Raw genomic sequence first — 49,151 nt, 5'->3', positions numbered from 1 at the left:
TAAGCGCTTCGATTTCAAATGCCCGATCGAAGTCATGGGAGAGGTGATGCAGGAAGCCTTGGCTATGCGGCATGATGCTCCGGCTTCAATTCAATAACCGTGTTGCACTCAGCTCCTGCAACCGCCCAGTCTTTTGGAGTAACTCCCGTCTGGAAACAGCTTGGTGCTATTGAATATGTAAACCAAGTCATGAAATGGCCGTATTTCTTGAGTTAATAGAAACAGAAGCTGTAGGGGGGCAGTACTAGTGGCTGTGTGATTTAACCCTTGGCCATGAAGGAACAAGGGTTTCGCTGATGCTTATGGTTTACTTTTGCTGGCGTTTGTCTGGCTTTCGGTTTGCGTGGTAAAGCCAAACGTCAGAAGGGCGCTTTCAACGGTACTCAAGTGTTGCAAGCAAAGCTGCCACGGTGCCGACACTGCATCGGCCAGTTCACTGGCTGATACCGGGATCAGCACTGGTCGCTCATTATCATTGGCGATCGAAGCACAGCCTGAGGCGACATTTTCCAGTCGCTCGTGCAACGAGGCCGGCGCCGGGCCTTGCTCCTTGCGCAAGGCATCGGCAAAGGCCTCGGAGAACAGCAGGGAGCTTGCGTACAAACGTACGGCGTGGCGTTCGTAACGGCTGGCGATACCCTTGACCTCCCGTGACACAAAGCGCCCGCGCAAGGTCCAGCGTGCGGTGTTGCGGGCCATGCTGATTCCGTTCTCCAGGGCAATCAGGCTGTCGTGGGCCCGAGAGAAAATCTGTACGGCGCTTTGAGCTTTGTCGGCGTTATTTTCTTCGAGTGCCTGCAGGCTTTTGCTAAATCCCGAGGAGAGTTTTTCCAGTAAGTCCTTTGCCGAGCCATCAATGATGCCAATAGGGTTGGGGGTCAGTAGCACCTGGCTGAAGACCAGTCCTACGCCAGCGCCTACCAGTACATCAAGCATGCGTACCACCCCGGCACTCTCGGGGCCGACTGCGAGCATCAGCACGGCCGAAACCCCGGCCTGAATCGGAACCACGGGTCCCAGGCCATACAAGGCCGCAATGGCGATGGCAGAGAACGTGGCAAAGCCAATCCGCAGCAAAGGATAAGCATCTGGAAGCCACAAGGCCGCGTCACCCACGATAATCCCGGTGGCGACACCCACCATCAAACCAATCGCCTGTTTGCCATGACTGGGCAAACCGGGTGCCAGGCATACCACTGCACTGATGGCAGCAAAGACGGGGTGTACATGGCCGAACAAATATTTGGCGAGAACCCAGGCCAATGCCGCTGCGATTGCTGAAGCCAATGCATCTCGCCAGGCGGAGGACCAGCGAAAGCTTATCCGCTGAATCAGAGGGGTGGTGAAGCGATTGATGAACACCTTGGCGAGCATTGAAACTCCCGATCAGTCTTATGGCCTTGAGACTTACCATAGACCTTTTGCCCGGGGGATGGTTTGACCTGCACTCAATACCGGACCAAAAAAAACCGCGCCTGGGCGCGGTTTTTTGGACGTGTGCTGTATTACACGTTGAAGCGGAAGTGCAGGACGTCACCGTCTTTGACGATGTATTCCTTGCCTTCCAGACGCCATTTGCCGGCTTCTTTTGCACCGGCTTCGCCGTTGTACTTGATGAAATCGTCGTACGCGATAACTTCGGCGCGAATAAAGCCTTTTTCGAAGTCGGTGTGAATCACACCAGCTGCTTGCGGAGCGGTAGCACCCACCTTCACGGTCCAGGCGCGAACTTCCTGAACGCCTGCGGTGAAGTAGGTCTGAAGGTTAAGCATCTCGTAACCGGCACGGATTACGCGGTTCAGACCTGGCTCTTCAAGACCCAGGGCCTCAAGGAACATGTCTTTTTCTTCGCCATCGTCGAGTTCGGCAATTTCAGCTTCGATCTTGTTGCAGACCGGAACCACGATTGCGCCTTCTTCTTCGGCAATGGCCATGACCACGTCGAGCAACGGGTTGTTTTCGAAACCGTCTTCAGCCACGTTGGCGATGTACATCACAGGCTTGGTGGTCAGAAGGTGGAAGCCTTTGATGATTTGTTTCTCATCGGCATCCATGTTCTTGATCAGGCTACGCGCCGGCTTGGCCAAGGTGAAGTGTGCGATCAGTTGTTCCAGCAGTGCTTTTTGAGCTACCGCGTCCTTGTCGCCGCCCTTGGCGTTACGCGCAACTTTCTGCAGTTGCTTTTCGCAGCTGTCGAGGTCGGCGAAGATCAGCTCAAGATCGATGATCTCGATGTCACGCTTCGGGTCAACGCTGTTGGAAACGTGAATCACGTTTTCATCTTCAAAGCAGCGGACCACATGAGCGATAGCATCGGTCTCGCGGATGTTGGCCAAAAACTTGTTGCCCAGGCCTTCGCCTTTCGATGCGCCAGCCACGAGGCCCGCGATATCGACGAACTCCATGGTGGTTGGCAGGATGCGCTGGGGTTTAACGATGGCAGCCAGCGCGTCCAGACGTGGGTCGGGCATCGGCACGATACCGGTGTTCGGCTCGATCGTGCAGAAGGGGAAGTTCTCGGCCGCAATACCGGATTTGGTCAGGGCGTTGAACAGGGTGGATTTGCCGACGTTAGGCAAGCCGACGATGCCGCAGTTAAATCCCATGGTGTTTTCCCCGAGGAGTAGAGTCAGGCCTTCTGGCTGTGCAGGTTTTTCATCGCACGGTTCCATTCCCCGGCGAGGATATCCGGCAGCACGCCGAGGGCAAAATCGATGCTGGCGTCCAGTTTTTCCTGCTCGGCGCGAGGCGCACGACCCAGGACAAAGTTGGACACCATGCTGGCGACGCCTGGGTGGCCAATGCCGAGCCGCAGACGGTAAAAATTATTGTTGTTTCCCAGTTGCGCAATGATGTCGCGCAATCCGTTGTGACCTCCGTGGCCGCCGCCCAGCTTGAGCTTGGCAACGCCTGGTGGGAGGTCGAGTTCGTCGTGGGCCACCAATATGGATTCCGGCGCAATGCGGTAGAAACCGGCAAGCGCCGCAACGGCTTGGCCGCTTCGGTTCATATAGGTGGTGGGAATCAACAGACGAACATCCTGACCCTGGTGGCTGAAACGCCCGGTCAGGCCAAAATATTTGCGATCCGCAACGAGGTTTACCCCGTTTGCCGACGCGAGACGCTCAACAAAAAGGGCCCCTGCGTTATGCCGGGTCTGTTCGTATTCGGTGCCTGGATTTCCCAGGCCAACGATCAGTTTTATGGCGGTCACGACAAGGGCCCTTCTATGGAGTTGTGGATAACATCGCCGCTAACAGTTAGCGGCGAAAACGGACAAAAAAGCGGGTTTACATGAGTAAACTTCGCGATCTTGTCCGCTTTACTCGCTGCGTGTTAGCTCGCGATGTTTCTCAAGACTCCAACGACAGAGTAATGAATTACTCTGCTGCTTCTGGTGCAACACGTGGAGCGTGAACGTTGGCTACTGCCAGGTCGTTACCGTGTGCCAGAGCTACGAACTCAACGCCTTTAGGAGCGGTGATGTCCGACAGGTGAATGATCGAGCCGACTTCGGCGTTAGCCAGGTCAACTTCGATGAATTCAGGCAGGTCTTTTGGCAGGCAGGAAACTTCGATGTCTGCAACAACGTGCGAGATCTCGCCGCCTTTCTTGATCGGAGCAGCTTCACCAACAAAGTGAACTGGAACGATTGCAGTCAGCTTTTGACCAGCAACAACGCGAACGAAGTCAGCGTGCATCACGTGGCCTTTAGCCGGGTGACGTTGCAGAGCTTTGATGATCACGTTTTGCTTAACGCCGCCAACGGTCAGTTCGATAACGTGGCTGTAAGCAGCTTCGTTTTCGAGCAGTTTGGCAACTTCTTTAGCCAGCATGCTGATGGATTCAGGGGCTTTTTCGCCACCGTAAACTACAGCTGGAACCAGGCTTGCGAGACGACGCAGGCGGCGGCTCGCACCTTTCCCCAGGTCGGAACGCACTTCAGCATTCAGAGTAAAATCGTTCATGTTGTATCTCCAAAATAACCACATCCGGCCTAGCGTTTGCGACCAGCGCTATGGACGGTATGGGCAAAAAAGCCCCGCCCCAACAGGCTGCTGGGGCGGGGCGCTTTTCGTCAACGTGATGTCTGAGAAGGGCAGGGCCCTTATCGGAACATCGCGCTGATCGATTCTTCGTTGCTGATGCGGCGAACCGCTTCAGCCACAACCGGTGCGATATCCAACTGACGGATACGCGAACAGGCTTGTGCGGCTGCGGACAGCGGAATGGTGTTAGTCACCACCAGCTCATCCAGCATGGAATTTTCGATATTCTCGATTGCCCGACCTGACAGCACAGGGTGTGTGCAGTAGGCGAACACTTTGGAAGCGCCATGCTCTTTCAAGGCTTTAGCCGCGTGGCACAGAGTGCCGGCGGTATCGACCATGTCATCAACCAGAATACAGGTACGCCCTTCGACATCACCGATGATATGCATCACTTCCGAGTGATTGGCTTTCTCACGGCGTTTGTCGATGATACCCAGATCGACGCCCAAGGACTTGGCAACAGCTCGTGCACGCACGACGCCGCCGATATCCGGGGACACAATCATAAGGTTCTCAAAGCGCTGATCTTCGATGTCATCCACCAAAACTGGGGAGCCATAGATGTTATCTACAGGAATATCGAAGAAACCCTGGATTTGGTCAGCATGCAAATCAACCGTGAGAACACGATCGATGCCGACTACGGTAAGCATGTCAGCGACAACTTTTGCGCTGATAGCCACACGTGCGGAACGCGGACGGCGATCCTGACGGGCATAACCAAAGTAAGGAATAACAGCAGTAATACGAGTCGCTGAGGAGCGGCGGAAGGCATCAGCCATCACGACGAGTTCCATCAGGTTATCGTTGGTCGGAGCACAAGTCGGCTGAATGATGAAAACGTCTTTACCGCGGACATTTTCATTAATCTCAGCGGTAATTTCGCCGTCGGAAAACTTGCCGACAGAGATGTCACCGAGTGGGATATGCAGCTGACGTACGACACGCCGAGCCAGATCGGGGTTAGCGTTCCCCGTAAAGACCATCATCTTGGACACGCGCAGTACCTGAAGGCTGAGGGTAACCTGGATGAGTATAAGAAATGGCAGGGGCGGCTGGATTCGAACCAACGCATGGCAGGATCAAAACCTGCTGCCTTACCGCTTGGCGACGCCCCTGTATCTGTTGCTACGAGTACCGTGTACCCGTTTCCTTTGCCAGATCTTGTAGCTTACGATGCAACATCGAAACGTTGCTTCCTTTTGCTACAAACCCTGTAAGGGTGTCTGTCAGAAGGTGCAGCACTTTATCAGCATCTGCTTCGTTTGGGAAGGCCCCAAATATACAACTTCCAGTTCCAGTTAATTTTGCTTCGGTATATTTACCTAACAAATTCAAAGCGTTACGTACTTCTGGATAACGCTCCTTCACTACTGCTTCGCAGTCGTTTCGGCTGTTTCCCTTGGGAACGGGGCGCACTTTAATGGGCAAAGAGTCACGTGTCAACAAAGGATCTGAAAATATTTCTGCAGTACTAACAGAGACTTGCGGGACAAGGACCAGATACCACGGTTCTTCAGGGTCTGCAGGCGTAAGGATTTCGCCTACACCCTCAGCAAATGCGGCGTGTCCGCGCACGAAAACCGGGACGTCGGCCCCCAGGCTCAGGCCCAGCGCAGCCAGCCGGTCTTCATCCCAGGCCAATTGCCAAAGATGGTTGAGCGCCAGCAAGGTGGTCGCCGCATTTGAGCTGCCGCCACCGATGCCGCCACCCATGGGCAACACTTTTTTGATCTGGATGTCGATCCCTAGGGCGCAACCGGATTGCGCCTGAAGTTTTTTTGCCGCCTTCACGATCAGGTTTTCGTCGTGAGGGACACCGGGGAACTCGGTGTGCAGGCAAATAACGCCATCGTCACGTACGGCAAAGGTCATTTCATCGCCGTAATCGAGGAATTGAAACAGCGTTTGCAGTTCGTGATAGCCATCTTCGCGACGGCCGAGGATGTGCAGCATCAAGTTAAGCTTTGCCGGGGAGGGCAAAACCAGGCTTTCTTTCTCTAAATGGCCTTGCATCTCATTGACCCAACAGGCGAGGTTGCCAATCTTTAACCACTAACGTGACATCCAGGTCCGGGCCGTGCAGCTTGACCCGCTCCGGCAGCCAGAAGCCGTTTTGCTCGACGTAGCTTAAATATTCGATTTTCCAGCCGTCCTGCTCCAGGTTGGCAAGGCGGCTATCAGCGTTCAACGTCACGCGGCTTTTACTGCCAGGTGCAGGCAAGCCGCGCACCCACCAGACCAGATGTGACACCGGCAGGCTCCAGCCCAATTGCTCGCCCAGCAGTTCTTCAGGCGTTGGTGCTTCGTAGCGGCCCTGATTGGCGACTTCCAGAACGACACTGCCCGGGCGTCCGGTCAGGCGGGCAGCGCCTCGGCCCAGCGGACCGGAAAGACGAATATCGTAATAATCCTGGCGCTGGAGCCAGAACAGCGTGGCGCTGCCTGAGTCTTTGGGGGCGCGAATGCCGACTTTTCCGTTGATTTGCCAACCGTCGAGCTGGGTCAATTGCTGTTTATGGGCCGACCACAAGGCCGGGCTGCCGTGGCCTTCAACGGATTCGTGGGCACCAAAGCCCGCGCAACCAGCGAGCAGGGCGATAAGGCTAAAAACAACAAGGTGGCGCATATGACGAAAAAACATGAGTTAAAGAGTCTCTGATCCGGTCAGGCGCAAGATGGTTTTGCGCAGAGTAGGGCTGTCAGGATTTTCTTTAAGAAAAGTGCCCCAGATTTTTTTGGCTTCACGTTGCTTGCCGTTGGCCCACAACACTTCGCCCAGGTGAGCGGCGACTTCCTGGTCCGGGAAGCGTTCCAGCGCCTGGCGCAGCAAGCGTTCGGCTTCGTCGAGATTGCCAAGGCGGAAATTGACCCAGCCCAGGCTGTCGAGCACTGCCGGGTCATCCGGATTCAGGTCGTAGGCTTGCTGGATCAATGCTTTGGCCTCGGCGTAGCGAGTGGTGCGATCCGATAGCGTGTAGCCCAGCGCATTCAATGCCATCGCATTGTCAGGCTCGCGCTGGATGATGGCGCGTAAATCCCGCTCCATTTGTTCGAGATTGTTGCGCTTCTCGGCCAGCATGGCCCGTGAGTACAACAGGTTCATGTCGTCCGGGTACTGCTTGAGTGCCTGTTGCAGGACATTCCAGGCGCGATCGGTCTGGTTATTCGCCGACAGGGTTTCCGCTTCTATCAAATACAGCTGAATGGCGAAGTCGGGTTGAGCATCACGGGCCGCGGCCAGTTTTTTCGATGCCTCGGTGCCGCGGCCGTGGCTGATCAGAATATCGGCCTGGCGCAGTTGTGCGGGCAAATAGTCGTTGCCCGGGCCGACGAGTGCGTATTGGGTGAGTGCAGTCTCGGGGTCGTTGCGCTCTTCAGCGATACGGCCAAGGTTCAAGTGTGCCGAGTCGACATGGCTGTCGCGCTCGATCAGCTCTTCGAGATAGCCCTCGGCCTCATCCCAGGCCTTGCCTTCCAGGCACACCAGGGCCAGGGAGAACCGCAGCTCATCATCTTCGGGGTATTGCTCGACCAGACTGGCAAATTGCACTTTTGCCTCGCCCATGCGGTTCTGCTCGACCAGCGTGCGGGCATACGTCAGGCCCAGGCGCTTGTCGTCGGGGTATTGGCGAATGCTTTTTTGCAGCAGTGGCAAGGCTTCTTTGCCGCGATTGAGGCTTTGCAGCAAACGGGCGCGCAACAAGACAGGGGCGACCTCACCGTTTTGCGGCGGATTTTTTTCCAGCAGTTTCAGCGCGCCTTCAGCATCACCGTCCTGTTGCATCAACAAGGCCTTGCCGAAAATCAGCTGGCCATTGTCCGGATGCTTGACCAGCAGGCTGTCAAAACTTTTTTGCAGGCCCGCACGGGTGTCCGCATCTGTTTCTACCGCCGACAGGGCGAGGAAATCGAAGTGAGTATCGCCCTTGGCCTGCAGGACTTTTTCCATGTACACCATGGATTCGTCGTAACGACCGTTACGTGCCAGCTGAATGGCGGCAGCACGTTGTGCCTCAAGGTCGTCCGGGGCATTTCTGGCCCAGATCAGCGAGGTGTCGAGTGCGGCCTGATCGGCGCCCAGGTATTCGGCAATACGAAACGCCCGCTCGGAAATGCCGGGATCTTGTGTATTGATCGCCTGCGTCACGTAGTTATCGAGTGCGATATCCAGACGATTACGTTGGCCGGCCAGCTCGGCGCTCAACAGGCTGTACAGCGTTTCTTCGCTGAACGAGCTGTAGACCGTTGGTTTTTCCGGGACGGAGGTGACGTCTTCAGCCGCGGATGAGTCATCCGGGGACGTGGGAGCCAAAGCCTGGCAGCCACTGAGAAGAACGAGGGCGAGGAGCAACGCGGAGGATCTATTCATATAAGAGATGGGCGACTTACCTGCGGTCCGGGCATCATGACACATGCGATGTCGCAAACCCTAGCAGGTGCGACTATCGATATCCGGGGGGCTGATGATGTGTTCAACAGAGGTTAACTATAGAGACAATAGTCAGCAGTGGTTGTTCTCAATCTGGCGAAGTAGGACAATTGTCGGCTTCTCGTCATCATCAGCGATATTGAATGGCCTTCCTCGCACTCGGTATTAACCACAAGACTGCTTCAGTAGACGTCCGCGAGCGCGTGGCTTTTACTCCGGAGCAGTTGGTTGAGGCCCTGCAGCAGCTCTGCCGCCTAACCGACAGTCGCGAAGCTGCGATCCTCTCCACCTGCAATCGCAGTGAACTCTATATAGAGCAGGACCACCTTTCAGCTGACAGCGTACTGAAGTGGCTGGCCGACTATCACAACCTTAGCCTTGATGAACTGCGTGCCTGTGCGTATGTCCATGAAGAAGACGCTGCCGTTCGTCACATGATGCGTGTGGCCTCGGGCCTCGATTCGCTGGTGCTGGGCGAGCCGCAGATTCTCGGCCAGATGAAATCGGCCTACGCTGTAGCGCGTGAGGCGGGCACGGTAGGGCCTTTGTTGGGGCGCTTGTTTCAGGCGACCTTCAACTCGGCCAAGCAAGTGCGCACCGACACCGCCATCGGTGAAAACCCGGTTTCCGTCGCGTTTGCTGCGGTGAGCCTGGCCAAGCAGATTTTCAGCGACTTGCAGCGCAGTCAGGCCTTGCTGATCGGTGCGGGCGAGACCATTACCCTGGTCGCCCGTCACCTGCATGACCTGGGCGTAAAACGCATCGTGGTCGCCAACCGTACCCTGGAGCGCGCGAGCACTCTGGCTGAGCAGTTCGGTGCCCATGCAGTGCTGCTGTCGGATATTCCTCAAGAGCTGGTACATAGCGATATCGTGATCAGCTCCACGGCCAGTCAGTTGCCGATTTTGGGCAAAGGGGCAGTCGAAAGTGCCTTGAAGTTGCGCAAGCACAAACCTATTTTCATGGTCGATATTGCGGTTCCCCGCGATATCGAGCCTGAAGTCGGCGAGTTGGACGACGTTTACCTCTATACCGTCGATGACTTGCACGAAGTGGTCGCCGAGAATCTCAAGAGTCGTCAGGGTGCAGCCCAGGCGGCAGAAGAGCTGGTCAGCATCGGCGCCGAAGACTTTATGGTGCGTTTGCGTGAGCTGGCGGCTGTCGATGTGCTCAAAGCCTATCGCCAGCAGAGCGAGCGCCTGCGTGATGAAGAACTGCAAAAAGCCCAGCGGATGCTCGCCAACGGCAGCAACCCTGAAGATGTGCTGGTACAACTGGCACGCGGCCTGACCAATAAATTGCTGCACGCGCCCAGCGTGCAGCTGAAAAAGCTTTCCGCCGAAGGCCGCCTCGATGCGCTGGCCATGGCCCAAGAACTTTTTGCCCTCGGTGAGGGCTCATCGCATAGCTCTGCGGATAAAAAATAGTAATGAAAGCGTCACTGCTGAATAAGCTGGACATCCTCCAGGACCGTTTTGAAGAACTGACCGCATTGCTTGGCGATGGCGAAGTCATTTCTGATCAAACCAAATTTCGTGCTTATTCCAAGGAATACGCAGAAGTTGAACCCATTGTCGCGGCCTACGGGCAGTGGCTCAAAGTGCAGGCCGACCTTGAAGGTGCCCAGGCGCTGCTCAAGGACAACGACCCTGACATGCGTGAAATGGCGGTCGAAGAAGTTCGCGAAGCCAAAGAGCGCCTGAGCGAGCTTGAAAAAGACCTGCAACGGATGCTGTTGCCCAAGGACCCGAATGACGGACGCAACGTGTTCCTTGAAATTCGGGCCGGAACCGGTGGCGATGAAGCGGCCATCTTTGCCGGCGACCTGTTTCGCATGTATTCCCGTTACGCTGAACGTCGCGGCTGGAAGCTGGAAATCCTGTCAGAAAACAGCGGCGAACATGGTGGCTATAAAGAAGTCATTGCCCGCGTCGAGGGCGAGAATGTTTACGGCAAGCTGAAGTTCGAGTCGGGTGTTCACCGCGTGCAGCGTGTGCCCGCCACCGAATCCCAGGGCCGTATCCATACTTCCGCCTGTACTGTGGCGGTCTTGCCAGAGCCGGACGAGCAGGAAGCCATCGAGATCAACCCGGCCGACTTGCGCGTTGATACCTACCGTTCCTCGGGTGCGGGTGGTCAGCACGTTAACAAGACCGATTCGGCGATTCGTATCACCCACTTGCCCTCGGGCATTGTGGTGGAGTGTCAGGAAGAGCGTTCCCAGCATAAAAACCGGGCGCGGGCGATGTCCTGGCTGTCGGCCAAGTTGAATGACCAGCAAACCAGCGCGGCGGCAAATGCAATTGCCAGCGAGCGCAAGTCGCTGGTGGGCTCGGGGGATCGTTCCGAGCGCATCCGCACTTACAATTTCGCGCAGGGGCGAGTGACCGACCATCGCGTCAACCTGACCCTGTATTCCCTGGATGACGTACTGGCTGGCGGCGTTGATGCCGTTATCGAGCCATTATTGGCGGAGTTTCAGGCTGATCAACTGACAGCCCTGGGTGAATAAATGACTATTATTGCCAGTTTGTTACGTGCTGCTGAACTGCCTGACTCACCCACGGCCCGTCTGGATGCGGAGCTTTTATTGGCTGCTGCCCTGGGCAAGTCGCGCAGTTATCTGCATACATGGCCCGAAAAGATTGTCAGCAGCGAAGCGGCATTGACCTTCGCCGAATACCTGTTGCGTCGCCGTACCGGAGAGCCGGTGGCCTACATTCTGGGCCAACAGGGTTTCTGGAACCTTGATCTGGAAGTGGCGCCACATACCCTTATCCCGCGTCCCGATACCGAACTGCTGGTCGAAACCGCGCTGGCCCTGTTGCCGGAAAGCCCGGCCAAGGTGCTGGACCTCGGCACTGGTAGCGGTGCAATCGCCCTGGCATTGGCCAGTGAACGCGCCGCCTGGCACGTCACGGCAGTTGACCGCGTGCTGGAAGCCGTAGCGTTGGCCGAACGTAATCGCCAACGTTTGCAGCTTGAAAACGTCAACGTGTTTACCAGCCACTGGTTCAGCGCATTGGCCGACCAGCGTTTTGACCTGATTATCAGCAACCCGCCCTACATTGCCGCCGGTGACGTTCACCTGGCTGAAGGCGATGTGCGTTTCGAACCGGAAAGCGCCCTGGTTGCCGGTACCGATGGGCTGGACGATATTCGCGAGATTATCACCGGCTCTGCCAGCCACCTGAATGCGGGTGGCTGGTTGATGCTGGAGCACGGTTATGACCAGGCAGAGGCGGTTCGCCAATTGCTGCAAGACGCAGGTTTTGCACAGGTTGAAAGCCGCAAGGACCTGGGTGGCCACGAGCGCATCACGTTGGGCCGCCTGCCGTGCTGACCGATGAGGAGCTGTTGCGCTATAGCCGACAGATCCTGTTGCAACAGGTTGATATCGACGGTCAGTTGAAGCTGAAAAACAGTCGTGTACTGATTATCGGCCTCGGCGGTCTGGGTTCGCCCGTTGCGCTCTACCTTGCGGCCGCCGGTATCGGCGAACTGCATCTGGCCGACTTTGACAGCGTTGACCTGACCAATCTGCAGCGTCAGATCATCCATGACACCGCCAATGTGGGGGAGAGCAAGGTCGACTCGGCGTCCCGCCGACTGCGCCTGATCAATCCGCTCATCAAACTGGTTGCCCACCGTTCGGCACTGGATGCCGATTCGCTGGCCGAGGCTGTCAGTGCAGTGGATCTGGTGCTCGATTGCTGCGACAACTTTGCCACCCGTGAAGCGGTGAACAAAGCCTGTGTGGCGGCGCGCAAACCGTTGGTCAGTGGCGCGGCCATTCGCCTCGAAGGGCAGTTGTCGGTGTTTGATTCGCGTCAGCCTGCCAGTCCCTGCTACCACTGCCTGTACGGGCACGGCAGCGAAGCGGAACTGACCTGCAGCGAAGCCGGAGTGATGGGGCCGCTGGTGGGGCTGGTCGGCAGCCTGCAAGCCCTTGAGGCACTCAAGATTCTGGCCGGTTTTGGTGAGCCGCTGGTGGGGCGTCTATTGCTGGTCGATGCATTGAGCACGCGCTTTCGCGAGTTGCGGGTCAAGCGCGATCCTGCCTGCAGCGTGTGTGGTACTGGCCATGAGTGAGGCGCCGATTGGGGTTTTTGACTCCGGCGTTGGCGGTTTGTCGGTACTCAAGGAAATTCATGCACTGCTGCCCAACGAGTCGCTGCTCTATGTGGCGGACTGCGGGCATATTCCCTATGGCGAAAAAAGCCCTGAATTTATTCGCCAGCGCTGTGCCGTAATGGCTGATTTTTTCCAGCGTCAGGGGGCCAAGGCACTGGTGCTGGCCTGTAATACGGCGACGGTGGCGGGGGTGGCTGACCTGCGTCAGCGTTATCCCGACTGGCCCATGGTCGGCATGGAGCCTGCGGTCAAACCCGCTGCAGCGGCCACTCGCAGCGGCGTGGTGGGTGTGCTCGCGACGACGGGCACGTTGCAAAGTGCCAAATTTGCCGCCTTGCTTGATCGTTTTGCCAGCGATGTCCGGGTGATCACCCAGCCATGCCCGGGCCTGGTGGAGCTGATCGAGACCGGTGACTTGCACAGCGAAGCCTTGTGCACCCTGTTGCGGGGTTATGTCGAGCCGTTGCTGGCAGCGGGCTGTGACACGATCATTCTTGGCTGCACCCATTACCCTTTTCTCAAGCCTCTGCTTGCCCGGATGCTCCCACCCTCGATCACCCTGATCGATACCGGCGCTGCCGTGGCCCGTCAGCTTCAGCGTTTGTTGGCTGATCAAGGCTTGCTGGCAGCCGGCCCTCCCAGTGACACGCAGTTCTGGACCAGCGCCTCACCTGAACACATGGGAAATATCCTGCCTGTGTTGTGGAATAAATCTGGCGTTGTGCGAAGCTTCGGTCTGTAAAAAAACCTGAACTCCGCTTTAAAACGCCTGCCTGATGTAGCGCATAACAACTGACACGGGCATATGAAAATAGGATTTTCTTATGAAGCGACTGTTTTGTTTGGCTGCGGTTGCAGCCGTTGCACTGGGGCAAAGTTTTACGGCAAACGCTGCCGGGCTTGAATTTGGGGTAGGGCACACCAGCGAATCGACCATGACGTATCGGCTTGGCTTGAAGTCGGATTGGGACAAGAGCTGGCTGCAAAGTGATGTCGGTCGTCTGACCGGTTATTGGGATGGGGCTTACACCTACTGGGAAGGTGACAAGTCATCCGCGAGCAGCAGTCTGTCGTTCTCGCCCGTACTGGTGTACGAATTTGCGGGTGAAAGGGTAAAGCCCTATGTCGAGGCTGGTATTGGGGTCGCGTTGTTTTCTCACACCGAAGTTGAAGGGAACAAGCTGGGAACGGCCTTCCAGTTTGAGGACCGTCTTGGCTTCGGTGTGCGCTTTGCGGGGGGGCATGAAGTCGGGATTCGTGCGACCCACTATTCCAATGCCGGGATTTCCAGTACCAATGACGGCGTAGAAAGCTATGCGCTGCATTACACAATGGCGTTGTAGGTGCGGGGGGTTAACGATACGCCGTCGCAATGCCCTGACGTTCGTTGAGGCATTCAACATCGCCCATTTCGAACTCGCGACAAATCAGCGGGCGCAGCTCATAAATGGTGCACATCATGGTGTTGCGGTCCAGGGCCGCACACCAGCCATCATCCAGGCGCAGCATCACTTCACCGCCCCAGTCATCGTTATCGATGAAGCGCTCGGGCACGCCGGTATCAGTGATCAACATCACTTCCAGTTGGCAGCAGCACGCCGCGCACGTCGAACACGTGACGGCGGGTTCGGTAATTTCGGTCAGGGGGATGTTGGTCATAGGCGCGCAGTGTAAGGCAGAGCTGGCATCAGGTGTAAATGTGCTGATGAACGCCGGCTTTTGTAGTCGCTGCCGAAGGCTGCGAAGGTCCTGCGGCCCCTATCGCAGCCTTCGGCATCGACTACAGGTGATTAGCAATGCAAACAACCCGGCCCACAACAGGCTCAACCCGGCCAGCGTCGGCCACAGGCCCAGAGGGAATTGCACCGCGCCCAGACGTTGCCCGGCGTAATACGACAGCGGTCCACCGATGGCTCCCAGCAAAACAGCCCGCCACCAGGGCTTGGCAGTCCACGCCAGACAGTGGTTCAAGGTGATGGCCAGCAGGGCCCAAAGCAGTATCAGCCAGAATGGAATCAATAAACCGGGCTGCTTGAAGACGAAAACTCCGGCATTGAGCAGCAGGCTGTCTACGGCAGTGCCGAGCAAACACACGACCACGATTAAACGGACCTCTGCCATTGAGCGGCTTATCCACAGCAGATGTGCCATCAATGCACCACCTGCCAGCACGAGCCACGGGCTGTTGCCGCCCACTACACAGGCAAACCAGCCGAGCTGGAACAGCCCGGCATTGGCCAGATTCTTAAGCATTGAACCGACCGAGCAGTGGTTCGGGCATGGCTGCCGGCTTGGCCAGCAACAATTGCGCGGTACCGATGCTGCGTTCCAGAAAACCACCTTCGCAGTAACACAGGTAAAACTCCCACAGGCGCAGGAAGTATTCGTCGTAACCCAACTCAGTCAAACGCCCGTGGGCGCGGCGAAAGTTCTCATGCCACAGGCGCAGGGTTTTGGCGTAGTGCAAGCCGAAATCTTCCATGTGCATCAGGTTCATGTCAGTGTCCTTGCCCACGATTTCGAGCATTTTTTGCACACTGGGCAAGGCACCGCCGGGGAAAATGTAGCGCTGGATAAAGTCCACGCTGCTTTTGGCTTGCTCGTAACGCTGCTCGCGAATGGTGATGGCTTGCAGCAGCATCAATCCGTGGGGCTTGAGCAGGTGGGAGCACTGTTTGAAGTAGCTGGGTAAAAAACGATGCCCGACCGCCTCGATCATTTCGATCGATACAAGCTTGTCGTACTGCCCTGTCAGATCGCGGTAATCCTCCAGCAGTAACGTTACCTGGTCCTGTAAGCCCAAAGCGTCAACGCGGGTTTTGGTGTAGTCGAACTGCTCTTTGGACAGGGTCGTGGTCGTGACCTTGCACCCGTAATGCTGCGCCGCAAATAACGCCATGCTGCCCCAGCCGGTGCCAATTTCGAGCAAATGGTCCTCGGGCTTGAGATCGAGCTTCTGGCAGATGCGTTCCAGCTTGTTGAGCTGCGCTTGTTCCAGCGTGTCGTCAGGGCTTAAAAACTGGGCCGCTGAATACATCATGGTAGGGTCGAGAAACTGCTCGAACATTTCATTGCCCAGGTCGTAATGGGCGGCAATGTTTTTTTGCGAGCCCTTGCGGGTATTACGATTGATCCAGTGCAGGCCGCGTATCAACGGGCGGCCCAGGCGCGCCAGACCACCCTCCATTGCATCGAGCACATCCATATTGCTGACCAGCACCCGGATCACCTTGGTCAGGTCGGGTGAGCTCCAGTAGCCATGAATAAAGGCCTCGCCCGCGCCAATCGAGCCGCTGCTGGCTATCATGCCCCACAGGCTTGCATCGTGAATCTGTACTTCGCCGACCAGACCGGCGCCGCTGTCGCCGAACATCAGGCGTTCGCCGTTTTCGATCACCACCAGATGACCGTGTTTCAACTGGGCAAGCTGGCGCATGACTCCGCGTCGCAATAGCGCACTGGTCAGGTTATGGGTAGTCGACAGTGAGGATTTGCTCACCAGGCTAGAGCTCTTCATGGCGTTTATCCTTAGGTTGCAGGGCGGCAATACGAAAGGCGCCGTCGGCGGCCTGATGGGAAAAAATCGGTGTGCGTTTGAGAAACAGGCGCAAGGCTTGCCAGTAAATGGCCAGGCAGGTTTTGGCGGTCATCCACGGAAACTGCCGCAAGTAGCGGTGCAGCCCTGCGCGGTCCAGGGTCGTACGTTGCAGGTTGAGGGTGGCGTCGAACAGTTTCAGCTCGCCCTGCCAGTCGGCCATGTGCACGCCGAGTCGGGCCTGGGGTGGGCTGAAGCTCATGCGGTATTCCAGGTCCCGTGGCAGAAAGGGGGAAACGTGAAAGGCTTTGGCCACGGCGACATGCTGAAAACCATCGCCTTGTGCCGGGAGCACGTAGTGATAGCGTTCGCGCCAAGGCGTATTGGTGACTTCGCAAAAGATGGCAGCCAGTTTTCCGTCCGCCTCGTGGCAGTAAAAGAAGCTCACCGGGTTGAACGACAGCCCCCAGCTGCGGGCTTGGGTCAGCAAGCAGATCGAGCCCTGGGGCGTATGCCCTAAGGCGATGCCGACTTGCTGACGAACCGCGTCAATCAGGCGCATACCGGTTGCGGTGTAGGTTTTCAGGTAATCAGTTTCACGAAAGGAGAAAGGTGCAAATCGGCTTTTTCCTGCCAGCGCCGAAAGCCCCAGTACAGCGTCTTGCTCATCCAGATCCAGATACAACAAGCCGATCTGGTAGCGGAACGCATGGGTAGTCGGCGCAAAGCGTCGATGGGCGATCCAGCCGCTGTACAGGGCGCTGTTCATAGTTGTTGGCCAAAGGCCTGGGCCACGCGCAATGCGCTGACCACGCCGTCTTCATGAAAGCCGTTGGCCCAATAGGCGCCGCAAAAGTAGCTGTGCTGGGCGCCCAGTAGTTCTTGCCAGCGTGCTTGTGCAGCAATGGCGCCCAGGCTGTACTGAGGATGGGCATAGGTAAAACGGGCCAGTACTTTGAGCGGATCAATCGCGCTGGTTTGATTGAGGCTGACGCAGAATGTGGTCTCGCTCTCAATTCCTTGCAGGATGTTCATGTCGTAGGTCACGGCAGCACGCTTTTGGCCTGCAGAGCCCAAACGGTAATTCCAGCTCGCCCAGGCCAGTTTTCGGTCTGGCAGCAAGCGGGTATCGGTGTGCAGCACCACGTCATTATCGGCATAGGGCATCGCTGCCAGGATTTGCCGTTCTGCAGATGAGGGTGTGGCCAGCAGCTTGAGGGCTTGATCGCTGTGGCAGGCAAAGATCACCTTGTCGAAGTCTTCGATACCGCCGGCACTGTGTACCTGAACGCCCTGTTCATTGCGGGTTACCTGGATGACCGGGCAGTTGAGACGAATCCTGTCGGCAAAACCTGCACTCAAGGGTTGTATGTAGGCACTGGAGCCACCTTCAATCACACGCCATTGCGGGCGATTGCTGACGCTGAGCAAGCCGTGATTCTTGAAGAACCGCACAAAAAACTGCAGCGGAAAGCTCAGCATGTCTGCCAGGGACATGGACCAGATCGCAGCACCCATCGGTACGATGTAGTGCTCGATAAAACGCGTGCCATAACCCTGCTGCTGCAGGTAGTCACCCAGCCGGGTGTCGCTGGCAATGCGCTGCTCGTCCAGGTCGCGAATGGCTTGGCGATTGAAGCGCAGGATGTCGCGCAACATGCCCCAGAACCCGGGAGACAACAGATTGCTGCGCTGGGCAAACAGGCTATTGAGGGTGTTGCCGTTGTATTCGAGGTTGCTGTCGGTGTCGTGCACTGAAAAGCTCATTTCAGTGGCTTTTGAGCGAACCCCCAACTGGTCCATCAGCTTGATGAAGTTGGGGTAAGTCCAGTCGTTGAACACGATAAAGCCAGTGTCCACGGCGTAGGACTGGCCTTTGACACTCAGGTTGACGGTGTGGGTGTGGCCGCCGACCCAGTCACTGGTTTCGAATACGCTGATGTCGTGCTCTTTATGCAGCAGGTAGCCGCAGGTCAGCCCCGAAATACCACTGCCAATGATCGCGATTTTCATGAGGGTTTACCGTCAGAGTTGCGTGCCAGGCGTTTCCCGAGTGCGACTTGCAGGCGTTTTGGCAAGTTCGCCAACAGCCTCAGCGAGAGGATGAACAATGTGGGAAAGGCGATTTCCAACGGACGTTTTTTCAGGCGCTGGCATATATGCTGTGCCGCTTTTTGCGCTGACCAGCGCATCGGCATCGGGAAGTCATTGTTTTCGGTGAGCGGGGTGTCGACGAAGCCGGGGCTGACGAGGGTGACATTGATGCCTTCCTGAGCCAGATCGATACGCAGCGATTCGAGCAAGTAACGCAAGCCGGCTTTTGAAGCGCCATAAGCCTGTGCCCGTGGCAGCGCCCAATAGGTGACAGAGCTGACCACGCCCACCAGATACGGGCGCGAACCGGCGCGCAGCAGTGGCAGCGCACTCTCAATGCAATAACAGTTGGCCAGCAGGTTGGTGCGCACCACGCGCTCGATCAATGCGGAGTCGAACTCACGGACGTCGACATACTCACAGGTTCCGGCGTTGAGGATCACGGTGTCCAGTGCGCCCCAGGCCTGTGTGATGCGTTTGCTGATCTCGCGGACCTGCACAATGTCGGTCAGGTCGCCGGGTACCAGCAGGACTTGGCCGGGGAAGCGGTCAGACAAGGCTTTCAAGGGGGCGAGCGTACGGGCAGTCAACGCCAGCCGGGCGCCGCTTGTGAGCAATTCCTCAGCGATTTGCGCGCCAATCCCGCTGCTGGCGCCTGTCAGCCAGATCCGCCGCCCTTCAGCCATGGCTCACCTCCACTATTTGCCGCGACGGCAGGCTCTTGAAAGCGCTCAGGGCACGCTCACGGCTTTTGCTCAAATCGACGATGGGGGCCGGGTAATTGGCCACGCCAAATAACCCGCCGATCAAGGCGGGGTTGTGCACTTGTTTTTTATTCAGGTCCGCCAGCTCTGGCAGCCAGTGTTTGATGAATCGACCTTCGGGATCGAAGCGCTCTGACTGAGTCAGCGGGTTGAAAATTCGGAAGTACGGTACTGAGTCGGTGCCTGTGGATGAGCTCCACTGCCAGCCGCCGTTGTTGGCGGCCAAATCACCGTCGATCAAATGCTGCATAAAAAAACGCTCGCCTTCGCGCCAGTCGATCAGCAGGTTTTTGGTCAGGAACATGGCCACTACCATGCGCAGGCGGTTATGCATCCAGCCTGTTTCCAGCAGTTGGCGGATGGCTGCGTCGATAATCGGGAAGCCCGTGCGCCCCTGTTTCCAGGCGGCCAGCTCATCCGGCGCGTTACGCCACGGCAAGTATTCGGTCTCAAGGCGGAAGGCGCGATGACGGGAGACGCGTGGGTAACCGACCAGAATATGTTTGTAGAACTCGCGCCAGAGCAGTTCAGTGATCCAGGTGAACACCCCCGGGCTGCCGCTTTCAAACTCGCCGTTGTTACTGTGCAATGCCGCATGCAGGCATTGGCGGGGTGAGATTACGCCCGCGGCGAGGTAGGTCGAAAGCTGGCTGGTACCGGGTTTGGCCGGCAGGTCGCGTTCGTCCTGATAGAAGTGAATCTGTTCATCGGCAAACTGTGCCAGGCGCTGCTGAGCCTCTTTCTCGCCTGCTGGCCAGAGCGCTCGCAACGTTGGGCTGGGTGTAGCAAATCCGCTGACCGATTCTGGAATGCTATCGGGCTCGATGTTCAGCGGTGCCTGGCTGTCAGGCCTGGCCACGATCTGTGGCAAGGCCATGTGCAGGCGGTTGTAGCAGATCCTGCGGAACTGGCTGAAGACCTGAAAGTACGAGCCCGATTGCGTCAGGATGCTGCCCGGCTGGAACAGCAATTGGTCGAGGTAGCTGTGAAATTCGATGCCCTGGGCTTCAAGAGTCCGAGCCACCTCCTGGTCGCGACGGGTTTCGTTGATGCCGTATTCCTGATTGGCGTGGACGGCCTGAATCCCGAGCTGCTGGCACAGTTCAAGCAGCACTGCAGGCGCCTGATCCCATGCCGGAGCGGTGCGGATCAGCAGCGGGATGTTGAGCTGCTGCAGACTGTCACTCAAGGTGCGCAGGTTGCGCAGCCAGAAATCAACTTTGCACGGCGCATCATCGTGGGCCAGCCATTGCTCGGGGCTGATGAGGTACACGGCCACGGTCGGTCCGCGTTTGGCTGCGGCGCTCAGGGCGGTGTTGTCGTAGTGGCGCAAGTCGCTGCGCAGCCAGATCAGTTGCATGTCAATTCCTTGCTATAAAAGGCCAAGTTGGCTGAGGCGTTGATGGGCCTCTACCGGGTCGTGGGCCAGGTACAATCCTGCGATCTCGGTTGTAGTTACGGACAACAGATCGAAATGGATGCTTACCGTTGGTCCGGCAATCAGGATCGGGCATTCAATGCCGCTCAGTAGCCTGGGCAGTACTTGGGTGTTAAGGGTTTTGCTGGAATACAGCACCACTGCACGGGGTTTTAAATGTTCCACCGCCAGGCCCAGTTCACCGTTGGGTAAAGGCGCGTCGAATACCTCGACCGCACAGTGACTGCTGCTGACCAGCAAGGCGGTCAGCCACAGCTGTGGCTCGAACGGCAGGTCTGAATGGTTGATCAGCAAGACCGGTGCGCCCTTGAGCGAGCGGTTGTTGTGATAAATCCGGGCCCCCAGTTTGCTGCGTAACCAGGAGTGGAAAAACACACGCTCCAGTTGCGCGCCGAATTGCCCTTGCCAGCGCTGCTCAAGATCGTTGAGCAGCGGCACCAGCAGTTGTTCGCAGAGCGGGCGAGCAGGGTAGAGCGACATTGCCTGATTGAAGCAATCATCCAGGCGGCGCTCGGCCAGTTCACTGATGGACTCAATCATGGTTTGGCGCCACACCTGCCAGTCGCTGTCGGGCGTTACGGCGGGAGTCGAGGGGGTGTTGAGCAGCGGTTTGATCTGGCTGACCGACACGCCGCGATTGAGCCACAACAAAATGTGCTGAATACGCTGGATATGCTCGCTGGAAAACAGACGATGGCCCTTGGCCGTGCGGTGCGGCACGATCAGGCCATAGCGTCGTTCCCAGGCACGCAAGGTCACGGCATTCACACCGGTGATGCGCGAGACTTCACGAATGGGCAACCAGCCCTCAGCCAGTGCCTGGCTGTAGTCCGCGTCAGGGGTATTGGACATGATCAGGTCATCATTCATGGTCAGATGGCATTGCGCAGGCTGAGGTCTTCCGGATGCGGCTGCAGGTAAACCTGGCGCGAGATGTAAGGGTGCGGGTGCAGGCGAAAGTGATGCTTGAGCAGGGTCAGGGGCACCACCAGCGGCACGATGCCGTGCAGGTACTGGCCAATCAGCTGCTGAACTTCCTGCTTGTCTTCGGGGCTGATGGATTGTTTGAGGTAGCCGCTGATGTGTTGCAGCACGTTGGTGTGGGTGCGCCGGGTCGCGCATTTTTTCAGCGCTTTCATCAGCTCGCTGAAGTACTGCGGTGCAATGGCTCGCGGATCTTGCTTGCCAAGACTGCCGAGCAAATTGCCCAGGGTTTTGTACTGCACCGGGTGATGGGCCATCAGCTGGTATTTGTAGCGGGCGTGAAATTCGGTCAGTGAGCGGCGGGTGACGCCCTGTTTGAGCAGGGCCTGCCAGGCGCTGTAGGCATAAACCCGGGTCATGAAGTTCTCGCGCAGCACCGGATCATTCAATCGACCGTCTTCCTCCACAGGCAAGTCGGGATGGGCGTCACAAAACGCTTGAGCATAAATGCCACGGCCGCTCAACTCTGCGGGGCGGCCGCCGTCCTGATACACCTTGACCCGCTCCAGGCCGCATGAGGGCGACTTTTGCATGAAGATGTAGCCACAGATATCCGTGTGGGCTGCGGCCATTTCCACGCCGTAGTCGTGCAGTGGCTGAGTCACGTTCAAGGTGCTGTCGACGGTGCCGACGGCTTGGGGTTGAGCAGGATTGCCCACCAGGCGTACAGGCTGGCGAGGAATGCCAAGGCCGATGGCAACCTCGGGGCACAGCGGCACAAATTCGAAGTGCTGGCTCAACGTCTGGCTGCAAAGCCGCGACTCTTTGTGCCCGCCGTTGAAGCGAACTTCGGCCCCCAGCAAGCACGCGCTGATGGCAATTTTGGGTTTGTGCCGGGCTGATAAGGTGCTGGCCATCTGACGAACCTCTCAAGAATTACTTGTACATCTTTATGTTGATGTACAACTTGAGTTCATCATATGCCTGATGTTGTACAAGTCAAATCTCTTGTACAGGTTTTTTGATGGGAGGGGTCTGTAGTCGCTGCCGCAGGCTGCGAAAAGGGCCGCAGGACCTTCAGCTTTGCAGGCCTGCTACGCAAACCATCGCAGCCTGCGGCAGCGACTACGGGTTTTGCATCACTCCAGATGCTCTATCAGTCGACGGGCAGCTTCTTGACCGCTAAGCCATGCACCTTCGACGCGGCCCGACAGGCACCAGTCGCCGCAGGCATACAGGCCCAGATCGGAATCCGCGAGGGCACCCCACTCATGGGCAGCGGCAGGTCGCGCGTAGAGCCAGCGATGGGCAAGGCTGAAAGTCGGCGCGGGTGTAGGGAAGTGCATCAGCTCTGCAAAAGCACCATGAAGGTGTTCGATGACGGCCTCTTTGGGCAAGTCGAGATTCTGCTTGCTCCAGGCACTGGTCGCGTGCAAAACCCAGGTGTCAGGCTGGCTGGCACGTCCGGGCTTGCTACGGTTGCGGGCTAGCCAGTCCAGCGGGCCGCCTTGTACGAAGCAACCTTCCATAGGCGTGTCGAGGGGGGACTCAAAGGCCAGGGCGACGGCCCAGGCTGGTTCCATTTTGACCCCGGCTGCGGTACTCGCCAGCTTCGGGGCGCTGGCCAGCAGAGAGGTGGCCTGTGGCGCCGGGGTGGCAATGATGACGTGGCTGAACGGGCCGTGCTCTGCACCTTCGGCATCCAGCAAGTGCCAGTGTTTCTCGCCGCGTATCAGGTCGGTGATCTGGCACGAGAAACTGACCGGCAGACTGCCGAGCAGGCCGCGTGTGATGGCGCTCATGCGTGGCGTTCCCACCCAGCGGGTCTGTTCGTCAGGGGAGGGGCTTAACTGACCGTTTTTATAGTGGTACAGGTGTGGCTCCCATTCGGCAGCCCAGCCATTGGCTTGCCACTGCTGGACTTCATCGACAAAACGCCGGTCCCGTGCGGTGAAGTACTGAGCCCCCAGGTCCAGTACACCGACATCGCTGCGCTTGCTCGACATGCGTCCGCCGCTGCCACGGCTCTTGTCGAAAAGATGAATCGCGTGCCCTGCCTTGTGCAGAGTGTTTGCTGCTGCCAGTCCGGCTATGCCGGCGCCAATAATCGCGATAGGTACAGTCATTATGGCCTCGATCTCTGTTTGCACAGACTACGCCGTCGGCAATACCTGTACAATTCTATTTGTTAGTATAGGTTTTAGTGATTCTTCCAGATCCATGTGGCCTATTCTTAAGTCAGGTCGACGACCGATAAAAGGTCTTACAGTAAAAATAGACCAGTGCTCCCGATAAAACTCCTTGCGAGGATCAACTCATGCACATATTGCTGACCGGCGGTACAGGCTTGATAGGGCGTCAGCTCTGTCGTCACTGGCTGGCGCAAGGCCACCGCCTTAGTGTGTGGAGTCGGCGCCCTGAGCAAGTGGCCCGATTGTGCGGTGCTCAGGTCAAGGGTGTTGCCCTGCTTGAGGAGCTCGGGCAGGAACCGATTGATGCCGTGGTCAATCTGGCAGGTGCGCCCATCGCCGATCGTCCCTGGACGCGCGGGCGCAAGGCTCTGCTGTGGAGCAGTCGCATTACCCTGACCGAAACCCTGGTGGCCTGGCTTGAAAGCCGGGATCAAAGGCCGTCGGTGCTGGTGTCCGGTTCGGCCGTTGGCTGGTACGGCGACGGTGGCGAGCGTGAGCTGACCGAGGACTCACCGCCAGTCAGCGAAGATTTTGCCAGCCACTTGTGCATTGCCTGGGAAGAAACCGCGCAGCGGGCGCAGGCCTTGGGCATTCGAGTGGTGCTGGTGCGCACGGGACTGGTACTGGCAGCTGAAGGCGGCTTTTTGTCGCGCCTGTTGTTGCCTTTCAAGCTGGCGCTGGGCGGGCCGATAGGCAATGGTCGGCAGTGGATGCCGTGGATTCATGTCAAGGATCAAATTGCCCTGATTGATTTTCTTGTGCATGAGAATGCCGCCAGCGGTCCTTATAATGCCTGCGCGCCACACCCGGTACGCAATGCCGACTTCGCCAGGACCTTGGGCAGCGTGTTGCACCGTCCGGCATTTATGCCCATGCCCGCATTTGTACTGCGCGTGTTGCTGGGCGAGATGTCCGGTTTGTTACTGGGTGGCCAGCGGGCTATGCCTGCAAAGTTGCTGGCTGCCGGTTTTACTTTTCAGTTCACCGATTTGCGTGCGGCACTTGATGATGTCGCCGCCCGCCTCTGAAATAGGAAGTTGCATGACCGACCACGCGTTGTTGCTGGTTAACCTGGGTTCGCCGGCGTCTACTTCGGTAGCGGATGTACGCAGTTACTTGAACCAGTTTTTGATGGATCCGTATGTTATCGACTTGCCGTGGCCGGTACGGCGCTTGCTGGTGTCGTTGATCCTGGTCAAGCGTCCTGAGCAGTCGGCCCACGCGTATGCCTCGATCTGGTGGGACGAGGGTTCGCCACTGGTGGTACTCAGTCGTCGCCTGCAGCAGGCGATGACCAAAGAGTGGACCCAGGGCCCGGTCGAGTTGGCCATGCGTTACGGCGAGCCGTCGATTGAAACCGTGCTCACCCGTCTGGCGTCGCAGGGCATCAAGAAGGTCACGCTGGCACCGCTTTATCCGCAGTTCGCTGACAGCACCGTGACCACGGTGATTGAAGAAGCCAAGCGCGTGGTCAAGGCCAAAAAATTGCCGATACAGTTTTCGATTGTGCAGCCCTTCTATGACCAGCCCGAGTACCTCGATGCGCTGGTGGCTAGCGCCCGGCCGCATCTGGAGCAGGATTACGATCACCTGCTACTCAGCTTTCACGGTTTGCCCGAGCGGCATTTGCACAAGCTGGACCCGACCGGCAATCACTGCTTCAAGAATGAAGACTGCTGCCAGAATGCTTCGCCTGCAGTTTTGCAAACCTGTTATCGAGCGCAGTGTTTGCGTTCTGCCCATGCTTTTGCCGAGCGAATGGGGTTGCCTGAAGGCAAGTGGTCGGTGGCGTTCCAGTCCCGTTTGGGCCGGGCCAAGTGGATCGAACCCTACACGGAGGCGCGTCTTGATGCGTTGGCCAAGCAGGGGGTGAAGAAGATTCTGGTGATGTGCCCGGCGTTTGTGGCTGATTGCATTGAAACGCTGGAAGAGATCGGTGATCGCGGGCGCGAGCAGTTTATCGAGGCGGGGGGCGAAGAGTTGGTGCTGGTGCCGTGTCTCAATGACAACCCGCAATGGGCGCAGGCGTTGAAAACTTTGTGTGAAAGGGCGCCGCTGGCGCTTTAGAAAAACCCCTGTAGGAGCGGACTTGCTCGCGATTGCATCACCTCTATCCAACCGATAGACCGCGTTGACTGCATCGCGAGCAAGTCCGCTCCTACAGGGATTACAGGTCAGATGACGGGGCCGTCACCTTTCTTGTGTTTCCAGCTGTCGTTGCCCGGCAGGATCAGGTTCAGCGCAATCGCCACAATGGCGCACAACGCGATACCTTTGAGACCGAAGTCCTCAGGCCCCATCCCCGTACCGATCAGCACGCCGCCAATCCCGAAGACCAGAGTCACCGACACGATCACCAGGTTGCGTGCTTCGCTCAGGTCGACCTGATGGCGGATCAGGGTGTTCATGCCCACGGCTGCAATCGAACCGAACAGCAGGCACAGAATCCCGCCCATTACAGGGACCGGAATGCTTTGCAGCAGTGCGCCGAACTTACCGACAAATGCCAGGCTGATGGCGAAAATCGCTGCCCAGGTCATGATTTTCGGGTTGTAGTTCTTGGTCAGCATCACCGCGCCAGTCACTTCGGCGTAGGTGGTGTTGGGTGGTCCGCCCAGCATGCCGGCAGCGGTGGTGGCGATGCCGTCACCGAACAGCGTGCGGTGCAGGCCCGGCTTTTTCAGGTAGTCGCGACCGGTCACGCTGCCTACGGCAATCACGCCGCCGATATGTTCAATGGCCGGAGCAAGCGCTACGGGGACGATAAACAGAATCGCCTGCCAGTTGAACTCGGGGGCAGTGAAGTGCGGCATGGCGAACCACGGCGCTGCGGCGATCTTGGCGGTGTCGACGACGCCAAAGTAAAACGCCATGCCAAACCCGACCAGCACACCGGCGATGATGGGCACCAGACGGAAAATCCCTTTACCGAATACAGCCACGATCAAGGTCGTCAGCAGCGCTGGCATCGAGATCATCATGGCGGTTTGATAGTGAATCAGCTCGGTGCCATCTTCAGCGCGGCCCATGGCCATGTGCGCTGCAATGGGCGCCATCGCCAGGCCAATCGAGATAATCACCGGACCGATCACCACAGGTGGCAACAAGCGGTCGATGAACCCGGTGCCCTTGAGCTTCACCGCGAAACCCAGAAAGGTATACACAAAACCGGCTGCCATGACGCCGCCCATGGTCGCTGCAAGGCCGAACTGCCCTTTGGCGAGAATGATCGGGGTAATGAAAGCGAAACTCGAAGCCAGAAAGACCGGCACCTGGCGCCGGGTCACGATCTGGAACAGCAGAGTCCCGAGACCCGCCGTGAACAGCGCAACGTTGGGGTCGAGGCCGGTAATCAATGGCATCAACACCAACGCGCCAAACGCCACGAAGAGCATCTGCGCGCCAGAGATTATCTGGCGCCAGAGCGGGTCGTTGAACTCGTCCTGCATGTTAAATGTCCTTTTGCTTGGTGCCGAAGATCTTGTCGCCGGCATCGCCCAAGCCCGGGATGATGTAGCCGTGCTCGTTCAAACGCTCATCAATGGAGGCGGTGTAGATGGTCACGTCCGGGTGAGCGGCTTCAACAGCAGCAATCCCTTCTGGCGCAGCAACCAGCACCATGGCGCGGATTTCCTTGCAGCCGGCTTTTTTCAGCAGATCAATGGTGGCAACCATCGAAGAGCCGGTGGCCAGCATCGGGTCGATAATCATCGCCAGACGCTCGTTGATTTCCGGAACCAGTTTTTCCAGGTAGGTGTGGGCCTGGAGGGTTTCTTCGTTACGGGCAATACCGACAGCGCTGACTTTGGCGCCCGGGATCAGGCTCAGAACACCTTCCAGCATGCCGATACCGGCGCGCAGGATCGGTACGACGGTAATTTTCTTACCGGCGATTTTTTCAACTTGAACAGTGCCGCACCAGCCTTCGATATCGTAGGTTTCGAGGGTCAGGTCACTGGTGGCTTCATAGGTCAGCAAAGCGCCGACTTCCTGAGCGAGCTCACGGAAATTCTTCGTGCTAATGTCAGCGCGACGCATGAGGCCGAGTTTATGACGGATTAGCGGATGGCGTATCTCGCGGATAGGCATAGGGAAAAACTCCGGGGGGCAGGCAAAAAAACCGGCCTAGATTAATCTAATCCGGGGTGATGTCCTACAGACATTACTGCACGTTAGTCCATAAATGCTTGATCTGAGCCATGCGGATGCGTACCTTTGCCCGCTTTTCTTGCACAACCCCCCCTGGAGAGCGTCATGTCTGCTGATCTCGAGCATATCCGTCAAATCATGCGAGAGGCTGACTGCCTGTACACCGAAGCCGAAGTCGAAGAGGCAATTGCCCGCGTTGGTGCGCAAATCACGGCAGAAATGGCCGAGACCAATCCAGTGGTTTTTTGTGTGATGAACGGCGGCCTGATTTTTTCCGGCAAGCTGCTCACCCATCTGAAATTCCCGCTTGAAGCGTCGTACCTGCACGCTACGCGCTATCGCAATGAAACCACTGGCGGCGACCTGTTCTGGAAAGCCAAGCCAGAAGTATCGTTCATCGACCGTCACGTGTTGATCATCGACGACATCCTCGACGAGGGGCACACCCTTAGCGCGATCGTAGAGTTCTGCAAGCACGCCGGTGCCCGTCAGGTGCACACCGCGGTATTGATCGACAAGGACCATGACCGCAAGGCGCGTCCGGACTTGAAGGCCAACTACGTCGGCTTGCCGTGCATTGACCGTTATATCTTCGGCTATGGTATGGACTACAAAGGCTACTGGCGTAATGCCGCCGGCATTTATGCCGTCAAAGGTATGTAACAAAGGACGTTGAGGCTTTCTTCAAGAAGGCCTCAACCCGGTTCTACCTCCATGAGTGTGCTGACATGCTGGCTATTTTCCTTCAGACGCTCACGATAACTGCCCCCGTATTTGCCATGCTGTTTCTGGGCGTGGTGCTCAAGCGCGTGGGCTGGATCAATGACAACTTTATCCACACAGCGTCGGCACTGGTGTTTAACGTCACCATGCCGGCGTTGTTGTTTCTGGGCATTTTGCATGCCGATCTCAGGGCGGCCCTGCAGCCCAAGGTGCTGGCTTATTTCGTGCTGGCAACCCTCGCAGGGTTTGCGTTTGCCTGGGGTTGGTCGATCTGGCGCTGCCCTCGTGAAGACCGTGGGGTCTACACCCAGGGCGCCTTTCGCGGCAATAACGGGGTCATTGGCCTGGCTCTCGCGGCCAGCATGTACGGCGACTACGGGATTTCATTGGGCGCGGTACTCGCAGGCCTCGTGATCCTGTTCTACAACACGCTGTCGACTATCGTGCTGGCGGTGTACAGCCCGGTGATCAAGTCCGATCCGTGGAGCATCTGCAAAAGTGTGGTCAAGAACCCGCTGATCATCAGCGTGCTGGCTGCGGTGCCGTTTGCGGTATTCAAGATCAGCCTGCCCGGTTGGTTGCAAGCGTCTGGCGAATACCTGGCCGCAATGACCTTGCCCCTGGCGCTGATTTGCATCGGTGGCACGCTGTCGCTGGCAAGCCTGCGTAAAAGTGGCGACAGGGCGCTGAGCGCAAGTCTGGTGAAAATGGTCAGTTTGCCGCTACTGACAACTCTGGGGGCTTGGTTGTGTGGCTTTCGCGGGCCGGAATTGGGGATTTTGTTCCTTTATTTCGCCAGCCCGACGGCCGCTGCCAGTTATGTCATGGTGCGTGCAGCCAACGGTAATCACGAATTGGCGGCCGCAATTATTGTGATCACCACCTTGATGGCGGCCATCACGACCAATATCGGGATATTTGTATTGCAGTGGGGCGGCTGGATCTAATGCTGACGGCGCCACGCGCGCAGGGTACTGAACAGCAGAAACACCAGCAGCGCCGGCAAGATGAAAAACAGCATCAGGTGTTCAAGCTTGCCGGCCAAGGGCATGCCGATGGTGAAGGACACTACATGCAGCCCATAGGCCAGGTATAAACCCAGAAACAGCAACCCTTCAGCACGGGTGACGCGGTACCCCGCGTAGAACACGGGCAGACACAGCGCCGCCACACCCAGCATCACCGGCAAGTCGAACGCCAGCGCGTTGGGCGATACCGACAAGGGCGCTGGAGCGACCAGAGCCGTCAGGCCAAGTACCCCCAGCAGGCTGAAAACATTGCTGCCAATCACATTGCCGACAGCAATTTCGCGCTGGCCGCGAAAGGCTGCGATCAGTGACGTGGCCAGTTCCGGCAGTGAAGTGCTGACTGCAATGATGGTCAGTCCGATAATCCGCTCTGATAGCCCAAGCTCAGTGGCAACCGTGACTGCTGCACCGAGCAGCAGGTGCCCGGCCGCCCCGAGCAGGATCAGGGCCAACAGCATTAACGCGATGTTGTGCAGCCATGGGGTGTGTGGCTGCGCGTGGCTGTTGTGATGGTGGCCGCTTTGACGCGATTGGCGCAGCAGCAGGGCCAGGTAGATCATCAGGCCGCACAACAGGACAACACCGTCCAGGCGATCGAGCTGTTTGTTGAGTGCCAGGGCAAACACCAGGGCGCTGGCGAGGATCATCAGGGGAATGTCCAGGCGCACCAGTTGACGGGATACGCGCAGGGGAATGATCAGCGCCGACAGCCCCAGGGTGACCAGGATGTTGAAAATATTGCTGCCGATCACACTGCCTACGGCAATGTCCGAGGTGTCATTGAGCGCGGCTTGCAGGCTGACAGTCATCTGTGGGGCACTGCTGCCCAATGCGACCACGGTCAAACCGATCAGCAGCGGGCGTACCTTCATGTTGGCAGCCATGCGTACGGCGCAGCGCACCAGCAATTCGGCCCCTGCGATCAGCATGACGAGGCCGCAGAGCAATTGCAGCAGGTTCCATGGTGACAGCGCGCTCAAGCCCAAAATGGCGGCAACTCCCTCAATTAATCACTCAAGCCCTGAACCCGGACTTTGGCTGTGCCGCTGCGCAGCATATCCAGTTGCTGGGCGGCCTTGCGCGAAACGTCTATCAGGCGTCCGCGGGTATGGGGGCCGCGATCATTGATGCGCAGCACCACAGATTTGTCGTTGCCCAGATTGGTGACCAGCACCCGCGTCCCGAAAGGCAGGGCAGGGTGGGCGGCGGTAAGGGCATTCTGGTCGAATGGTTCACCGCTGGCGGTTCGCTTGCCGTGATGTCGAGCACCGTAATAAGAGGCAATGCCTGTTTTGTCATAGCCACGGGGGTCTATGTCATGGCTGGCGCAGCCTGCGAGCAAGCTGAGCAGGGCGCAAGCGCCGAGTAGCCGCTTCATGGGGGGATCCTTATGTTGCTTGAAAAGCGATTCGCGTAGCTGCTGCCGAAGGCTGCGTTCGATTGCGAAGCGATCGTAAAGTCAGAAAATGCGGTTCAACTCTTGAACCGCAACCTCTGGTTTTACGACGGCTACGCCGCCGGACGCAGCCTGCGGCAGCTGCTACGAGTTTTGTGGCTTAGCCTTCGAGCTTGCTCTTGAGCAGTTCGTTGACCTGTTGCGGGTTGGCTTTGCCTTTGGAGGCTTTCATCGCCTGGCCCACGAAGAAGCCGAACATCTTGCCGCGCTTGGCTTCGTCTGCCGCACGGTATTGCTCGACCTGCTCTGCGTTGGCCGCCAGCATTTCATCCAGCACCTTTTCAATGGCGCCGCTGTCGGTCACTTGCTTGAGGCCGCGCTTTTCGATGACTTCGTCTGCGTTGCTCTCACCATTGGCCATCGCTTCCAGCACAACCTTGGCGATTTTGCCGGAGATGGTGTTGTCTTTGATGCGCTGCAGCATGCCGCCCAATTGTTCTGCGCTGACCGGCGACTGGTCGATGTCCAGGCCTTGTTTGTTGAGCAGGCTGCCCAACTCGACCATCACCCAGTTGGCCGCCAGCTTGGCATCGCCACTGATGCTCACGACTTTTTCGAAGTAGTCCGCTTGCTCGCGGCTCGAAGCCAATACGCTGGCGTCGTAGGCCGACAGGCCGAACTGCGACTGGAAGCGTTCGCGCTTTTGCGGCGGCAGTTCCGGCAGCGTGGCACGCACCTCTTCGATAAACGAATCTTCGATCACCACTGGCAGCAGGTCAGGATCGGGGAAGTAACGGTAGTCGTTGGCTTCCTCCTTGCTGCGCATGGCGCGGGTTTCGTCCTTGTTCGGGTCGTACAGGCGGGTTTGCTGAATGACCTTGCCGCCGTCTTCGATCAGCTCGATCTGGCGTTGTACTTCACTGTTGATCGCTTTCTCGATAAAGCGGAACGAGTTGACGTTCTTGATCTCGCAGCGAGTCCCGAACTCGGCCTGGCCGACCGGGCGGATCGATACGTTGCAGTCGCAGCGCAGGGAGCCTTCAGCCATGTTGCCGTCGCAAATGCCCAGGTAACGCACCAGAGCGTGCATTGCCTTGACGTAGGCCACGGCCTCTTTGGCGCTGCGCATGTCCGGCTCGGAAACGATTTCTAGCAATGGCGTGCCGGCACGGTTCAAGTCGATGCCGGTGGAACCGCTGAAGTCTTCGTGCAGGCTTTTGCCTGCGTCTTCTTCCAGGTGGGCACGGGTAATGCCGACACGTTTGACGGTGCCGTCTTCAAGGGTGATGTCCAGGTGGCCCTTGCCGACAATCGGCAGTTCCATCTGGCTGATCTGGTAGCCCTTGGGCAGGTCCGGGTAGAAGTAGTTCTTGCGGGCGAACACGTTGTGCTGAACGATCTCGGCGTCAACGGCTACGCCGAACATGACCGCCATGCGCACGGCTTCCTGGTTCAGCACCGGCAGTACGCCGGGCATGCCCAGGTCGACCAGGCTTGCCTGGGTGTTCGGTTCTGCGCCAAAGGTGGTGGCGCTACCGGAGAAAATCTTCGATTGGGTGGCGAGCTGGGAGTGAATTTCCAGCCCGATCACAACTTCCCATTGCATATGTTTCTCCTCAGAAGCCGGCAGGTGAGCGCGTGTGCCAGTCAGTGTTGAGCTGATACTGGTGAGCGACGTTGAGCAGGCGGCCTTCCTGGAAGTAAGGCGCAAGCAATTGCACGCCTACTGGCAAGCCATCGACAAAACCGGCTGGCATCGACAGGCCTGGCAGGCCGGCGAGGTTGGCGGTGATGGTGTAGACGTCTTCCAGATAGGCCGAAACCGGATCGCTGTTTTTAGCGCCGATTTTCCAGGCCGGGTTAGGCGTGGTCGGGCCGAGGATGATGTCGACTTCGTTGAACGCGGTCATGAAGTCGTTTTTGATCAGGCGACGAATTTTCTGCGCTTGCAGGTAGTAAGCGTCGTAGTAGCCCGCCGACAGGGCGTAGGCACCGACCAGAATCCGGCGCTGTACTTCCGGGCCAAAGCCTTCGGCGCGCGAGCGCTTGTACAGGTCGGTGAGGTCTTTCGGGTCTTCGCAGCGATGGCCGAAGCGCACGCCGTCAAAACGCGACAGGTTGGACGAAGCTTCTGCTGGCGCGATCACGTAGTACGCAGGAATGGCGTGCTGCATGTTCGGCAGACTGATGGGCTTGATCACGGCGCCGAGCTTTTCAAGCGCCTTGACGCTGTTGTGGACCAGTTCGGCAATGCGCGCGTCCAGGCCTTCGCTGAAGAACTCTTTAGGCACGCCGATGCGCAGGCCTTGCAGCGAACCATTGAGGCTGGCGCTGAAGTCCGGTACGGGTTCGTCGATGCTGGTGGAGTCTTGCGGGTCGAAACCGGCCATGCCTTGCAGCAGGATGGCGCAGTCTTCGGCGGTGCGAGCCAATGGGCCGCCCTGATCGAGACTGGAGGCGTAAGCGATCATGCCCCAGCGCGAAACACGACCGTATGTCGGTTTCAGGCCGGTGAGGTTGGTCAGGGCTGCCGGCTGTCGGATAGATCCGCCCGTGTCGGTGCCGGTCGCAGCAGGGAGCAGACGAGCGGCAACAGCGGCTGCCGAACCGCCCGAAGATCCGCCAGGTACGTGCTCGAGGTTCCACGGGTTTTTGACCGCGCCGTAGTAGCTCGACTCGTTGGCCGACCCCATGGCGAATTCGTCCATGTTGGTCTTGCCCAGGGTCACGGTGCCGGCAGCGGCAAGCTTGGCAACCACGGTGGCGTCGTACGGAGCCTTGAAGTTGTCGAGCATTTTGGAGGCGCAGCTGGTGCGTACGCCCTGGGTGCAGAACAGGTCCTTGTGACCGATCGGCGTGCCCAGCAGGGCACCGGTTTCACCGTTGGCGCGACGTGCGTCAGCGGCCTTGGCCTGCTCTAGGGCAAGGTCTTCGGTGAGTGTGATGAAACTGTTGAGCTGAGGATCGAGCTGGGCGATACGCGCCAGCAGGGTCTTGGTCAGCTCTTCGGAAGAAAACTTTTTATCGGCGAGTCCGCGGGCGATCTCGGCCAGAGTCAATTGATGCATGCAGGCTCTTTCCTTTACTCGATGACTTTCGGAACCAGATAGAGGCCGTTTTCGACCGCTGGAGCGATGGACTGATAAGCCTCGCGATGATTGCTTTCAGTCACGACGTCTGCACGCAAGCGCTGGTTGGCTTCCAGAGGGTGGGCCATAGGCTCGATACCTGTGGTGTCGACAGCCTGCATCTGATCAATCAGCCCCAAAATGCTGTTAAGGGCTTCGGTGGTGCGTGGAATATCGGCATCATTGAGACCAAGGCGGGCCAAATGAGCGATTTTTTCCACGTCGGAGCGGTCTAGCGCCATGGGATTCTCCAGTGGAAAACAGGACGGATGCTATCCGTGTGTTAGATTGTCGGAACACTACCGCATTTCTACGGTCATATGGCCGCGATTGTGGGAGCTGGTGCTCAGAAAAGCGCCCAATTTAACATATTGGCGCCTTGCCCAAAATCCCTGTCGTTGTTAGAGTTTGCCGCACTTTTTTACCCACGCGTTGCCTAGGGTCCCTTTCCCATGTTCAAGAAACTGCGTGGCATGTTTTCCAGCGATCTTTCCATCGACCTGGGCACTGCCAACACCCTTATTTACGTGCGTGAGCGCGGTATCGTCCTGAATGAGCCATCGGTTGTGGCTATTCGGACACACGGTAACCAGAAAAGTGTCGTTGCCGTCGGCACCGAGGCCAAGCGCATGCTTGGCCGTACACCGGGCAACATTGCTGCCATTCGTCCGATGAAGGACGGCGTTATTGCCGATTTCAGCGTTTGCGAAAAAATGCTGCAGTACTTCATCAACAAGGTGCATGAAAACAGCTTCCTGCAACCTAGCCCACGCGTACTGATTTGCGTCCCGTGCAAGTCGACTCAGGTAGAGCGTCGCGCCATTCGTGAATCGGCACTCGGCGCGGGCGCCCGTGAAGTGTTCCTGATCGAAGAACCAATGGCTGCTGCCATCGGTGCCGGCTTGCCGGTTGAAGAAGCACGCGGCTCGATGGTTGTCGATATCGGTGGTGGTACCACTGAAATCGCGCTGATCTCCCTCAACGGTGTGGTGTATGCCGAATCCGTACGGGTTGGCGGCGACCGCTTCGACGAAGCGATCATCACTTATGTGCGTCGTAACTACGGCAGCCTGATCGGTGAATCGACGGCCGAGCGCATCAAGACCGAAATCGGTACGGCTTTCCCGGGTGGCGAAGTACGTGAAGTCGACGTGCGCGGCCGTAACCTGGCAGAAGGTGTCCCACGTGCCTTCACCCTGAACTCCAATGAAGTGCTTGAGGCTCTGCAAGAGTCGCTGGCAACCATCGTTCAGGCTGTGAAAAGCGCGCTGGAGCAGTCTCCGCCAGAGCTGGCTTCGGACATCGCCGAGCGTGGCCTGGTACTGACCGGTGGTGGCGCCTTGCTGCGTGACCTCGACAAGTTGCTGGCTCAGGAAACCGGCCTGCCGGTTATCGTTGCCGAAGACCCGCTGACCTGCGTTGCGCGTGGCGGTGGCCGTGCGCTGGAAATGATGGATAAACACACAATGGACCTGCTCTCCAGCGAATAAGATCGCGTGGTGCAGTCCTATGGTTATCACCAGAAGGTAGCACTTTGCAGTGCTGCCTTTTGGCGTTTATCTTCTGTCAATCTTCATCCAGGCCGCTTGAAGCCGTATGAATAAATTGAACACTTGCCCGGGAGGAGCGGCCTATTAAACCGCTCTTTTCCAAAGGCCCATCATTGGGCGTGCGCTTTCTGGTGCTGGTCGTGCTATCCGTCACGCTGATGGTAGTGGACGCTCGCTTCACGTTGCTCAAGCCTGTGCGCAGTCAAATGTCGCTGGTGCTGATGCAGTCCTACTGGATTACCGATTTGCCGCAGCGATTGTGGCAGGGCGTGGCCAGTCAGTTCGGCAGCCGCACCGAGCTTGTGGCTGAAAACGAGAAACTCAAAACCGAAAACCTTCTGCTTCAAGGCCGCATGCAAAAGCTGGCCGCCTTGACCGAGCAGAACGTTCGCCTGCGCGAGCTGTTGAACTCCTCTGCGCTGGTCAACGAAAAGGTGGAAGTGGCCGAGTTGATCGGCATGGACCCTAACCCCTTTACCCATCGCATCATCATCAACAAGGGTGAGCGCGACGGCGTGGTGCTGGGTCAGCCAGTGCTCGACGCACGGGGCTTGATGGGGCAGGTGGTTGAGTTGATGCCCTACACCTCCCGTGTACTGTTGCTCACCGATACCACCCACAGCATTCCGGTGCAGGTAAACCGTAATGGCCTGCGTGCAATTGCCAGCGGTACGGGGAACCCCGAGCGCCTGGAACTGCGCCATGTGGCCGACACTGCGGATATCAAAGTGGGCGACCTGCTGGTCAGCTCGGGTCTGGGGCAGCGCTTCCCGGCCGGTTATCCGGTGGCAACGGTCAAGGAAGTCATCCACGACTCGGGTCAGCCTTTCGCCATTGTGCGTGCGGTTCCCACGGCGGCATTGAATCGCAGTCGCTACCTGCTGCTGGTGTTCAGCGATAGCCGAACTCCGGAAGAGCGGGCCAACGATGCGGCCAAGGCCCAGGAAGCCGAGCAAAACGGTGAAGCGCCGGCGATCGTTCCGACCACAGTGCCCAAGCCGTCAGTGCCTGCGCCAGCCGCTGCACCCGCTGCAGTGCCAGCTACACCTGCCGCGCCTGCGGCGGTGGCCACTGACCCCAAGGCCGTGAAAAAACCTGCGCCAGTTGCAACCCCCGCCGCAGCCAGAACGCCTGCCACTGCGCCGGGCACTACTCGGGAGAGGCAATAATGGCGAATACGCGTTCGAGTAATGGCTGGTTGATCTGGCTGACGTTTGCCATCGGCCTGTTGCTCAGCATTTCACCGATGCCCCAGTTCATGGAAATCCTGCGTCCACTGTGGCTGGCGCTGTTGCTGGCTTTTTGGGCCTTATACATGCCGCACAAAGTGGGTATGGTTACAGCGTTTTGCCTGGGACTGGCCGAAGATGTGCTGTACGGCACGTTGCTGGGGCAGAATGCCTTGACCCTGACCCTGATCACCTTCCTGGTACTGTCGCTTCAACAGCGCCTGAGGGTGTTCCCGATGTGGCAGCAATGCCTGGTGCTTCTGGTGATTTTCGGTCTGGCCCAGCTTGCCCAGTTGTGGCTCAGTGCCTTGACCGGCAACCGACAGCCGACCCTGGCGCTGGTCTTGCCCGCGTTGGTCAGCGCCCTGTTGTGGCCCTGGATCAGTTATGGACTTCGTGGGCTGTGCCGACGTTTTAAAATCAATTAATTGGATACGAGCCATTTCCTGGTTTGTGCACTTCGACAGGGAGATGTCTTGATGACTTCGCTTTATCTGGCCTCTGGCTCACCGCGCCGACGCGAGTTACTGACTCAGATCGGCGTGCCGTTCAAAACGGTCAGCGCGGCCATCGATGAAACTCCCTTTCAAAATGAACCCCCTGTGGCCTACGTCGAGCGCCTGGCGCGCGAAAAGGCCCAGGCTGGGCGCCAGCAACTCCTGACAACAGCGGCGGACAGCACTTTTTGCGTGCTGGGGGCCGACACCGCCGTGGTCCTGGATGGCTGCATTCTTGGCAAACCAATCGACGAGGCCGATGCCTTGGCTATGCTCATGGCGCTGTCTGGCCGGGAGCATGAGGTGTTGACCGCCATCGCAATCATTGATGCCGATCGCTGTGAAACCCGTGTGGTCAGCAGCCAGGTACGCTTTCGCAACATCAGCAAACAAGAAGCCAGCCTGTATTGGGCCAGCGGTGAGCCGCAGGATAAAGCCGGTGGCTACGCTATTCAGGGGTTGGCCGCAGTGTTTGTAGCGGGGCTCAATGGCAGTTATTCCGCCGTTGTGGGCTTGCCTGTGTGCGAAACCGCAGAACTGCTCGGGCATTTCGGCATACCCTGTTGGCAAAACCTTACCGTGCGCTGAATACCGCACCTACGAGACGTGGCACTACTGTGATGACGCCTGAACGAGACCCAGCCATGAGTGAAGAGATCCTGATCAACATCACGCCGATGGAATCGCGCGTGGCGGTGGTAGAGAACGGTGTTCTGCAAGAGGTTCATGTCGAACGTACCCAGCGCCGGGGTATTGTGGGCAATATCTACAAAGGCAAGATTGTCAGGGTTTTGCCCGGCATGCAGGCCGCATTTGTTGATATCGGTCTGGATCGCGCTGCGTTTATCCATGCCTCCGAAATTTCCCTGCGTGAAGGCCAGGCGGTTGAAAGCATCAGCACCCTGGTGCATGAAGGCCAGAGCCTGGTGGTGCAAGTCACCAAAGACCCGATTGCGTCCAAAGGTGCACGCCTGACAACCCAGCTGTCGATACCGTCACGCTATCTGGTGTACATGCCACGCACTGCCCATGTGGGCATTTCGTTGAAGATCGAAGACGAAGCCGAGCGTGAGCGCCTGAAGAAGGTGGTCAGCGATTGCGTGGCCCAGGAAGGCATCAAGGAAACCGGTGGTTTTATCCTGCGTACGGCGGCCGAGGGCGCCGGGGCAGATGAAATCCTGATGGACATTCGTTACCTGCGTCGTCTGTGGGACCAGATCGGTGCCCAGATCCAGACCGTTGGCGCGCCGACCGTGATCTATGAAGACCTGGGCCTGGCGTTGCGCACCTTGCGCGATCTGGTCAGCCCCAAGATCGAGAAAATTCGCATCGATTCACGGGAAACCTTCCAGAAGACCACGCAGTTTGTTGCCGAGCTGATGCCGGAAATTGCCGACCGCCTTGAGCATTATCCGGGTGAGCGGCCGATTTTCGATTTGTATGGCGTCGAAGACGAGATCCAGAAAGCCCTGGATCGTAAGGTACCGCTCAAGTCCGGCGGTTATCTGGTGGTCGATCCGGCGGAAGCCATGACCACCATCGACGTCAATACCGGCGCATTCGTGGGTCATCGCAACCTTGAAGAAACCATCTTCAAGACCAACCTCGAGGCGGCCACAGCCATCGCCCGGCAACTGCGCCTGCGCAATCTGGGCGGGATCATCATCATCGACTTCATCGACATGGAAGATGAAGAGCATCAGCGCCAGGTGTTACGTACCCTCGAAAAACAGCTTGAGCGTGATCACGCCAAAACCAACATCATCGGGATTACCGAGTTGGGCCTGGTGCAGATGACCCGCAAGCGTACCCGCGAAAGCCTGGAACAGGTCTTGTGCGAGCCGTGCGTGTGCTGTCAGGGCCGTGGCAAGTTGAAAACCCCTGAAACCATCTGCTACGAAATCTTCCGTGAAATCCTGCGCGAGGCCCGGGCTTATCAGGCAACGGGGTATCGGGTACTGGCCAACCAGAAAGTGGTCGATCGCTTGCTGGACGAAGAGTCGGGTAACGTTGCAGAGCTTGAAGGATTTATCGGGCGTACGATTCGCTTTCAAGTGGAAACCATGTATTCCCAGGAACAATACGACGTGGTGCTGCTCTGAAGTATCAGGCGTCATATAGCGTTTTAAAGGGGCTGAATCCGGCCCCTTCGATTACTACTGAAGGGGCCACATGACATGGAGCGTCTGACACGCTTTTTTGCCGCGCTGACCCGTTGGGGGTTGGGCCTGTGTGCTTTGGTTTTGGTGCTGACGGCGCTGTACGTCAGCCTGGGCCGCGAACTCACGCCCCTGATTGCCGAATACCGCGTAGAGGTCCAGAACAAGGCCCGCGAAGCCTTGGGCATGCCATTGACCATTGGCAGCCTCGAGGGCCGCTGGAGTGTGATGGCGCCGGTGTTGCTGGCACACGACGTGATGATCGGCGAGGGCAACAGTGCCCTGCGTCTGGATGAAGTGCAGGTGGTACCCGATGTGTGGGCCAGCCTGTTGAGCCGGGATATCCGCATCGCCCGCGTACAACTCAATGGCCTGCAACTGAGCTTGCGCCAGGATGAAAGCGGCCACTGGAGCCTTGAAGGGCTGCCGGTGCAGGATGATCAGCCACTGGACCCGGAGCAGTTGCTCAATCAGTTGCAACACGTGGCGCAGTTGTCGGTACTCGACAGCCAGGTGACGCTCGAACCCTTCAAGCAAGCTCCGCTGACCCTGACTTATGTAGGGCTGACGCTGGACGTTGGCCCCTCGGATCAGCGTCTCGATGCACGCCTGACCCTGCCCGATGGCCAGCCAGTAGCGCTGAGCCTCAAGACCCAGGTCCAGGCCAGTCGCTGGCGTGATGGCGCGGCCCAGGCCTACGTGAGCCTGCCGCAAAGTGATTGGGCCAAATGGCTGCCAGCCACACTGATTGCACCCTGGAAAGCCTCTGAGCTGAAGGCGGGCGGCGAACTCTGGTTCAACTGGGGTCAGGGCTCGGTACAGAGCGCGGTTGCGCGCTTGAATGCGCCAAAACTGAAAGGTGCCTACGCCGACCGCAAACCTGAAACCATCGAGAACCTGGCCCTGCATGCCTGGGCCGAACGAGGTAAGCAAGGTTTCAATGTGGTGCTCGATTCATTGGCCATGAATCTGGGCAAGACCCGCTGGGAAACCCGCCTGCAACTGCAGCAGTTTGCGGCCTCCGACAAGGAGCAGGAGCGCTGGCATTTACAGGCCGACCGCCTGGACCTGACCCCGATCACACCCTTGCTCGACTCCCTGGCACCCTGGCCGGACGGTGTGGCCAAGGTTGTTGACCAACTCAAGGTCACGGGTACGCTGCGCAATGTACTGGCCGATTACCGCCCCGAGGCCCGCGATGATCAAAAACTCAGCTTTGCGGCGAACCTGCAGCAGGTCGGCTTCAACGCCACCCACGGCGCCCCGGCTGCGCGCAATGTCAGCGGCCTGATCAGCGGTGACCTGGGCAAGGGCGAACTGCGGCTCGACAGCAAGGACTTCATGCTGCATCTGGAGCCGATCTTCGCCAAACCCTGGCAGTATCAGCAGGCCAACGCCTTGCTGACGTGGACGTTGAACAAGGACAGCTTCACCCTGGTTGCCCCGTACATCAAAGTGCTGGGCGAAGAAGGCAAGATTGCGGCGGACTTTTTGATCCGTATCCACCTCGACCATTCCCAGGAAGACTACATGGACCTGCGGGTCGGTCTTACGGATGGCGACGGCAGATTCACGCCTAAATATCTGCCAGAAGTGTTGAGCCCGGCGCTCACCGAATGGTTGAGCACCGCAATCATAAAGGGTGCGGTGGAAGAGGGCTTCTTCCAGTACCAGGGCTCTCTGAGCCACGACGCCGTTGCGGCAGCGCGCAATATCAGCCTGTTCTTTAAAGTGCATGGCGCCGAACTGGCGTTCCAGCCCGGCTGGCCCCATGTGCGCAACGTCTCGGGTGATGTGTTCATCGAAGACAGCGGTGTGCGCATCATGGCCAGCAAGGGCCAGTTGCTCGACACCCAGGTCCGCAATGTGGCCGTCAGTATTCCCCATGTGCCCACCGGCAAGGTCAGCCACCTGTTTTTGGACGGCGATTTTGAGGGTGGGCTGGGTGATGGCCTGAAAATACTTCAGGAGGCGCCGATTGGTACCGCTGAAACGTTCGCCGGCTGGCAGGGAGAGGGCTCGCTCAAAGGCCGTGTCGATCTGGATATCCCTCTGGAGAAAGGCGTTGAGCCTAAAATCCTGGTGGATTTCAACACCGACAAGGCCCGCTTGAAAATCAGCGACCCCGAGTTTGAACTGACTCAGCTCAAGGGCAGCTTTCGCTTTGACAGTACCAAGGGGCTGACTGGCAAGGGTATCAGCGCCCGGGCCTTTGATCGTCCGATCACGGCGCAGATTTTTGCCGATGGCAAGCCTGGTCGCCTCAGCACCCGGGTCGTGGCCAGCGGCCAGGTTGGGGTTAAAAAACTCACGGACTGGCTCAAGTTCAATCAGCCGATCCCGGTGACGGGTGACTTGCCTTATCAATTGCAACTGACCCTGGACGGTGCCGACAGCCAGCTACGGGTCAGTTCCAGCCTCAAGGGCGCAGTGGTTGATTTGCCAGCGCCCTTCGGTCTGGCGGCCAATGAAAGCCGCAACAGCGTGTTTCGCATGACCCTACAAGGTGCCGAGCGCCGTTACTGGTTTGACTACGGCGACCTGGCCAACCTGACCTTTGCCGCGCCCAACGGCAAGTTTGAAGACGGACGCGGTGAGTTGTTTCTGGGCGATGGCGATCCGATCTTGCCGACCACCAAAGGCCTGAGAATTCGTGGCGTGCTGTCGGAACTGGACGTTGCCCCGTGGCAGGCGCTGGTCGAACGCTATGCCGGCAAGGATCCGGGGGGCAGTGCCAAGCAACTGCTCAGCAGTGCAGATTTTAAAGTCGGCAAGTTGATTGCCTTCGGTACCCAACTGGACAAAGTTCGTCTGGTCATGAAGCGCAACGCGGCGGCCTGGGCGCTGCAAATCGACAGCAAACAGGCTATCGGTGCCGTGACCTTGCCGGATGCCAAAAACGCCCCGATTGTGGTCACGATGCAAAGCATCAGATTGCCTGCGCCCGATCCGAAGGCCGTAGCCGACGAAAATGCTCCGGACCCGCTGGCCGCGGTTGATCCGCGCAAAATTCCGGCGCTGGATATCATTATTCGTCAGCTCTACCAGGGGCCCGACCTGCTCGGTGCCTGGTCACTCAAGGTTCGCCCCACCAGTCGGGGCATCAACCTGAGCAACTTGAATCTTGGGCTCAAGGGCATGCTGCTCGAAGGCGCGGGCGGCTGGGAAGGCGTTGCGGGTAACAGCAAGAGCTGGTATCAGGGCCGACTGGGCGGTGGCAATCTGGCCGATGTACTCAAGAACTGGGGCTTTGCGCCGAGCGTGACCAGCGATAACTTTCACGTGGACATTGATGGCAACTGGCCCGGTTCACCTGCCTGGATCGGCCTCAAGCGCTTCTCCGGGACCCTGGACGCCTCGTTCAATAAAGGCCAGTTTGTGGAGGTCGATGGCAGCGCCCAGGTGCTGCGCATTTTTGGCTTGCTCAACTTCAACGCGATCGGCCGTCGCCTGCGTCTGGATTTCTCCGACCTGTTTGGCAAGGGCCTGAGTTACGATCGGGTCAAGGGCGTACTCAATGCCAGCAGTGGCGTATACAGCACCAGCAAACCGATTCTGATGACCGGGCCGTCCACCAATCTTGAACTTAACGGCACGCTGAACATGATCACCGATCAGGTCAATGCGAAGCTGCTGGTGACCTTGCCGGTGACCAACAACCTGCCGCTGGCCGCGCTGTTGGTGGGCGGGCCGGCCGTCGGTGGGGCGGTGTTCCTGCTCAACAAGCTGATCGGCGACCAGGTGTCGCGATTCGCCAGCGTGCAATACAGCATTCAAGGCCCGTGGAACGATCCCAAGATCACCTTCGACAAGCCTTTCGAGAAAAACTAGGAGCGCGCCATGTCACTCGCAGTGATTCAAATGGTCAGCCAGAGCGATGTTCTGGCGAACCTGGCTCAGGCTCGACGCCTGCTGCAAGAGGCTGCAAGCGGTGGTGCGCAACTGGCCGTGTTGCCCGAGAATTTCGCCGCCATGGGCCGTCGCGACATAGCCGATATCGGCCGCGCCGAGGCATTGGGTGAAGGCCCGATCCTGCCCTGGTTGAAACAGGCTGCCCGCGACCTCAACTTATGGGTAGTTGCAGGGACTTTGCCCCTGCCGCCGGAGGGCCAGCCTGATGCCAAGGTCAATGCCTGTTCACTGCTGATCAACGCCGACGGCGAGCAAGTGGCCCGTTACGACAAACTGCATTTATTCGACGTGGATGTGTCAGACAATCGTGGTCGCTACCGTGAGACCGATGACTATGCTCAGGGTGAGCGCGTGGTGGTGGCGGATACCCCGGTCGGCAAGGTGGGCCTGACCGTCTGTTATGACCTGCGCTTCCCGGAGCTGTACAGTGAGCTTCGAGCCGCTGGTGCTGAACTGATTACCGCACCGTCGGCCTTCACTGCCGTCACCGGGGCCGCGCATTGGGACATTCTGATTCGTGCCCGTGCCATCGAAACCCAGTGTTACGTGCTTGCAGCCGCCCAGGGTGGTGTTCATCCGGGCCCCCGCGAGACTTACGGGCATGCTGCCATTATTGACCCCTGGGGGCGGATACTGGCCGAGCAGGCGCAAGGCGAGGGTGTATTGCTGGCCCGGCGCGATGCTGGCGAACAAGCAGATATCAGGGCGCGCATGCCGGTGGTGAACCATCGGCGGTTCAACGCCCATTTAATTTAGGTGGGATCGGGTTTGCCCGCGATGCGATCGCGAGCAAGCCCGCTCCCACAGATTCAGGCAGGACTAATTTTCAGGCCCGTGTGTTCAGCACTCAAAGCTGCTGAAGCAGGGGCCAAGACGGAGTGAATATGAGCGAGTTGTTGACCTCAGTCAGCGAACACCTGTTGGCACCGGGCGGTGTCACCATCGAAAGCCTGCAAAGCGTTTTAGGCGACCTGGCCGGGCCAGGTATCGACGCGGCAGACCTGTATTTCCAGGGCCAGATTTCCGAGTCCTGGGCACTGGAAGACGGCATCGTCAAAGAAGGCAGCTTCAATCTCGATCAGGGCGTGGGCGTACGCGCTCAGTCGGGTGAGAAAACCGGTTTTGCATACAGCAATGCCATCACCCTTGAAGCGCTGGGCCTGGCTGCACGGGCTGCACGATCGATCTCCCGCGCCGGACAAAACGGCACGGTGCAGGCGTTCACCACCCAGGACGTGGCCCAGTTGTATGGCCCGGATAACCCCCTGGAAGTCATCAGCCGCGCGGAAAAAGTCGAACTGCTCAAGCGTGTCGATGCCGCCACCCGTGCCCTCGATCCACGTATCCAGCAAGTGACCGTGAGCATGGCCGGGGTCTGGGAACGGATTCTGGTGGCGTCCACTGACGGTGGCCTGGCAGCGGATATTCGTCCGCTGGTACGTTTCAATGTCAGTGTCATCGTCGAGCAGAATGGCCGTCGCGAGCGCGGCGGTCATGGCGGCGGCGGGCGCACCGACTACCGTTATTTCCTCACTGACGACCGTGCCATGGGCTATGCCCGCGAGGCGTTGCGTCAGGCACTGGTCAACCTTGAAGCCGTACCGGCACCGGCGGGCACTTTCCCGGTGGTCCTGGGCTCCGGTTGGTCGGGCGTACTGCTGCACGAAGCCGTGGGTCATGGCCTGGAAGGCGACTTCAACCGCAAGGGCAGTTCGGCCTACAGCGGGCGCATGGGTGAAATGGTGGCCTCCAAACTGTGCACCATCGTCGATGACGGCACCCTGGCAGGCCGCCGTGGCTCGCTCAGCGTGGATGACGAAGGCACCCCGACCGAGTGCACCACACTGATCGAAAACGGCGTGCTCAAGGGCTATATGCAAGACAAGCTCAATGCTCGCCTGATGGGTGTGGCCCGCACGGGTAACGGCCGTCGCGAGTCTTATGCGCACCTGCCGATGCCGCGCATGACCAACACCTACATGTTGGGCGGTGAAAGCGATCCGGCCGAAATTATCGCCTCGGTGAAAAAGGGCATTTACTGCGCCAATCTGGGCGGTGGTCAGGTCGACATCACCAGCGGAAAGTTTGTGTTCTCCACCAGCGAAGCCTATTTGATTGAAGACGGCAAAATCACTCGCCCAGTCAAAGGCGCGACCCTGATTGGCAACGGGCCGGAAGCGATGAGCAAGGTGTCGATGGTCGGTAACGATCTGTCGCTGGACAGCGGCGTGGGCACGTGTGGCAAGGACGGGCAGTCGGTGCCGGTAGGCGTTGGGCAGCCAACCTTGAAGATTGACGCGATTACCGTGGGCGGTACGGGCGGTTGATGGAAGTTGCCGGGAAGGCTGCAGGGCAGCCTTCCCGGTTACGAGGCTTAACGCAGACCGCGTTGAGTCTCGTCCAACCCACGGATGTACTTGAACAATTTGCGGCTTGAGGCCGGTGCCTTGTTATGAGCCAGCTCGTGTTTGGCCTGACGTATGACCGAACGCATTTGCTGGCGATCGGCTTCAGGGAACTCGGCGACAAACTTTTCCAGTACAGCGTCATCACCTTCGATCAGGCGATCACGCCAGCGCTCGAGGTTGTGGAAACGTTCGTTGTACTGGCGAGAAGAGGCATCGACTTGATCGATCAAAGCAAGAATTTCGTCAAGCGGTTGATCGCGCATCAGTTTGCCGATGAACATCATATGGCGCTTGCGCGCAATATTGGCCGTGTGTTTTGGAGCATCTGCCAAAGCCTTTCGCATAGCGTCAGTCAGGGGCATTTTGTTCAGCAAGTCAGGCTTGAGTGTCGTAAGACGCTCGCCCAGATCAACCAGAGCGTGAAGCTCGCGTTTGACCTGCGATTTGCTTTTTTCGCCGTCGAAGGCGTCGTCGTAAGAATCAACCATGGTGGCAGTCCGCAAAGAAACGCCGCCATGATAACCAGTCGGGGGCCGCTTGTCCGGCCCGGTCGCTCGGCGGCCCTGCCGAAAACAGAATTTGAGTGGAGAAAACCATGAGTGCAGTACAAAGCGTCGGCCCGCAGGCCTTGCCGGCACTGCAGGAGCAGGTCGAGCAAATCATCGCCGAAGCCAGGCGCCAGGGCGCCAGTGCCTGTGAAGTCGCCGTGTCCCTGGAGCAGGGGCTGTCGACTTCGGTGCGTCAGCGCGAAGTCGAAACCGTTGAGTTCAACCGCGACCAGGGTTTTGGCATCACCCTCTATGTCGGCCAGCGCAAAGGCTCGGCCAGCACCTCGGCCACCGGCCCCGATGCCATCCGCGAAACCGTCGCGGCAGCCTTGGCGATTGCCAAACACACCTCCGAAGACGAGAGCTCGGGTCTGGCGGATGCCAGCCTGATGGCCCGTGACCTGCAAGATTTTGATGTGTTTCACACCTGGGACATTACCCCCGAGCAAGCCATCGAAAAGGCGCTGGCCTGTGAAGCTGCGGCGTTCGAGGCTGACAGCCGGATCAAAAACGCCGATGGCACGACCCTGAGCACCCATCAGGGCTGCCGCGTGTACGGCAACAGCAACGGTTTTATTGGTGGCTCTGCTTCGACCCGTCACAGCCTGAGCTGCGTGATGATCGCCGAAGGCGACGGCCAGATGCAGCGCGACTATTGGTATGACGTGAACTGCCAGGGCGAGTTGTTGATGGACGCCGCCACCATCGGCCAGCGTGCTGCTGAGCGTGCTGCGCGCCGCTTGGGCTCGCGTCCGGTGCCAACGTGCGAAGTGCCGGTGCTGTTTTCGGCCGAGTTGGCTGGTGGTTTGTTTGGCAGCTTCCTGGGTGCGATCTCGGGGGGCAACCTGTATCGCAAGTCGTCTTTCCTGCTGGATGCAATGGGCCAGCAGATCTTCCCTGAATGGCTGACCCTGGATGAGCGTCCGCACCTGATGCGCGCGATGGGCAGCTCGTCATTCGATAATGATGGTCTGGCCACCTACGCCAAGCCGTTTATCAAGGACGGCGAACTGGTGTCCTACATCCTCAGCACCTACTCCGGTCGCAAGCTGGGTATGCCGAGCACGGCCAACGCAGGCGGCGTACACAACCTGTTTGTGACCCATGGCGATGAGGATCAGGCGGCATTGATCCGGCGCATGGGGCGCGGCCTGTTCGTCACTGAGTTGATGGGCAGTGGCCTGAACATGGTCACGGGCGACTATTCCCGTGGCGCGGCGGGTTTTTGGGTCGAAAATGGCGAGATTCAGTTCCCGGTTCAGGAAGTGACCATTGCCGGCAACATGCGCGACATGTTCAAACAGATCGTGGCGGTGGGTAATGACCTGGAACTGCGCAGCAACATCCGCACTGGCTCGGTGTTGATCGAACGCATGATGGTAGCGGGTAGCTAAAGCGCTGAACCTTATGTGGGAGCGGTGCAATGCCGCTTCCACAATATAAACAATGGGGGAATGAACCCCTTGTAGCAGTTGACGAGCTCCGCGAGGCTACGTCCGGCTGAGCAGCAGTCGTAAAATCAACTGTCAGGAAGCCTCTGGTGAACCGCGTGTTCCGGTCTTGCTGCAGTCAGAGGCTTAGTCATAATTCAGCGTATACGTGACCCCGGAATTTGCTGAACCGCCTTTAATCGGGCCGGGGAGCCTTACATAGTTCACTGATAGCGGGATTGAATAACTGCCTATGCCAGTCGATCCATCGTTCCACTGCCCAGGGTGACCCAAACCCTCCAGATCGGGCCCAAAGTTGACTGCGCCAAACCTGTTGTTGACTTCAAGTGCAATACCTTCAGCTGTTGAGTCAGGCGAGAGGCCAAGTTGGCTTGTCGCGTTTGCAGGGTTGTTTGCATCCGTCAGGGTGACATATACATCGGCCGAATTGGTGCCGCCAGTGCAGGTTAGATCAATGCTGAAACTCTTTGGTAAAGTTCTGCCAGAGGCATTGAAGTCGACCATGCTTACTTCTCTCAAGTCCACTGTGAAGTTGGGGGTATTGACTGCGCAGGTGGGTCTGAGCAGAGTAAATGTTATGGGTCTTGGCAATATGCTGTTCATGACCAGTACATTATCAAAGTCTGTAACATGAGCTTGGGCTAATAGTCCTGCGGGGATTTGACCTCCAGAGGGGATGTAGCCAGTTTTTTTAAAAGTCAGTTCATACACCAAATTAATAAAAATACTATCTGGGTTAATGGGAGAGGGATCAGTCTGCTGAAATGTTACTGGCATAAGGCCCGTGAATTCTGTATGTGACCGTATTGACATGCCAATGCCAGGAATTCCAGTGTCAAAAATAGTTGCGCTATGCTGTGGGTAAACAGAGGTCACCTCAACGAGCGGTCGGCCTTCAGCACAAGTTAATAAGATATCGGGTTGAAGAGCCAGGGTTGCAACAAATATCCTTCCCAAGGTTGCGCCAATAGGTAATGTAGAGTCAATTTGGATAAGGTCGGGGGATCTGTAGTTGTCAAGAATTCTATTGATGTCCCCCGTAACTGTGCAGGCAGCTAACGCCGCTTGATTAAAAAAGGCTGCGCATATTGCTATCGATATCAGGGTCAAGTATTTAAGAGCTTTTGTAAGTTCATTACACTTGCGCAATACTTGATAAGTGGTACTGCTCATTGTGTTACATGCTTTAAATATGGTCATAACTGATACCGAGATTGCCCACTTATTATCGACATACCAATTTCACCTGATCATAACCCTGGACATTGGCGCGTTCCGGCATGGATTAGCCCCTACAAAACCGGACACCAACTCCCCGTTAAATTGATGCCACTGCCAAGCGCCTGAACTCCCTCGGTGAGCGATAGTTCAAAGCGCTGTGCGGATGCTGCTCGTTGTAATGCTCAAA

General features: G+C 58.0%; 46 protein-coding genes and 1 tRNA gene. 19 read left to right on the top strand and 28 right to left on the bottom strand.

The features are described from left to right. Positions 1-300: 300 nt before the first annotated feature. The 9 genes from AC19YQ_RS21910 to AC19YQ_RS21870 form a co-directional block, all read right to left on the bottom strand. Positions 301-1,374 carry an FUSC family protein gene (locus tag AC19YQ_RS21910; RefSeq protein WP_133076414.1) on the bottom strand — a complete coding sequence of 358 codons (1,074 nt, stop codon included), beginning with the start codon at positions 1,372-1,374 and terminating at the stop codon, positions 301-303. A gap of 131 nt (positions 1,375-1,505) precedes the next feature. Then, positions 1,506-2,606: a redox-regulated ATPase YchF gene (ychF, locus tag AC19YQ_RS21905; RefSeq protein ID WP_133076413.1), complete on the bottom strand. Its 1,101-nt coding sequence runs from the start codon at positions 2,604-2,606 to the stop codon at positions 1,506-1,508. Between the two features lie 23 nt (positions 2,607-2,629). Beyond that, a complete protein-coding gene (gene pth, locus AC19YQ_RS21900) occupies positions 2,630-3,214 on the bottom strand; it encodes an aminoacyl-tRNA hydrolase (protein WP_003439790.1) in 585 nt (194 codons plus the stop codon). Between the two features lie 166 nt (positions 3,215-3,380). Next, complete coding sequence (locus AC19YQ_RS21895) at positions 3,381-3,968, bottom strand: 50S ribosomal protein L25/general stress protein Ctc (protein WP_095035802.1); 588 nt, start codon at positions 3,966-3,968, stop codon at positions 3,381-3,383. 140 nt (positions 3,969-4,108) lie between these two features. Next, the gene (locus AC19YQ_RS21890; protein ID WP_019825119.1) at positions 4,109-5,050 is read right to left on the bottom strand and encodes a ribose-phosphate pyrophosphokinase; all 942 of its coding nucleotides are present in this window, start codon (positions 5,048-5,050) and stop codon (positions 4,109-4,111) included. Between the two features lie 45 nt (positions 5,051-5,095). Continuing rightward, positions 5,096-5,170: transfer RNA gene (locus AC19YQ_RS21885), tRNA-Gln, on the bottom strand. 10 nt (positions 5,171-5,180) lie between these two features. After that, a complete protein-coding gene (ispE, locus tag AC19YQ_RS21880) occupies positions 5,181-6,068 on the bottom strand; it encodes a 4-(cytidine 5'-diphospho)-2-C-methyl-D-erythritol kinase (RefSeq protein WP_133076412.1) in 888 nt (295 codons plus the stop codon). 1 nt (position 6,069) lies between these two features. Then, positions 6,070-6,681, bottom strand: coding sequence for a lipoprotein insertase outer membrane protein LolB (gene lolB / locus AC19YQ_RS21875; protein WP_500595934.1), 612 nt, complete (start codon positions 6,679-6,681; stop codon positions 6,070-6,072). Positions 6,682-6,699: 18 nt separating this feature from the next. Beyond that, entirely contained in the window at positions 6,700-8,424 is a 1,725-nt protein-coding gene (locus AC19YQ_RS21870) for a tetratricopeptide repeat protein (RefSeq protein ID WP_133076410.1), read from the bottom strand. A gap of 203 nt (positions 8,425-8,627) precedes the next feature. Here AC19YQ_RS21870 and hemA point away from each other — a divergent pair, with 203 nt between their 5' ends. The 6 genes from hemA (at position 8,628) to AC19YQ_RS21840 (ending at position 13,961) form a co-directional block, all read left to right on the top strand. Next, complete coding sequence (gene hemA / locus AC19YQ_RS21865) at positions 8,628-9,911, top strand: glutamyl-tRNA reductase (protein WP_133076409.1); 1,284 nt, start codon at positions 8,628-8,630, stop codon at positions 9,909-9,911. A gap of 2 nt (positions 9,912-9,913) precedes the next feature. Then, a complete protein-coding gene (gene prfA / locus AC19YQ_RS21860) occupies positions 9,914-10,996 on the top strand; it encodes a peptide chain release factor 1 (RefSeq protein ID WP_133076408.1) in 1,083 nt (360 codons plus the stop codon). Then, positions 10,997-11,827 carry a peptide chain release factor N(5)-glutamine methyltransferase gene (prmC, locus tag AC19YQ_RS21855; RefSeq protein WP_133076407.1) on the top strand — a complete coding sequence of 277 codons (831 nt, stop codon included), beginning with the start codon at positions 10,997-10,999 and terminating at the stop codon, positions 11,825-11,827. It abuts the gene before it with no gap. After that, positions 11,821-12,576, top strand: a complete 756-nt coding sequence (locus AC19YQ_RS21850) for a molybdopterin-synthase adenylyltransferase MoeB (RefSeq protein WP_133076406.1) — start codon at positions 11,821-11,823, stop codon at positions 12,574-12,576. Before prmC ends, AC19YQ_RS21850 begins: the two co-directional genes overlap by 7 nt. Then, positions 12,569-13,360 (top strand): glutamate racemase, encoded by a 792-nt coding sequence (gene murI, locus AC19YQ_RS21845; RefSeq protein WP_133076405.1) that lies wholly within the window; start codon positions 12,569-12,571, stop codon positions 13,358-13,360. Before AC19YQ_RS21850 ends, murI begins: the two co-directional genes overlap by 8 nt. 82 nt (positions 13,361-13,442) lie before the next feature. Continuing rightward, positions 13,443-13,961 (top strand): acyloxyacyl hydrolase, encoded by a 519-nt coding sequence (locus AC19YQ_RS21840; protein ID WP_133076404.1) that lies wholly within the window; start codon positions 13,443-13,445, stop codon positions 13,959-13,961. A 10-nt stretch (positions 13,962-13,971) separates the two neighbouring features. Here AC19YQ_RS21840 and AC19YQ_RS21835 read toward each other — a convergent pair whose 3' ends face one another. The 10 genes from AC19YQ_RS21835 to AC19YQ_RS21790 all read right to left on the bottom strand — a co-directional run bounded on the left by AC19YQ_RS21835 (position 13,972) and on the right by AC19YQ_RS21790 (position 23,499). Next, positions 13,972-14,277, bottom strand: coding sequence for a YkgJ family cysteine cluster protein (locus tag AC19YQ_RS21835; protein WP_037032157.1), 306 nt, complete (start codon positions 14,275-14,277; stop codon positions 13,972-13,974). A gap of 99 nt (positions 14,278-14,376) precedes the next feature. Then, positions 14,377-14,871, bottom strand: a complete 495-nt coding sequence (locus AC19YQ_RS21830; RefSeq protein ID WP_326397358.1) for a DUF2878 domain-containing protein — start codon at positions 14,869-14,871, stop codon at positions 14,377-14,379. Continuing rightward, positions 14,864-16,135 (bottom strand): class I SAM-dependent methyltransferase, encoded by a 1,272-nt coding sequence (locus tag AC19YQ_RS21825; RefSeq protein ID WP_133076402.1) that lies wholly within the window; start codon positions 16,133-16,135, stop codon positions 14,864-14,866. Before AC19YQ_RS21825 ends, AC19YQ_RS21830 begins: the two co-directional genes overlap by 8 nt. Continuing rightward, on the bottom strand, positions 16,122-16,922 hold the full coding sequence (locus AC19YQ_RS21820; protein WP_326397359.1) for a DUF1365 domain-containing protein: 801 nt from the start codon (positions 16,920-16,922) through the stop codon (positions 16,122-16,124). The genes AC19YQ_RS21825 and AC19YQ_RS21820 overlap by 14 nt, the downstream gene beginning before the upstream one ends. Next, positions 16,919-18,166, bottom strand: coding sequence for an NAD(P)/FAD-dependent oxidoreductase (locus AC19YQ_RS21815; RefSeq protein WP_133076400.1), 1,248 nt, complete (start codon positions 18,164-18,166; stop codon positions 16,919-16,921). Before AC19YQ_RS21815 ends, AC19YQ_RS21820 begins: the two co-directional genes overlap by 4 nt. Continuing rightward, positions 18,163-18,933: an SDR family NAD(P)-dependent oxidoreductase gene (locus AC19YQ_RS21810; RefSeq protein WP_133076399.1), complete on the bottom strand. Its 771-nt coding sequence runs from the start codon at positions 18,931-18,933 to the stop codon at positions 18,163-18,165. Before AC19YQ_RS21810 ends, AC19YQ_RS21815 begins: the two co-directional genes overlap by 4 nt. Further along, on the bottom strand, positions 18,926-20,371 hold the full coding sequence (gene phrB, locus AC19YQ_RS21805; protein WP_133076398.1) for a deoxyribodipyrimidine photo-lyase: 1,446 nt from the start codon (positions 20,369-20,371) through the stop codon (positions 18,926-18,928). The genes AC19YQ_RS21810 and phrB overlap by 8 nt, the downstream gene beginning before the upstream one ends. 12 nt (positions 20,372-20,383) lie before the next feature. Beyond that, on the bottom strand, positions 20,384-21,319 hold the full coding sequence (locus AC19YQ_RS21800) for a MerR family transcriptional regulator (RefSeq protein WP_133076397.1): 936 nt from the start codon (positions 21,317-21,319) through the stop codon (positions 20,384-20,386). Positions 21,320-21,321: 2 nt separating this feature from the next. Continuing rightward, positions 21,322-22,290 (bottom strand): DUF1722 domain-containing protein, encoded by a 969-nt coding sequence (locus AC19YQ_RS21795; RefSeq protein WP_133076396.1) that lies wholly within the window; start codon positions 22,288-22,290, stop codon positions 21,322-21,324. 222 nt (positions 22,291-22,512) lie between these two features. Continuing rightward, entirely contained in the window at positions 22,513-23,499 is a 987-nt protein-coding gene (locus tag AC19YQ_RS21790; protein ID WP_133076395.1) for an NAD(P)/FAD-dependent oxidoreductase, read from the bottom strand. A 191-nt stretch (positions 23,500-23,690) separates the two neighbouring features. Between AC19YQ_RS21790 and AC19YQ_RS21785 the strand changes: the two genes are divergently transcribed. Together AC19YQ_RS21785 and hemH are read left to right on the top strand one after the other, a co-directional pair. After that, a complete protein-coding gene (locus tag AC19YQ_RS21785; RefSeq protein WP_500595933.1) occupies positions 23,691-24,593 on the top strand; it encodes a TIGR01777 family oxidoreductase in 903 nt (300 codons plus the stop codon). 13 nt (positions 24,594-24,606) lie between these two features. Then, positions 24,607-25,632 (top strand): ferrochelatase, encoded by a 1,026-nt coding sequence (gene hemH / locus AC19YQ_RS21780; RefSeq protein WP_500595932.1) that lies wholly within the window; start codon positions 24,607-24,609, stop codon positions 25,630-25,632. Positions 25,633-25,739: 107 nt separating this feature from the next. On the opposite strand, the gene AC19YQ_RS21775 is transcribed toward hemH, so the two are convergent. Both AC19YQ_RS21775 and upp read right to left on the bottom strand, forming a co-directional pair. Next, entirely contained in the window at positions 25,740-27,014 is a 1,275-nt protein-coding gene (locus AC19YQ_RS21775) for a uracil-xanthine permease family protein (RefSeq protein ID WP_133076392.1), read from the bottom strand. 1 nt (position 27,015) lies between these two features. Continuing rightward, positions 27,016-27,654, bottom strand: a complete 639-nt coding sequence (gene upp, locus AC19YQ_RS21770) for a uracil phosphoribosyltransferase (RefSeq protein ID WP_133076391.1) — start codon at positions 27,652-27,654, stop codon at positions 27,016-27,018. A gap of 165 nt (positions 27,655-27,819) precedes the next feature. Here upp and AC19YQ_RS21765 point away from each other — a divergent pair, with 165 nt between their 5' ends. After that, positions 27,820-28,377, top strand: a complete 558-nt coding sequence (locus AC19YQ_RS21765) for a hypoxanthine-guanine phosphoribosyltransferase (RefSeq protein ID WP_133076390.1) — start codon at positions 27,820-27,822, stop codon at positions 28,375-28,377. A gap of 65 nt (positions 28,378-28,442) precedes the next feature. Beyond that, on the top strand, positions 28,443-29,384 hold the full coding sequence (locus AC19YQ_RS21760) for an AEC family transporter (protein ID WP_133076389.1): 942 nt from the start codon (positions 28,443-28,445) through the stop codon (positions 29,382-29,384). On the opposite strand, the gene AC19YQ_RS21755 is transcribed toward AC19YQ_RS21760, so the two are convergent. The 5 genes from AC19YQ_RS21755 to gatC form a co-directional block, all read right to left on the bottom strand. Continuing rightward, complete coding sequence (locus AC19YQ_RS21755; protein ID WP_133076469.1) at positions 29,381-30,421, bottom strand: calcium/sodium antiporter; 1,041 nt, start codon at positions 30,419-30,421, stop codon at positions 29,381-29,383. The genes AC19YQ_RS21760 and AC19YQ_RS21755 overlap by 4 nt on opposite strands. Before the next feature lie 50 nt (positions 30,422-30,471). Continuing rightward, positions 30,472-30,843 carry a septal ring lytic transglycosylase RlpA family protein gene (locus tag AC19YQ_RS21750; RefSeq protein WP_500595931.1) on the bottom strand — a complete coding sequence of 124 codons (372 nt, stop codon included), beginning with the start codon at positions 30,841-30,843 and terminating at the stop codon, positions 30,472-30,474. A 178-nt stretch (positions 30,844-31,021) separates the two neighbouring features. Next, positions 31,022-32,467 (bottom strand): Asp-tRNA(Asn)/Glu-tRNA(Gln) amidotransferase subunit GatB, encoded by a 1,446-nt coding sequence (gene gatB, locus AC19YQ_RS21745; protein ID WP_500595930.1) that lies wholly within the window; start codon positions 32,465-32,467, stop codon positions 31,022-31,024. A gap of 10 nt (positions 32,468-32,477) precedes the next feature. Next, positions 32,478-33,929 (bottom strand): Asp-tRNA(Asn)/Glu-tRNA(Gln) amidotransferase subunit GatA, encoded by a 1,452-nt coding sequence (gene gatA / locus AC19YQ_RS21740; RefSeq protein ID WP_500595929.1) that lies wholly within the window; start codon positions 33,927-33,929, stop codon positions 32,478-32,480. 14 nt (positions 33,930-33,943) lie between these two features. Further along, positions 33,944-34,231, bottom strand: coding sequence for an Asp-tRNA(Asn)/Glu-tRNA(Gln) amidotransferase subunit GatC (gatC, locus tag AC19YQ_RS21735; RefSeq protein ID WP_500595928.1), 288 nt, complete (start codon positions 34,229-34,231; stop codon positions 33,944-33,946). Positions 34,232-34,441: 210 nt separating this feature from the next. On the opposite strand from gatC, the gene mreB reads away from it, so the two are divergent. From mreB to tldD, 8 genes are all read left to right on the top strand, one after another. Further along, positions 34,442-35,479 (top strand): rod shape-determining protein MreB, encoded by a 1,038-nt coding sequence (gene mreB / locus AC19YQ_RS21730; RefSeq protein ID WP_003439856.1) that lies wholly within the window; start codon positions 34,442-34,444, stop codon positions 35,477-35,479. A 143-nt stretch (positions 35,480-35,622) separates the two neighbouring features. Then, positions 35,623-36,708 carry a rod shape-determining protein MreC gene (gene mreC, locus AC19YQ_RS21725; RefSeq protein WP_500595935.1) on the top strand — a complete coding sequence of 362 codons (1,086 nt, stop codon included), beginning with the start codon at positions 35,623-35,625 and terminating at the stop codon, positions 36,706-36,708. Then, positions 36,708-37,196, top strand: a complete 489-nt coding sequence (mreD, locus tag AC19YQ_RS21720; RefSeq protein ID WP_019825061.1) for a rod shape-determining protein MreD — start codon at positions 36,708-36,710, stop codon at positions 37,194-37,196. Before mreC ends, mreD begins: the two co-directional genes overlap by 1 nt. Before the next feature lie 51 nt (positions 37,197-37,247). After that, the gene (locus tag AC19YQ_RS21715; RefSeq protein WP_133076384.1) at positions 37,248-37,853 is read left to right on the top strand and encodes a Maf family protein; all 606 of its coding nucleotides are present in this window, start codon (positions 37,248-37,250) and stop codon (positions 37,851-37,853) included. A 56-nt stretch (positions 37,854-37,909) separates the two neighbouring features. Continuing rightward, positions 37,910-39,367, top strand: coding sequence for a ribonuclease G (gene rng, locus AC19YQ_RS21710; RefSeq protein ID WP_133076383.1), 1,458 nt, complete (start codon positions 37,910-37,912; stop codon positions 39,365-39,367). A gap of 75 nt (positions 39,368-39,442) precedes the next feature. Beyond that, positions 39,443-43,255, top strand: a complete 3,813-nt coding sequence (locus AC19YQ_RS21705) for a YhdP family protein (protein WP_500595927.1) — start codon at positions 39,443-39,445, stop codon at positions 43,253-43,255. 9 nt (positions 43,256-43,264) lie between these two features. Further along, entirely contained in the window at positions 43,265-44,092 is an 828-nt protein-coding gene (locus AC19YQ_RS21700; protein ID WP_500595926.1) for a carbon-nitrogen hydrolase family protein, read from the top strand. A gap of 128 nt (positions 44,093-44,220) precedes the next feature. After that, positions 44,221-45,663, top strand: a complete 1,443-nt coding sequence (gene tldD / locus AC19YQ_RS21695) for a metalloprotease TldD (RefSeq protein ID WP_133076380.1) — start codon at positions 44,221-44,223, stop codon at positions 45,661-45,663. A 47-nt stretch (positions 45,664-45,710) separates the two neighbouring features. Here the strand turns inward: tldD and yjgA are convergent, their stop codons facing one another. After that, complete coding sequence (gene yjgA, locus AC19YQ_RS21690) at positions 45,711-46,232, bottom strand: ribosome biogenesis factor YjgA (protein ID WP_095029013.1); 522 nt, start codon at positions 46,230-46,232, stop codon at positions 45,711-45,713. Between the two features lie 107 nt (positions 46,233-46,339). Here yjgA and pmbA point away from each other — a divergent pair, with 107 nt between their 5' ends. Next, complete coding sequence (gene pmbA, locus AC19YQ_RS21685; RefSeq protein WP_133076379.1) at positions 46,340-47,686, top strand: metalloprotease PmbA; 1,347 nt, start codon at positions 46,340-46,342, stop codon at positions 47,684-47,686. Positions 47,687-47,869: 183 nt separating this feature from the next. Here the strand turns inward: pmbA and AC19YQ_RS21680 are convergent, their stop codons facing one another. Next, positions 47,870-48,916: a fimbrial protein gene (locus AC19YQ_RS21680; RefSeq protein WP_326427348.1), complete on the bottom strand. Its 1,047-nt coding sequence runs from the start codon at positions 48,914-48,916 to the stop codon at positions 47,870-47,872. Positions 48,917-49,151: the final 235 nt, after the last annotated feature.

The sequence above is a fragment of the Pseudomonas sp. MF06569 genome (genome assembly GCF_059862735.1).
This window is presented reverse-complemented; position numbering and strand designations above follow the sequence as displayed.

Coding starts and splice junctions, on each gene's coding strand:
- AC19YQ_RS21910 (WP_133076414.1), bottom strand. CDS start 1,374: ATGCTCGCCAAGGTGTTCATCAATCGCTTCACCACCCCTCTGATTCAG.
- ychF (WP_133076413.1), bottom strand. CDS start 2,606: ATGGGATTTAACTGCGGCATCGTCGGCTTGCCTAACGTCGGCAAATCC.
- AC19YQ_RS21895 (WP_095035802.1), bottom strand. CDS start 3,968: ATGAACGATTTTACTCTGAATGCTGAAGTGCGTTCCGACCTGGGGAAA.
- ispE (WP_133076412.1), bottom strand. CDS start 6,068: ATGCAAGGCCATTTAGAGAAAGAAAGCCTGGTTTTGCCCTCCCCGGCA.
- lolB (WP_500595934.1), bottom strand. CDS start 6,681: ATGCGCCACCTTGTTGTTTTTAGCCTTATCGCCCTGCTCGCTGGTTGC.
- AC19YQ_RS21870 (WP_133076410.1), bottom strand. CDS start 8,424: ATGAATAGATCCTCCGCGTTGCTCCTCGCCCTCGTTCTTCTCAGTGGC.
- hemA (WP_133076409.1), top strand. CDS start 8,628: ATGGCCTTCCTCGCACTCGGTATTAACCACAAGACTGCTTCAGTAGAC.
- prfA (WP_133076408.1), top strand. CDS start 9,914: ATGAAAGCGTCACTGCTGAATAAGCTGGACATCCTCCAGGACCGTTTT.
- prmC (WP_133076407.1), top strand. CDS start 10,997: ATGACTATTATTGCCAGTTTGTTACGTGCTGCTGAACTGCCTGACTCA.
- murI (WP_133076405.1), top strand. CDS start 12,569: ATGAGTGAGGCGCCGATTGGGGTTTTTGACTCCGGCGTTGGCGGTTTG.
- AC19YQ_RS21840 (WP_133076404.1), top strand. CDS start 13,443: ATGAAGCGACTGTTTTGTTTGGCTGCGGTTGCAGCCGTTGCACTGGGG.
- AC19YQ_RS21835 (WP_037032157.1), bottom strand. CDS start 14,277: ATGACCAACATCCCCCTGACCGAAATTACCGAACCCGCCGTCACGTGT.
- AC19YQ_RS21830 (WP_326397358.1), bottom strand. CDS start 14,871: ATGCTTAAGAATCTGGCCAATGCCGGGCTGTTCCAGCTCGGCTGGTTT.
- AC19YQ_RS21825 (WP_133076402.1), bottom strand. CDS start 16,135: ATGAAGAGCTCTAGCCTGGTGAGCAAATCCTCACTGTCGACTACCCAT.
- AC19YQ_RS21820 (WP_326397359.1), bottom strand. CDS start 16,922: ATGAACAGCGCCCTGTACAGCGGCTGGATCGCCCATCGACGCTTTGCG.
- AC19YQ_RS21815 (WP_133076400.1), bottom strand. CDS start 18,166: ATGAAAATCGCGATCATTGGCAGTGGTATTTCGGGGCTGACCTGCGGC.
- AC19YQ_RS21810 (WP_133076399.1), bottom strand. CDS start 18,933: ATGGCTGAAGGGCGGCGGATCTGGCTGACAGGCGCCAGCAGCGGGATT.
- phrB (WP_133076398.1), bottom strand. CDS start 20,371: ATGCAACTGATCTGGCTGCGCAGCGACTTGCGCCACTACGACAACACC.
- AC19YQ_RS21800 (WP_133076397.1), bottom strand. CDS start 21,319: ATGAATGATGACCTGATCATGTCCAATACCCCTGACGCGGACTACAGC.
- AC19YQ_RS21795 (WP_133076396.1), bottom strand. CDS start 22,290: ATGGCCAGCACCTTATCAGCCCGGCACAAACCCAAAATTGCCATCAGC.
- AC19YQ_RS21790 (WP_133076395.1), bottom strand. CDS start 23,499: ATGACTGTACCTATCGCGATTATTGGCGCCGGCATAGCCGGACTGGCA.
- AC19YQ_RS21785 (WP_500595933.1), top strand. CDS start 23,691: ATGCACATATTGCTGACCGGCGGTACAGGCTTGATAGGGCGTCAGCTC.
- hemH (WP_500595932.1), top strand. CDS start 24,607: ATGACCGACCACGCGTTGTTGCTGGTTAACCTGGGTTCGCCGGCGTCT.
- AC19YQ_RS21775 (WP_133076392.1), bottom strand. CDS start 27,014: ATGCAGGACGAGTTCAACGACCCGCTCTGGCGCCAGATAATCTCTGGC.
- upp (WP_133076391.1), bottom strand. CDS start 27,654: ATGCCTATCCGCGAGATACGCCATCCGCTAATCCGTCATAAACTCGGC.
- AC19YQ_RS21765 (WP_133076390.1), top strand. CDS start 27,820: ATGTCTGCTGATCTCGAGCATATCCGTCAAATCATGCGAGAGGCTGAC.
- AC19YQ_RS21760 (WP_133076389.1), top strand. CDS start 28,443: ATGCTGGCTATTTTCCTTCAGACGCTCACGATAACTGCCCCCGTATTT.
- AC19YQ_RS21750 (WP_500595931.1), bottom strand. CDS start 30,843: ATGAAGCGGCTACTCGGCGCTTGCGCCCTGCTCAGCTTGCTCGCAGGC.
- gatB (WP_500595930.1), bottom strand. CDS start 32,467: ATGCAATGGGAAGTTGTGATCGGGCTGGAAATTCACTCCCAGCTCGCC.
- gatA (WP_500595929.1), bottom strand. CDS start 33,929: ATGCATCAATTGACTCTGGCCGAGATCGCCCGCGGACTCGCCGATAAA.
- gatC (WP_500595928.1), bottom strand. CDS start 34,231: ATGGCGCTAGACCGCTCCGACGTGGAAAAAATCGCTCATTTGGCCCGC.
- mreB (WP_003439856.1), top strand. CDS start 34,442: ATGTTCAAGAAACTGCGTGGCATGTTTTCCAGCGATCTTTCCATCGAC.
- mreD (WP_019825061.1), top strand. CDS start 36,708: ATGGCGAATACGCGTTCGAGTAATGGCTGGTTGATCTGGCTGACGTTT.
- AC19YQ_RS21715 (WP_133076384.1), top strand. CDS start 37,248: ATGACTTCGCTTTATCTGGCCTCTGGCTCACCGCGCCGACGCGAGTTA.
- rng (WP_133076383.1), top strand. CDS start 37,910: ATGAGTGAAGAGATCCTGATCAACATCACGCCGATGGAATCGCGCGTG.
- AC19YQ_RS21705 (WP_500595927.1), top strand. CDS start 39,443: ATGGAGCGTCTGACACGCTTTTTTGCCGCGCTGACCCGTTGGGGGTTG.
- AC19YQ_RS21700 (WP_500595926.1), top strand. CDS start 43,265: ATGTCACTCGCAGTGATTCAAATGGTCAGCCAGAGCGATGTTCTGGCG.
- tldD (WP_133076380.1), top strand. CDS start 44,221: ATGAGCGAGTTGTTGACCTCAGTCAGCGAACACCTGTTGGCACCGGGC.
- yjgA (WP_095029013.1), bottom strand. CDS start 46,232: ATGGTTGATTCTTACGACGACGCCTTCGACGGCGAAAAAAGCAAATCG.
- pmbA (WP_133076379.1), top strand. CDS start 46,340: ATGAGTGCAGTACAAAGCGTCGGCCCGCAGGCCTTGCCGGCACTGCAG.
- AC19YQ_RS21680 (WP_326427348.1), bottom strand. CDS start 48,916: ATGAGCAGTACCACTTATCAAGTATTGCGCAAGTGTAATGAACTTACA.